We start from the raw sequence: 57671 nt of genomic DNA, 5'->3' as shown, positions 1-57671 counted from the left end.
CTACCCAGACAATATTCCTGAAGCATTGTATGACAGAATGGAAATCATTGAATTATCAAGTTATACAGAAATTGAGAAATTAAAAATTGCTCAAGAATATCTTGTACCAAAAGTTCTAAAAGAACATGAAGTGGATGCTAAAAACTTAGTCTTTACAAGTCAAGGGTTAGAAGAAATTATTAAATTCTATACTCGTGAAGCCGGAGTCCGTCAACTTGAACGTTGAATTGCTTCAATCACAAGAAAATTCATTGTTAAATTATTAAACAAAGAAATTGAAAAACTTGAAGTTACACCAAAAGTAGTTAATGAATTGTTGAAAAAACGTATTTTTGAACATACTGAAAAAGAAAAAGAAGAACTACAAGTTGGAGTTGTCACTGGTTTAGCCTACACTCAATTTGGTGGTGATATTTTACCAATTGAGGTAACTCATTTCCCAGGTAAAGGTGGTTTAATCCTAACTGGAAAACTTGGTGATGTTATGAAAGAATCTGCAACAATTGCTTATGACTTTGTAAAATCAAACTACAAAGGTTTTGGAATTCCAAAAGAAGTGTTTACAGAAAATGACATCCATATCCATGTGCCAGAAGGAGCTGTACCAAAAGATGGCCCAAGTGCTGGAATTACAATTGCCACTGCAATTGTGTCAGCTCTAACCAATAAACCAGTACCAAAAGACATTGGAATGACTGGAGAGATTACTTTAAGAGGACTTGTCTTCCCAATTGGTGGATTAAGAGAAAAATCAATTTCTGCTCACAGAAGTGGATTGAAAAAAATCTTAATTCCTTGAAAAAACCAAAAAGACATTGATGATATTCCTGAAGAAGTTAGAAATGTTTTAGCAATTGTACCTGTGCAAAAATACTCAGAAGTATTTGAACAAGTCTTTGGTGAAAAACTAAGTGATTTCACAAAGGAGCTACCAATTGCCACAGTTGAAAGTAGTCAAAAAAATAAAAATTTAAACTAAAATAAATGTTAAAATTGGGTGTGAAAGAACCCAATTTTTTATTTACAATTAATTTATAAGAAGGTGAATTGACATGGACTCTTTAAGCTATATACTTAGACCAAAAACCACAACTGACATTATTGGTCAAACCCATTTGTTGAATAAAAATGGGATAATTACTAAAATGATTGCCAAAAAGTTTCCAGTAAACTTGATCTTTTATGGTCCACCTGGAATTGGGAAAACCACCACTGCTATTGCTCTTGCCAATGACTTGCAGTTTGCTTATGCTCAATTTAATGCTGCTAGGGATAAAAAAGAAAAACTTGAAAAAATAGTTGCTCAAAACAAAGAAACAAGAGTTATTTTGATAGTCGATGAAATTCACAGAATGAATCGAAATATTCAAGATTTTTTACTTGAGTTTTTAGAAACCAAGGAGATGATTGTTTTTATTACAACCACTGAAAATCCATATTTTGTCATAAATCCTGCCATTAGATCTCGCTGCACTATTTTACAATTAAAAGAAATCTCAAATGAAGAGATGGCAGCAGGATTAAGTAAAATAATTACTACAGAAAAACTCCCAATTAAAATTGAACCTGATATTTTAGCAAAAATGTGTGCTTTTTCAAGTGGAGATTTAAGGGTTGCTATCAATGCTTTGGAACTTTTAGTTAACTTGTATGCAGACCAAACAATTGATGAGACAATTTTAAAAAATATTTATGATACAGCTTATGCCAAGGGTACTGGAGTTGGTGATGAGCACTATGATTTACTCAGTGCTTTGCAAAAGTCAATTAGAGGAAGTGATGTCAATGCTAGTTTATATTATTGAGCTCGTTTAGTTCAAAATGGAGATTTTGAAACTTTAATGAGAAGAATGACTGTTATAGCTTATGAAGACATAGGTTTGGCAAACCCAGCCATTCCTGTAAGAGTTTTTCAAGCTTGCCAAGCTTTTCGACAAATTGGAATGCCTGAGGGTAGAATAATTTTGGGTTTAGCAATTGTTGAAATGGCACTAAGTGAAAAATCAAATTCAGCTTATCTTGCAACAGATCAAGCTCTGAATGATGTGCAAACTGGTAAGATTTATTCAATTCCAAAACACTTGAAAGACACACATTATCAAAGTGCTGCCAAATTAGGTTCAGGAATTGGTTACTTATACCCTCATGATTTTGAAAATGACTGAGTGGCTCAAACTTACTTACCAAAAGAGTTAAAAAATCAGAACTTTTTTACTTTTAAACCTCATTCAGCCTATGAAAAAAAATTAATGCAATTGTATCTTAAATTCACCGAACAACAAGAAGGGGGAAAATAATGTTAGAAGCAGCAAAAATAAAACAAAATTTAGCTAGCAATGGTTATAATTGGTTACCAAATTATAAGAATATTTTAACTAGTGTTTGAGCCCACATTGAAGTATTTTTTGATGAAGATGAAACAGTTCAATCAGCACTATGAGCTAGTTTTAAAAGAGACACAGAAGATTACATTGGGATTGTGTTTATCACTTCAAAAAGGTGTTTTACTGTTGAATGTGTTGAAAACCAAACTCATGTTAAATATACACCAATTCAAATCTATAACTTAGAAAAAATCCAAGTTCAATTTAGTCAATCAAAGACTGGGTTAAACTATGTATCATTGGTAAGTGACTCATTTGGTAATGGAACAACATTTGCTTGTCCAAGTCAAGAGGTTGTGAACCACTTTATTGATACTCTAAAGGGTAAAACTGGTAGCACAATTGAATTTTTACCTGATTCAGATGACCCACTTTTGGCAGAAAATGAAAAAGAGCAATTGATTGATGAGGATCTTAATAAAGCAACAGTGGTTCCACCTCATAAGTTTCAAAAAAAAGTCGAAGAAATTAAACCAATGAAGGAGTTTGATGGTTGAAGAAAAGAAACACCAGTTGCTAGTGAAAAAGTAGTAGTCATTCAGAAAGTACCAAAAAAAGCAAAGCCCAAAGCAAAAGCAAGGGATGAAGGGTATGGTTCTAAAAGTCATTCACAACTTTGGGTTTTATGACTTTTAATACCAATTATTGCTGTTACAGCAATAATTTGTGTGATTTTTTTATTATAATCAGAAAAATTCATTGACTTTGCATATTTTTTAATATAACCAAGAAATTCCGCTAGTAGTCAGAAGATAAATTATGTTATAATTAATACATATTTTAAGGGAGATGTAACAATGGCTGAAAAAGTATATCAATTAAATTCCGAACAAATTGGTGTAGTTAAATTTGATACACCATGGTTTTTAGTTCATTTTGAAATTGAAGAGGAACCCGAACCATTTCAAATGTTTTTCCCAACAATAGAGTTAGGAATTAAACATTTTGCTCCACATTTTATTGAACGTGTAATTGAACCATGATTAAAACTTGGACCAGAAGGAGAAGCAAAAATTGCTAGGTTACGTGAGTATGTGTTAACAACATGATGAAATCCTGGTGTAGAAACAATGCGTGAAGCAATGTATAAACAATATGGGTTTGCAGAATTTAAAGAAAAATCAGGAAAAGATTTAATCAATGATGGTTATGACTTTTTAGCAGTAACAATAGGACACATTGTTTTACGACATAACAAAATGCACTTCTACTTTGAAGGGTTACATGTTTCTGCTCGAGTGGTTGATAGTTTTTTAGCAGTTAATTTCTGAGATAAAGTTAAAAAAGAGATTTATTCAAGTAGTACTTAATCTGAATCTTTAAAACTAAAGAGTTTTAAAGATTTTTTTAACAAAAAAACTCTTTGAAAAGAGTTTTAATATTTTGCTAATTTTAGTTGGTCATTGATACTGATATTTAAATATTTAATCATATTTTTTGCTAACACAAAGACTTCAACAGCCTTTTCATGAAATTGAGTAAACTTGTTTATTTTAAATTTTGTATAAGTATCAATTACTTGATGATGACGGTTACAAAAAATCAGATCAACCTCTTCTTTTAAACCAAATGAATTAAAACCTTGAGCATTAATGATTCTAAAACCAACATCATAGTTAAATCTATCTTTAAAAACTAAGGTATCAATTTTTTGTTTACTGTTTTTAATTGTATAAATATTGATGTCTTTGATCTGGTTGTTCATTGACAACTGCCTTGGAGCACCATCATCTCTGACTTTGACGTCTTTGTGTTTTGGTTGTGATAACACAAACAGCTCTTTTGTTAATTTAAATAATCCCAAATTTATCACCTAAGTTAATTATAACCGATTTTTTGGTTATAATATATATTGAAAAGAGGTATTTTTATGGCAAAAGTAGCAGTATTTTTAGCAACAGGTTTTGAAGAAACCGAAATGATTAGTGTGGTTGATGTGCTTCGTCGAGCAGAAAAAACCTTTCCTGGGAGTTTTTCAATAGTTGAAATGGTTTCAATTACTGATGTAAAGCAAGTCACAGGTGCACACAATATCACTATTCAAGCTGATAAAACAATGCAAGAAATCAATGTTGCAGATTATGATTGTTTGGTTTTACCTGGAGGTCAACCAGGAGTTGATAACTTAATGAATTGTGAAACATTAATGACAGCACTAACAAATCATGCAAAAGCAGATAAAACCATTGCAGCCATTTGTGCTGCACCCCAAATTTTAGGAAAACTTGGTTTGGTTGATGGAATTGAAGTTACTCATTATCCAGGTTGTGACCAATACTTAGACAAAGCAATTAAAAAACCGCATATGAGTGCAATCAGTGAAGGTAATATTATCACTGGTAGTTCAATCGGAGGAGCGCTATTGTTTGCTCTACAAATTGTAGATCACTTCACTTCAACTGAAGAAATGTTACAACTGCACCAACAATTAGTATTTAACTATTAATTTTTTAGAGGTTCTTAAACATTCAAACTTATTGAATGTTTTTTATTTTCAATATTTTTAAAGTGAATTATTTTATAATTAACTTATAGAATAATTTAATGAGGCTAGCAATGAAAAAAACAATTTATTTTATGAGACATGGTCAAACTGTATTTAATGAGTTAAAACAAATTCAAGGGTGATGTGATTCACCTTTGACAAAATTTGGGATTGCCCAGGCAAAAGTGGCCGGACAGTGATTTAAAGATAACCAACTTGTTTTTCAAAAAGCATATTGCTCAACTGCTGAAAGAACTGCAGATACCATTGAAAATGTTTTTCCAAATTTAGTATATCATCGTTTAAAGGGTTTAAAAGAACAAGGTTATGGTAAATTTGAAGGACAACCAGAATTTTTGAGTCCTTTACCTCCATATAATGATTTTTTTAAATATGCTGGGGGAGAGTCAGAAACTGAAGTTTATGCTAGAATTGCTGAAACAATCAAAAGTATTGCAAAAGCTGATGCAGATTCACAAATTTTAATTGTGGGTCATGGAGCTGCCATTCAATATTTTTTAAGAAAGCATCTTAAAGAAAATCAAACTGCACCAAAGTTTACAAATTGTTCTATTTTAATTTTTGAGTATGAAAATGATGACTTTGAATTCATTAAAGTTATCAACCATGACTATTCCCACTTAAAAGAATAATCAATAGAGTGACTACTCGCTAAAATCATTAAAAAAATAAGATATTATACAAAAACACAACACTTACTTAAAAAATAAGTTATAATCATCTAGATGTCAAAGGCATCTCTTTAGAGCGTGTATAGATTTTTATTACCTTTAAATGATTATGTAGAAAGGTGATGAAAATATGGGATTTGACAATAACCGTGGTTCAGATAGACCAAGAAGATTTTCAAATAATGACGGGAATCGCCGTCCTAACTCAGGCGGAAATTCTGGAAGAATTGAAAACTTTGAAAAACCATTAATTGATTTATTAAAACAAATTAGTGATAAGTTAGATGTATTAATTGAAAAAACAAAATAAAACCTTATCAACCCCTTGCGGGGTTGATTTTATTTTGTTGATTTGCTTCTAGCAATTGTCTTTTTTTAGGTATAATTAGTTTATGGAAAAGAAAAAAGCACTAATTGTTGTCGATTATCAATATGACTTTGCCAATCCACAAGGAAGTTTATATTGACCAGAAGGGGAAACTCTACAAGAGGGTATTTTAGCAAAAATTAAGGAGTACAAAGCTAATCAAGATTTAGTAGTTATGACAATGGATTGACATCCAGAGAACCATTGTTCATTTACTGAATGACCACCACACTGCATTCAAAACACACCAGGAGCACAACTATTAATTGATGAAAACTTAGCAGACTTAGTAGTTAAAAAAGCTGTTTATCAAGATTGAGATAGTTATTCAGGATTCAATGAACAAATAAAAGGTGTTCCACCACTAGAAGTTTGATTGCAAGCACAAAAAGTTGAGGAAGTTGAAATTTGTGGCTTAGTTAAACAGTATTGTGTTGAAGCCACCCACCAGGATGCTTTAAAACACGGCTTTAAATCAACTGTTCTTGAGGAACTTGTAAAGTAAAAGACAAAAAATCCAAAAAAACTGATTAGTTTTATTTACAAAAAGTTTTTTTAGGGTATAATTAAAAAGTCAAGTTTCATAAATCAGGAAGAAGGCGGAAGTCTTCTTTTCAATTTATGTAGCAACAAAATAGATCTTGACAGTAATTATTAGGAGGACATTAGGCCATGATTGATGGTGCAAAGTTATTAGAAGCAATTTATGATATCACTGAAGAGAAAAAAATTGATAAGAAAATTGTCATAGAAGGTATTAAGGAAGGTTTTCAAAAAGCCTATGAAAAGTATTTTGATCCAGAAGCAATTGTTAAAGTTGAAATTGATGGAAATACTGGTCAAATCAAGGTTTTTAAAGAACTAACAGTAGTACAAAAAATTGAAGATGAGTGATTAGACATTACCTTAAGTGATGCTCAAGCAAAATATGGAGCAGATGTAACAATCGGTGATTATGTTTATGAACCAGTTGAATTTGGATCTGAATTTTCAAAATTAGCAGTTTTACAAGTTGGACAAATTATCAAACAAAAAATTCGTGAAGGTGAAAAAATAAAAATCTATGAAGAATTTTTAGAAAAAAACCATGAAATTATTGCTGGAATTATCAAAGATGTAACTTTAACAAGTTACTTAGTTGAAGTAAATGGTTCAATAATTTCAATTTGAAATAAAAAAATGATTCCTGGTGAAGAATTTGAAGATGGTGACAGAATTTGTTTTTATGTAGAAGATGTTGTTCGTGACAGCAAGCATTCGCAAGTCCAAGCTTCTAGAATCCACCCTGATTTTTTAGCAAAACTAATGGAATTACATGTTCCAGAAATTGCAGAAGGGATTGTAGAAGTTAAATCAGTTTCTCGAGACCCAGGAAACAGATCGAAAATTGCAGTGTTTTCTCATGATGAAAATATTGACCCAATTGGGGCTTGTATTGGAACTGCAGGAGCAAGAATCAAAGAGGTCAGCAAAGAATTACATGGTGAAAGAATTGACATCATTCTTTGAAATGAGGACAAAAAGACATTCATTATGAATGCCTTGGCACCAGTAAAAGTCATTAGTATTGACTTGGACGAAACAGAAAATGAATGTTTTGTTATTGTGCCAAATGAACAATTATCATTAGCAATTGGAAAAAAAGGTATGGCTGCACGTTTGGTTGCTAACCTAGTTAATGTTAAAATAAATATAGTTTCGATTAGCGAATCAGGTTCAAGAAACATTGAGAACTTGTGAAATGGAAACATAACCAAAGAACAATTGGAAAGTTCTGAATTTATCAACAACACAAACTCGCGTAAACAAAAGAGTAAATTTAACAACTTTGAGAATAAAAGTAAACCAGCTCAACCAGTTGTAGAAGAAGTTCATGATGAAATTGATGAAAAATTATATGTTGAAGAGGCTTCGGTTGATGAAATTCAATCGTATGCAGATGCCTTTGAAGACTTAGCAAATGATGAACCTGAAGATTTAACAGTCGAAATCAATGATGATTATGATTCATACTATGAAGATTAGTGAGGTGATTTGATGGTAAACAAGCAAATTATCCTGAGAAAAGATGTTGCATCAAACAAGATGTATCCTAAACAAGAAATGATTCGAATTGTAAAAAACAATGAAGGACAAATTTTTATTGATTTATCAAAAAAAGCCAATGGGAGAGGTGCTTATTTAAAGCCAGATCCCCAAGCAGTTGAAAAAATTAAAAAAACTAGAGCATTGGAAAGATGCTTAAAAGTAAAGATTACACCCGAAATTTATGATTTGATTTTAAAAGAGATTAATGACAATTGGGATTAAAAATTTATTAGGTTCATTGGGTCTAGCTATGAGTGCAGGAAAACTTGTTGCTGGGGCCACATTATTTGATAAAATTAAAAAGAACAAAGTTCTTTTGGTATTAACTGTTAACGATATGGGACCTAGTCAGTTAAAAAAAATCAATGATAAATGTAATTTTTACAAAATCCCAATTTACCAAGGTTTGGTTTCAACTGATGAATTGAACCAAGCAATTGGTAAAACTAATACTAAAGCAGTGGGTGTAATTGACCCTAACTTTAAAAAATTAATAGAAAAAAATATAGCAAAGGAGATGTAATATATGGCGGATAACAAAAAAAGCAAAAAACAAATTGATGCAAGACAGCAAGCCAAAAACAAATCCAAAGCTCATACCGCTAATTTAAAAAGCAAATTGAAAGAAACCAAACAAACTGGATTAATTGATGGGGTGTTTGTCTACACCGAACCACTTTCAATTGCAAATTTTGCAGAGAAAATTAACAAAAAATCAGCTGAAATTGTTAAATGATTTTTCACTAATGGTTCAATGGTGACTCAAAATCAACTTCTAACTGAAGAACAGATGGGGGAATTGTGTTTAGAATTTGGTTATGATTTCAAAAAAGAAACTGCTGTAACCAAAGAAAATATCTTTGAAACATTTGATGAAACAGATAACCCAGCAGATTTAAAAAATAAACCACCAGTTGTCACAATTATGGGGCATGTCGATCATGGAAAAACAACTTTATTAGACTCAATTAGAAATGCAAATGTCACTGAAGGTGAGTTTGGGGGAATTACCCAACATATTGGAGCCTACCAAGTTAACTTGAATGGTAACAAAATTACTTTCATTGATACACCAGGACATGAAGCCTTTACAGAAATGCGTGCTCGTGGAAGTGAAGTCACTGACATTGTTATTTTAGTAGTTGCAGCAGATGATGGGGTTATGCCTCAAACTGAAGAAGCCCTTGACCATGCCAAGGCTGCTAATGTACCAATTGTAGTTTTTGTTAATAAAATTGACAAGCCAGATGCAGATTCAAATAAGGTTAAAATGGAATTAATGAACTATGGAATTGTGGCAGAAGAATTTGGGGGAGACATTCCTTTTATTGAAGGTAGTGCTAAAACCAAAGTTGGATTAGAAACACTGTTAGAAACACTGCTATTGATTGCAGAAATGAAAGATCTGAAAGCCAACCCTAATAAGTTTGCTCGTGGAACGGTCATTGAGGCCCACTTAGATAAAGCTCGTGGAGCAGTAGCAACCATCCTTGTCCAACAGGGTTCACTAAATTTAAGAGACATTTTAGTAGCTGGAGGAACTTTTGGTGCCATTAAAGACATTGAAAATGAATACAAGTCAAAAATTAAAAAAGTTATTCCAGGTCAACCAGCTGTAATTGTTGGTTTAAATGAAGTGCCAAGAGCTGGAGATAAGTTTATGGCAGTTGCTGAAGAAAAAATAGCTCGTGAAATTGCCAAAGCTCAAGCAGAAAAACAAGCAAATGAAGCTAGACAAAAAAATCAGACCTTTACTTTGGATTCAATTAAAGATCAAATTGATGCAGGTGAACTTAAATCAATTAACATCATTTTAAAAGCAGACACTCAAGGTTCAGTTGAGGCAGTGCGTAACTCAATGTTAAAAATTAACATTGAAGGAGTAAAAATTAATGTAATTCGTGCTACAGTTGGAGCCATTTCAGTAAGTGACGTAACTTTGGCTTTGGCAAGTAATGCCCTAATTTATGGATTTAATGTGCGTCCTAATGCTCAGGTTAGACAAAAAGCAGAAGAAGACCATATTGAAATTCGTTTACACAATATTATTTACAAACTTATTGAAGAGATTGCTGAAGCAGCCACTGGTATGTTAGATCCTGTTTTTGAAGAAACTACAAGTGGTGAAGCAGAAGTTAGAGCCCTATTTAAACACTCACAAGTTGGAACCATTGCTGGTTGTCGAGTAGTTTCAGGGACTATACCTAGAAATTCAAGAGTCCATATTTTAAGAAATGGAATTGTTATTTACACTGGTGAAATTTCTTCACTAAAAAATGTTAAAGATGACATTAAAGAGGCTCGTGAAGGTTCTGAATGTGGAATCACTATTAAAAACTTTAATGATTTAAAAGAAGGAGATATTATTGAAGCATTTAAAATGGAAGAAATCAAAGCATAATTTTGGTCAAAAAAAACATCGACACACCAACCCTTAAGTTATTAAGTTTAGGTTTATTAGATGTTTTTATTTTTTTGACTTTTCTCAGCAACAAGATTAAAAATTATTGTTACCAAATGCATGTGTTAAATTTGTTAATTTTTGGTAGTTTTTTAAACACTCACCTAAAAAATGGTATAATAGACACATATATAGAAGAGGTGACAGTTATGCCAAATGAAATTAAAATAGAAAGAGCACAGTCAACAATATTAAGAGAATTAAACTTAATATTACAAAGAGAATTTCCTGACAGTGAATATTTAAATGGCTTAACAATAAGAGAAGTAAGATTAACAAATGACATGAGTCAAGCAAAAGTATTTTACTCACTATTATATACAGATGCAGATTTAAAAGACGTTGAAGCAGAAGTTAAAGAATATTTAAAAGAAATTAGAATGCTATTAGCAAGTAAAATTGAAATGAAAAGTGTTCCTGAATTGATTTTTGAATATGATAAATCATTAGATAATGCAAATAAAATTGAGCAAATCTTAAAAGAAATTAAAGAGTAACATTAAAGCAAAAGTAATAATCTAACAATGTCTAAGACTAGTAAGAGGTTTTAGTCACTAAGTTAGATTTTATTTTTGACTTTTATAGCAAAAAAAGGTGTTTTCTCACCTTTTTTAGTGTCATATTTTGGATATGATTAATTGAATTCTGCAAGTGGTAGTTGCAAATAATATTACAGCGAACAAGTCAAAAATCATAAGACTAATTCAGGCAGATACAAAAGAAACAAAGCCATAAGATTGACTCCCAGTTTCAATCCACACCCTAAACAAGGTCAGAACTGAACTTGCAAAAGGTTGGATGGTTAAAATAATCATTGAACCTAGGACTAAGCCTAGATTTCTCCGAAACTTATTGTTTGTTGTGTAAGTGCTAAATATTTTTTCATTTAATAATCAGAATAGAAAAACCCATAAGGCTAATCCTATTGCTGATGTCAATCTGAACAAGGGACTCATCCCTCAAATAATAAATTGTAAAAATCCATCTAACAAACCAATTATCATACCCCAGTATACACCGACTACTTGAAAGCTTATAGCAATAACATAATATTTTAGGGCAAACCCTAGATTAATGTTGGTAATTCCTAGTGGAATTATCACAGTTATTAAACTAACAGCTGTAGACATACTTAGTAACAAACTGACGGTGGTAAGTTTAAGTGTTTCGCTCTTAAAATTAATGTGTCTGTTTGTTTTAGATAGTTTGCTGATTTCTTTTTCTAGATCTACTTCATCAAGTGAAGTGATGGGTTGAACTGGTGGTTCAACTGTGTCAACAACTTGAGTAGTTTTAGAAAGTTCATCAGTTATCTTCAATTTTTTATTCTCCAATCTTTTTTAGTTAAAAAACAGCTTGGAATTCAATTAATCACAATTGACTTTATCATTATATAATATTTTTTATAAATATTTTGAGATTTTCCAAGTAAAATTGATTAAAATAAGTCAAATCTTTACTTTTTTTGGTTTAAGATAAGCAGAATTTTCATTAAATTAGCTGAGAAGTCCATGTAAAAGGCCCTATCTGAACACATTTTAAGTTATAATAGTTAAGGAAAGTTGCACTGTGAGGTAGTCTATGCATAGTTTTTTTGTTGATAAAAAAAATCAAAATACTTTTATAATTGAAGGACCGGACTTACATCATTTAAAAAATGTTGTGAAATTAAAAGTTGGCGAAACTATTTTGTGTATTTTTCAAGCAGAAAAATACTTGGGAGAAATTAAAGAACTTGCTGAAGATTTTTGTCTAGTGGAGCTTGTTTCAAAACTTGCAACACAAACTCAAAGCATCAAAATCAATCTAATTGCTAGGATTATTCGTGAACAAAAGTGAGATTTTGTTTTACAAAAAGCAACTGAACTTGGAGTTAGTAAAATTATCCCAGTAGAATTTAGTAGAAATGTAGTAACAATTGATCCTAAAAAAGCCACTAATAAAATTGCGCGATGACAAGCAATTTGTGTAGAGGCTGCAAAACAGTCAAAAAGAATAACCATTCCTGAAATTACTCCAATTGTGCGCAATTTACATGAATTAGAACTTTATCAAAGTGATCTAAAATTAGTGGCTTGAGAAGGTGAACAATCTGTAAATGTAAAAAAACACTTACAAACAAACTTTAAAACCATTAACATTATTGTTGGTCCAGAAGGTGGTCTCACCCTAACAGAAGTTGAATTACTTAACCAATTGGGCTATGTAAATGTTGGTTTAGGAGAAAATATCTTAAGAGCAGAAACTGCAAGTCTTTTTTTAATAAGTATTATCAATTATGAAAAAAACTAGGTTTTTTTAAAAATGATATAATAAGTATATTAAGTAATGAGGTGACATTATGCAAAAAAAATTAGATTCAAAGCTTGTTACTGGTGAAGTGCAACAAATCAAGCAACAACTAGAGTTAGTGCAGTTGAATCCTCAGTTAAAAAAAGTAATTGATAAAAATGTTTTTTTAATTCAAAGTGAACTTAAAGATGTTGTAACAATTAAAAAGACAGGAAGTTATGCCACCAACTGCATTTACAATTTTGATGAAAAAATTGAAGTTGATTTGTTAGCTTTAAAATATGTTAATCGGCAAATGTATGCAATTTACAATGAAGAAATTCAAAATAAAGATCATTTTAGTGATTGTTGAGTTTGCGAAATAAACGAGCTCATTTACCAAAGACTTGTTCACAAAACTAGAAATAATCCAAATGTTAATGTAGAGTGAAACACTACAAAAATAAAAATTAGCAAAGATGGATTTTTAGAATTTAGTGATGCAGTTAAAGTAAATTTTTATAAACAAGAACAAGTTGTTTTCACAATGATTATTCGTACAGGATTAATTCATGCAAAATACATGCCAGTAATTTGTGATAAAAAAAGATACTTGCGCAGTTCTGCACTTGAGTTTGTTGAAAATTATAAATTAGTTAATAAACTTTTAGTAAAAAAGTTAGATATTTTATTTTTGCATATCAAAAAACAATTTCACCAAACAAGTACTCGTAAAGAAAAACTAATGATGAAAGTTTTTGTCATTAGTGATGTTCAAGAGCAATTAACTCGGAACCGCTTTTTAAAAGAATGAATTACTCGAGTTTATTATTATGTTTTTCCAAATCAAAAGTTAGTTGATAATCTATTTGATTCCAAACACATTTACTATAAAAAACAAAAACCACTTGAAGAGATTTACCGATCTGTAAAATTAAAAAATCTAAATTGAGTTTTTAATCGAACATTTCCTAGTGTAAGAATTTTTTTAGAGAGTTATTTAGATAAGGTAAAAAATTGGGTTAAAGAAAAAAAATATACTCAAGGTTTTGTTCCTGTCTGATATGACTCAATAACATATTTACAAAATAAAATTGGTAGTTCTAGTTTTACAAAAAAAAGAGAACAAAAGAAATTTGAAAATTTAAATGTTGGTTTTATTACCAAAAATATTTATCCAAGTGATAAGAACATTGGTGTCTTTTTAATTTTATTAACCTATTATCATTTTCCAATAAATTATTTTAGAAGGGGGAAGTAAAGATGAGCAAAATTCATGTAACAAATCAATTTAACCAGGCAGTTAATGGTGTTATTAAAATTGATAAAGAATTACAAAATGTTATTAATGAAACATTTCTAATGTTAAAAAAACTTTTTTTAGAATTGAATTTAAGTGTTGTCAAGTTAGCTGATTTTAAATATAAAAGTTATTACTCAAAAACAAAAAACATAGATTTAGATTTGGGGTTTGTTAAATATTTTCCTAGTGATAAAGGTTTAACTTTTACAAGTTTAAACAAACAAATCTTAGGAGTACTCGAGAAATTACCAATCAAGTTTGAAGTTAAAAAAAATCAAAACTATTTTATAATTGCTCAAACATTTAAAACCTATACAATTAAATTTAGAGCAGTAACTTTTGTTAGAAGAGATCTCAATGAAGTTGCTAGACTTGAAAAATTTGAACAAAAGAAAATGAAGTTAAAAGCTGAACATAATCAATTAACAAATCAATTAAAAAAAATTAAAGCAGTTGATGCAATTGATAGAGCAAAAATCATTAAACAACTAATGTTGATTGAAGCAGAGCAGTTAAAAATCAACAATTATGACAAACAGTACCAAGTTATTAATGATACAATCAATCGCAATGGTATTGTCCAACCAGATTTAGCTTTACAAGTTAGCGAAGCTTTTGTTAGAGCTGATAAAATTGCTAATGGGACTTTAATTGCTATTAAAAAAATTCTAAATTATATTTTTAAAAATCAGTTTAAATATACTTACAATATTGATATGCTATTGCTAACTTGATTTTATGAGTACTTTACAAAAAGTATTAATGGTTTTTTAGATAAAAAATTTAATAAGAGTGCTAAAGAGTTGGACATTAACAATTTTATGAAAGAAAAAAATTTAAGCAAATGATTTCGAGATAACATTAATATTTATGATTTATATTATTTTATTTTTACAAAAATTGGTCAAGTGAATACTTTCTTTTTTGCAGAGGTTGGTTTTGATGAATTTGAGTTATTCCGAGATATTTCTCGCTATTCACTAAACACTAACTCGACCTTTAACTTACCAAGCAGCACCTTTTTAGATTTTCAAATTTTTGACTTAAAAAATTATGACCATCTTTCAATTGTTCAAGAAAAAATGGGCAATGAGTATGGTTATTCAAAATTTATTTATGACCAAACTCGAAATGCTGAGTATCGTTACTTTGCTAGTCCCTTTATTGCGACAGGGATTAGTAACTATCCAATGTTTAGCAAATGGTTAGAACAAATTGGGAGCAATTTAAAAATGACTTTATCAGCGGGTGTAAAAGAACAATTAGAATCATTTCGCACCCGAGAAGCTATGACTGAAATTAATGCTATTGGTCATAATTGGTTGGCAAGTTACTGAACAAAATTAAAATACTTAGCACCATATTTTGATCGCAAATATCCATTGGCAACCCAATTTGATTTCAAAACAATGTTGCTAATGATGACAACTATGGTTGATAAAACTAATGAAAAAAATTGAATGCTAAAAAATGATAATTAAAAACCCTGGGGAATAAACCCAGGGTTTTGTGGACAAAACTTTTTACCATTCATCATCACTAGTATTGTTTTTTAAAATTTCAGTTCTTTTTTTCACATAATCTTTTTCAACTTTACCAATATGGTGATATAAGTCACGACTTGCTTTGACACGCAGTTTTTTCAACTCTTCATCACAATACACTCAAGTCAACCACACAATGTGAAAATGTCTTAAATATTTAATTTCTTTTTCATCATACATTTCATAACTTAAATTAGCAGCTTGTTTTTGAGCATAGTCAACTCATTTTTGGGGGTCAACATTCTGGTTGTAAGTCTCTTTTGCTAATTTTTGGTAATTGATAGCTTTTTTAACAATAATATCTTCAAGTGATTGTAGGGTGTTGGCAATTTCAGTAACAATTGCTTGATCAAATTCATCATATGAATTAAATTGGTGTTTTGAAATGTAAAACATTTTAGTAGCTAAATTACTTGCTGGATTACCCCCAGTTCCTAAATGCTCTCTTTCTGTAATAATTTTAAACTCTTGTTCAATTTCTTTATAAAAATCAGACTTAATACGCATAAGATTCGCCCCCAATCTTTTACCTTGTTGTCCAAGTCATTTGGACTATCATATATATTATAGCACAAAATTATTAAATTTTTCCTCTCAGTTAAAGGGCAATGTGTGATAATATAAGTATCTACAAAAGCAAAAAAGGAGGCCTGTATATGACAGAATCTGGGATTTTTTTAATCAATAAACCAGTTGGAATCACTTCTCATGATGTGGTTTATAAGATTAAAAAGAAGTTTAATGTCAAAAAAATTGGTCATGCAGGTACCTTAGATCCTTTGGCAACTGGGGTAATGGTGGTTCTGGTTAACCAAGCCACTAAAATTTCAAACTTTTTGTTATCTAGTGACAAAACCTATGTTGTAGAAATGCAATTATTTACAGAAACAGATAGTGGTGATAAAACTGGAATTGTTGTTAAAAGTGAACCATTTGTTAAGTTAAAAAAACAACTAGTTAAGAGTGTTGTGGCGAAATATAATGGTTATATCTATGAGCAATATCCCCCAATTTATTCTGCAGTCAAAGTTGAAGGTAAAAAACTTTATGAATATGCTCGCAGTGGTCAAGATGTAGAAATTAAACCCCGAACAGTGACAATTAATCAATGTAATTTATTAAAATTTAATGCTAAAACAGGAATAGTAAAATTGAAGATAGCATGTAGTAAAGGCACTTACATTAGGAGTTTAGTAAAAGATATTGCAACAGACTTAGAAACAATTGCCACGGTTATTAGTTTAGAACGAACTGCAAGTGGGAGTTTTGATTTAAAAGAAACTAAATCAATTGAAAAAATTCAAACCTCAGATTTAATTTCTATGTATGATGGGTTACTTAAAAATGGTCAAACCCTAATTGAATATCACAAAACTATTGATATTATTCAAGGTAAAGCGATTACTTTGCCAAAACAAAATGTTCCCTATGTTTTTGTCATTGATTCTCACAAAGCTGTTTTGGCAATTTACAAATGAGTTGCTCATAACTTATACAATTGTCAACGGGGTTTATGAGATCCAGAAATCTTAGAAAAGTTATCTGAAGCAGAAAGGGATTTTTAAATGCAAATTGAAAAAATACAGTTAGAAAGAGCAGACCCAGTTAAATTAAAAAAATCGAATGTTGTCACAATTGGCTTTTTTGATGGTTTGCACAAAATGCACAAAAAAATCTTATTTAAAACTAAAAAACTAGCAAAGAAAAATAATTGTTTATTTTCAGTAGTTACATTTTCTCAAAAAATTCGCAATTTTTTAAATAAGACTGAAGAACACATTTTGACTCGTTTAGAAAACTACCAGTTAATCACTCAAACCTTTGAACCTGATTATATTTTTGAAATTCAAACCAATATGAAAACCATCACAAAATCAAAGCTTTACTTTATGAAGTATTTAAGAGAAAAGTTAATGGTTGAAAAAATTGTTGTTGGAAGTGACTTTAGATTTGGAGATCGAGCTTCGGGAACAATTTTAGATTTAATTGATTTCTTTGGTAAAAAAAATGTCATAATATTTAAAAGAAACCATAAATATGCCTCGTCAAAATTATTAGGGGCCTTGAAGTAAAACCCTTTAAACAAAGGAATATTTAGCGCAACTTATGCTTTGTGGAAAAGTTTAAAGTTCTTGTTTGCCCCTTTGTTAAAAGCATTCTAGGAGTGGAGTTTTCCACAATTTCTTTGATTTTTGTCCAGTTTCTTGTTATTATGGGAATACGTTAGACAACCATTGATATCAAGTTGTCCAACTAAAAAAATAAATTAAAAGGAAGGAGTATACAGATGAATGATATAGAATCAATCATAAAAGAAATGCAGTCAATTGTTTCCATAGAAAACAATGACATTAAGAATGAAAATGCAAATATGAGTGGAGAAACACCATCAGGTAAAATGATGAAATTTGCCTCAATTAGTGCTAAAGAATATGCTTTGAGTCGTTTAGTTGACAAAAAACATGCAGATATGCACCGAAAAGCTCAAATCCATATTCATGACTTAGACTACTACCCAACTAAATCTGCAACTTGTGTGCAGTACAATATCCAAGAAATATTTGAGGGTGGTTTTACAACTAAAAACGGTCACATTCGTGAACCTCAATCAATTGGAGTATATGCTGAATTAGCAGCCATTATCTTCCAAACAGCACAAAATGAAATGCATGGAGGTCAAGCAATACCGGCATTTGACTTCTTTATGGCAAATGGAGTTAAAAAATCATTCAAAAAGCAATTACAAACTGCAATTAGCACCTATTTAGATGTTGATGGCATTGACTATAATATCCAGGATATCAAAAATATTTTAGCATCAGATAAAGTTAACTTTTTAGATACTGATGTTAGTTGAATGGTACAACAACTTGAAAAATATGGGTTTAGTGCTGCTAAAATTGAAAAATTAGTTAGCAGTTCAAACCAAAAAACCATTAGAGAAGCAGATCAAGCAATGGAAGGATTTATTTACAATCTAAATACACAACACTCTCGTGGAGGGAACCAAGTTGTGTTCTCATCAATTAACTTGGGAACTGATACTTCAAATGAAGGTCGTCAAGTAATGAAATCATTGCTAAAAGCACTTAGAGCTGGTTTGGGGAATGGTGAAACTTCAATCTTCCCAATTGTTATTTTTAAAGTTAAAGAGGGTATTAACTTTAGTGATGCTGATGTTACAAGAGTAATGCAAACTCCCCAAACTGAGTGAAATCAAATTACAGATTGAACTACACCAAACTTTGACCTATTATTAGATTCAATCGCAACAACAAGTTTAAGATTATTCCCAAACTTTATGTTCTTAGATCAAAGCTATAACCAACACAAAAAATGAGATATTAATGATCCAAACCGTTGAATGTATGAACCTGCAACAATGGGGTGTCGTACAAGAGTTTTTGAAAACATTAATGGTGAAAAAACTAGTGTTGGAAGAGGAAACCTTTCATTTACATCAATTAACTTACCTTATTTAGCATTAGAATTGCTAGAAAATAAAGGAATGTTAACTGATGGGGGCATTGATTATAGTGCAATTGACAAAGTAGCAATCAAAAGAGAATTTATCAAAGTAATTAACAATGTTTCAGAAGACATTGCCAAACAACTTTATGATCGTTATAAATTTCAAACATCTGCAATCGCCAGAGAATTTCCATTTATAATGAAAAATAACATTTTAGCGGGCGGAGAAACTTTAAAACCAAATGAACATGTTGAAGATGTTTTCAAACAAGGAACCCTAACTATTGGTTTTGTGGGACTTGCTGAAGCATTAAAAGCATTAATTGCTGAACATCATGGAGAAAGTGATGAAGCACAACAATTTGGTTTAGAAATTATTAGAGAAATCAACAATGTGGTTATTAAATGAAAAGAAACCACTCACTTAAATTATGGAGTAATTGCTACCCCAGCAGAATCAGTTGCTGGAAGAATGGCTCGTGTTACTCAAAATCGTTTTGGAAATATTGTTGGAGTTACTGAACGTGAATACTTTACAAACTCAAACCATGTGCCAGTTTATCACAATATTTCTGCAATTGAAAAAATTGAAAAAGAAGCTGCTTACCACCACTTAACACTTGGAGGAAGCATCAGTTATATTGAACTTGATGGTGAAGCTAAAAAGAACCTGCATGCAGTTCTGTCTGTGGTGGTTGCCATGAAAAATGCAGGAACCAACTATGGTAGTTTAAATCACCCAGTTGATAGATGTAAAAAATGTCATTATACATCTTTAATTCCATTGAATTGTCCAAAATGTGGGTTTGGAGATATCTCAAGAACCCGAAGAATTACAGGATATTTAGTTGGTGATTTAGATGGGTGAAACTCTGGAAAACAAGCTGAAGAAGCTGAAAGAGTAAAACATTTATCTAAAAATGAAAATACTTAAAATCTATAAAGAAACAATCAGTGATGGACCTGGATGAAGATATTCAATTTATGTTGCTGGTTGCTTACATGCTTGTCGGGGATGTCACAACATCCGCAGTTGAAGCTTTAATTATGGTCGTGAATTTGATGAGGCTTATGAAGCTGAAATTCTTAATGATCTAAAAAACAATCGTATTTTAACTGGTGTTACCTTTTCAGGTGGTGATCCTATGTTCAGTGCTGAAGAAGTATTAGCTTTGATTTTTAAAATCAAAGCAGAAACCGGTTTAAACATTTGAGTTTATACAGGTTTTACTATTGATGAACTAATTGACCAACGCAATGATGGCGAGCAAGAAGCTGCCCGATTTGAAATGCTAAAACACATTGATATCTTAGTGGATGGTCGTTGAGTTCGTGAACTTTATGATCCATCTTTACAATATCGAGGAAGTAGTAATCAGAGGTTAATTGACACCAAAAAATGATTACAAAAGTTAAATTTATTGTAAATTTATTTTGTAAAATCTTAAAAAGAAGTTGATGCTTTCAACCAAAATCCCAATTCTTATTGGGATTTTTTTTAGGTTCTTAACTAGTTACTGACATTAATTAAAATAGTTAAAAATCATTGGTGGTTGTTCTAACCTTTACTTGAAAAAAAGTTTATTTTTTTTGGCAAAAATTGTTTTTACCAACCGATAAATAAGTAGGAGAACATTTTGATTCTTAACATCTATAAATGTTTAAAAGGAAAACTTTTAACAGCAGAGGTAATTCAAACAATTATCATTTAAAAATTGTTTACCTTTGAAAATTTATAAATGGCAAAAAAAGGAGATTAAGTAGTGAAAAAAACTATTATAGCAATGATCAATTACATTGATATTGAACCTGAAGAAAAAATTACTTTTAGAACTGAGGTTGTAAATTCAAGATTCGATGATACACTAAGATTAGATTATGATTGATTTGAAAAAAATTTAGGTAGTAAGGAGATGAAAGAAGTGAGTAATGCAGTTGATTTTGGACGAAGTTCTATGAATCAGTACAAGTTTAGATCTAAAAGTTGTAAACAAAGAATTCTTGAAGCACTAGAAGAAGAAAGAGCTAAACATCGTATTGAAATAGAATATTATAAAGAAAAAATTTTAAACTTAGAAGAAACAGTTAAAGCACAAGCTATTTTAATAGAACAACTACAAGAACAAGTTCGAGAATTAAAACTTATTGTTGAAGAACAACAGAAAATAATTGAAGAACAGAGAATCATAATACATGAACAACGTTTGACAATACAAAGTTTGCAACAACAGTTAGCTGCTGTTAAAAGTTAAAGCAACTTTTAAAAATTAAAAATCTTATCATTAAAAGGATAGTTTAAACTATCCTTTTTTATGTTTCATCTTGTGTATTAATTAGGCACGGATTAAAATTGAACTTTCAAGGACTATCTTAAGTTAAGGTAATAAAAAGTGTTATAATTATCAAAATGATAATTTGTTAATAAAAAGGAGCAAACATGATAAGAGTTACAAACATTACTAAAAAATATGGGAAAAAAGTAGTTTTAGATAATATAAATCTCACAATCCAAGAAAATGAAAGAATTGCTATTATGGGTCTAAATGGAAGTGGTAAAACAACTTTGTCTGAAATTATTTTAAAAATCTTTAAACCAACTTCAGGTACAATTGAATACCAAAAACAAGATTTAGTTAGAAATGCCACTTTTCAAGATGGTTCTTTTGATAATGAATTAAATTTAACTCAACTCATTGATTTTTATGCTGCAGCCTTTCAGGTTAAAGTGAACAAAGTTGAACTTTTAACACAGTATGAGTTACTAGAATTTGCAAAACAAAAGTATTCTAAGTTATCAGGGGGTCAAAGACAAAAATTTAGATTTTTAATAACTTTGATGAATCAACCCAATTTACTATTATTAGATGAATTAACAACATCACTAGATTACATTTGAAGAGAAAAAATTGTTAAACTAGTCAAGAATTTTTTAGACACAAATCCATGTACTTTATTAATAGTTTCACATAATAAAGACGAGATAGCTGGTTTATGTAATAGAGCAATAGTTTTAAGTGAGGGTAAAATTATTAAAGATTTTAGTTTACCTGAAGATAAAACCAAAGCATTAGCAGTAATTGATAAGGAGATATTTAATTATGATGGCAATATTTAAAGTTGAGTTAATTAAGTTTTTTAAAAATCCTTGATCTGTTTTCTTTGGGGTTTTTTTTCCAATTATGTGAGTAGTAATTGATGGGGTAGTTTGAGGTGAATATACAGTTGACCTTGGTAACACCAAAGTTAGTACAATGAACTTTGTTTTTCCTGGTTTATTAATGCTAGTGATTGCTACTTTAACTCTAACAACTGTTTCAATAACTATTTGTTCAGATCGCTTAGAAAAGCGTTTAAAACAGTTAGCTTTATCAAAAATTACAATCTTTAAGTATCTTTTAGGTCTATTTTTGTTTAACTATTTAATTTATTTTGCAGATTTTTTAATTATGTTTATTATTGCTCTTGCAGCTTTTGATTTACAAATATCAGTTGCCACAACTTTTGTGGTGTTACTTGTCCCAATAATTTTATTTTTAATTCATTTTGCTATGGCAATTATAATTGCTAGTAATTCAAAAACTATTAAATCAAACTTACTAGTGACATTAATAATTTTTTATATCTTGATCTTTCTTTCAGGAGCAACTCTACCAACTTACTTGTTTCCTGAATGGTGAAAATGGATCCAAATCTTCTTACCAAGTGGAAGTGGGGTTTTATTACTGACTAGGTTGTTTAATGGGATTGGTACAGCTGAAATCTGGTACACTTACTTAATTTTAGGTTTATACACTGCATTATTTTCATTTTTAGCTTTTAAAACTTTTAAATGATGTTAAAAGTACCACATTTTTCTAGTAAACAATAGTAAAAAAACAAGAACTTAATTAGTAAGTTCTTGTTTTAGTTTGTGCTGTAAATTGACAATTGTTTAGTTTTTATCAAGGGTTTTTAGGTCTTGCTTCAATATATGTTTGGTATAAGCACTTTTATTGTATTTTTTTATCATATTTATGCTTAATTTGGTTAATTATAAATATGAAAGAAAAAAAATTTGAAACAACGGAAATTTAGTACATAATAAAAAGGTGTTATAAAAATAGTAAGGAGAAAAATATGAAAAAATTATTAGGAATTTTAGGTTCAACAGGGCTATTGGCAGTTTCAAGTGCAACAGTTGTAGCTTGTGGACCAAAAAACAATACAGTAGCAGCAGATGATGTTGATATGGGAACCATCACAGCAAAGCTGCATGAAGCAATTAATGATATTGTTTTAAACCAAATTTCAAAAACTAGTACAAGTTTTAGTGGAGATGGTAGCACTGGTGCTAAAGGCGATAACTTTTTTAACATTGATCATTTAGAAGACATTATTAGAACAGAAACTTTAGACACATCACTTAGAACCACAATGTTAGATTCATTTAAAAATCTTTTAGGTTTTGGTACTATTGTTCAAACTGCAGAAGAACAAATCAGAAATAGTTCTGACTTTACTTTGGTTACATCAAGTTTACAAGGAAATATAATAACTGGTGCTTCAATAATTGCTGACCAAGTAAAAACAGATGAGGATATTGCAATTGATGAAAACTCACCATACTTAATAGCCAGAAGTAATCATAAACTTGAGGGGTCTCAAATTTATAGAGGTAATTTTAAGTTTAATGTAAAAATTGATTACAATTACTATAATCCAAATACCACCCATGCAGAAAGCGCCTCACAAAATTATCAATTTGTTTATACAATTATTAATGATGAACAATTTTTAGCAGGGGTTCAAGCAGCCTTGACTAATTTTCAACATGACTCAATTATGGACAAAGATTTTGCAAGTAAAATACTAAATGTAACTGCAGATCAGATTGCAGAAAGACCAACTGCATTTAAAGAGCTGGTTAATGCAGATTATGTTGGTAATGTAAGTTTTGAATTTTTAAGAAACTGATTTAGACATGCAAACTATGCAGGTGCACCAGCAACCATTACAAATTTTTGAAGAGATAAGTATGGGTTAAACTTAGCAGAACAAGATGTGGAAGTAGACACTGCTGAAATTAGTTTAAAACATAGTTGAAGAGTATTTATGAGAGATGAAGAAAATATTGCAATTTCTGATCCTAATGATTTAAGCAACACAAATACTGAAGCAGGATTAGCAGCTAATGCTGTTTGAGGAACTGATCATTCTGACCCAACTACTTCATACACAAGTTTAAGAGATTATGTTGATGAGATTTGAGATAAAAATGTCACATTATACCAAAATAGTCTTAGAACTTTTGTTAACAAAGAAGGAATTGCTGATGGATTTTTAGATGACCAAAATTCAATCTTAGCAGGATTAGCATCTATTAATAATCTTAAACTAAGAGATATTGAAGAAGAAGAAGGTAAAAAAGGATTTGCCAGTGACTTACCTACAATTACATTGTACTTAAGTTATAAACCAACCCTAAAAGATATGAGTAACCCAACTTTAAAAGGTGATTCTTATAAAGAAGCCTTTATGAAAAATATGGCATGAAGCTTAAAAGGATTCCAAGATTTATACAAAATTGATCCAAGTAAAAGAAGTTCTGCACTACTTGGTGGGTTTAATGACAATGCTTTATTAAATAGTCTACCTGAATCAGTGACAAATGCTGACCAATTGCATACTTTAATGAACACATTCAACATGCAAGCAAACCAAGAGCAAGTTGCTGCAGTGTCAACATTTGGTAGAGATTATGTATTAAAATATTTCTATGGATTACCAACAAATTTAGTTCAACATTACTTTGGATTTGATGGTACAACTGAAATCACTTTTGCAAAAGATGATCAAGGATTAAGATTTGCAGGATCAGGTGCTGTAGAGAACAACAACTTCACTTATAGATTAAATATTGGATATTTTGCATTTAGAATAACTGGAAAACTAGATCCAGCTAAAGTTTCAACATCATCATATATATTAAGTGTTTAAAACAATAAAATGTTTTGGCATTTTTTCAATGCATAGATTCAAAACATATTCTGGTTTAAAAAGGATATGTTTTTTGAGTAAAGTTTAAAATTATGAATGGAGTAAAAGCATGGAAAAAGTAGCAAATCAGCATTTTCAACAAAAAGAGCAAAATGTGTCAAAAGTTAGAAAAGTAAAGGATGTCTCATTTTTCATTCTATTTAAATACCAATTTAAATCAGTTTTAAGACATAAGTCCTTCTTTATTGTGGCAATTTTGTCAATGTTTTAAACCTTGTTTTAACCTTGGTTTTAGGTTTTACCACTGCAAATGCTTTATTTATTCAGATTTACAATTATTTTATTCTAATAAATACTTTTGTAATTTTAATTATTGCAATTTTATTAGAATGTGGATTTTACTTTCAAATGAAAAAAGATGACAAAACAATAAATATTTTAGTAATCCAAAGAGTTAAGCGAACAAAATTGTTCACAGCAACTTTTATAACAATTTTTATTGAAAATATCCTTTTGTTTACCATTAACTATCTTATTATTAACATAGTAATCTTGGCAATTAAGCTAAATTTTGATCAAGTAATTTTTAGAGTTACTACCACATATTTTGTTTACCAAATTTTATCTGCCATATTTTTACAGTCTTTTGTAATCTTTATGATTATTCTAACTGGGTTTAATGTGACAATTGTTTTTGTAACTTTATTGTCTTCATTTGGATTTATTGCAAGTTTACCTTATCAATTTTTAAAAATTAAAGAAGAAGCAAAAGTTTTACAATTTGAAGGTAGTGAGGGGGCCATGCTATTGACAGATGTTTACACGGCCTTTGATTTACAAGAACTAATTGGTTCTAAAAAAATTAAGTACCCCAATATAACAAAATTTGTAAGCGACTTTTTTGTCACCAATGAATTTAAAACCGATACTTTTCCTTATCAAGTTGACAAAAGAAGAGACATGTGAGTTGAAACTGGGATTTTAAAAAATACCCCAGTTACTTTAAACTTTGATACAACAGTGGCTTCAATTACCCAACCCCAATCATATGGTGATTGAAAAATTGGGGATAACATTGCAGTTAATATTAAATTCAATTCAGCCTTTATAACCATGGCTGAATTAAAAGCAAGAAAAGATGAAAACCCTTTAATCCAAGAATTTTATCAATATTCAACAGACTTGTTAACTGCTTGAGGTTATTCAATTGATAGTGATTCAAATGATTACTTTGAGTTATTTAAAAATAAAATGCCAGGATTTTACAATCAACTCTTATTTATAGATCGGACTGAATCAAATTTTAGTAATTTAGACTTGTTGTATCCAGAAGAAGGAATTAAGCCTATTGATGATAATTTCTTTAACACTTGAGTTGCTTCAAGATTTAACCCAGCACTGTCCTCTCCAGGAATTACTTTTACTGGTGTTGAACCACTCTTAGAAAAAGAAATTGCTGATGGAGGTTTTGTGAGTCTAGTGGCATTGTTTGCTCGAATGTTTGAATCATTTTTATACAGACATACTTCAAACTACATTAGTGCAACAAATAACCCGATAATAACTTCAGGAGCTACTTGAGAAAGTTATATTTCTGGGGAAACTTGTTTGCCACAAGTTTTCATTTCAACTTACTAGCAAACTTCTTATTAAATTACACTTACTATTCAGGGTTTAGTTATGATGACATTTGGTTTAACTTGCGTTCAACTGATGCAATTAATTTAACTGAACAAACTAATTTATTTTTACCTTATAAAACCTACACATTAAAATTAAACACTACTGCTGCTGGACAGCAATTTATTGATAAACAAACCTATAATAATTATTTCAATCCCTTATGATATGTGGGACTGCAAGCAATTATTCTTTGTTTTACCTTTGGAGTGTCAATTTATAAATTTAACAAAGCAGACTTTAACTAAGCACTAAATTTTTTTAAAAAACAATTTACAAGAAAGAGGGGAGAATCCTGATGAACAAAAATGTTGATTTACCAAAAAAGGTAAGAAATCTTAAAAGAAACTATACTATTATGGATGCCCCTAGTAAAATAATTGTTTTTGATAAATTCATCAAAAAATTTAGAAGTAATGCCATTGGTCCTTTGTCATTTTCAATTAAAAAGGGACAAGTAACTGCAATATTAGGTTCAAGTGGAAGTGGAAAAACAGTTATCTTAAATTCCCTAATGGGAATTGTGCGAACTTTTAAAGGTCATATTTACATTAATGGAGTTGATCGTAGTTCTCGAAATTATTACATTCCTAATAGTGATTTTGGTTATTATACTCAAATTGATTTTAACTTATACAATATTTCTGCTTATAATTTTTTATATGATATTTGTTTAACTATGGGTATTGCTAAAGAAAATATTAAAGAAAAAGTAGATTACTGATTAAAGTTTTTTGATCTTTATGAAAATAAAGATAAACTTTTAAAAAATTATTCTTGAGGAATGAAAAACCGAATTAACTTTATAATTTGTTTCATTAATGATCCAAAAATTATTGTTTTAGATGAACCTGGAGCTAACTTAGACTCAATATGAAGAGAAAAAGTAAAAAACTTATTAGTTAAATGTAAAAATCAAGGTAAAACAATAATTTTAACAGTGCATAACATTGATGAAGTAAATGACATTATTGACAGTTACATTATTGTTGAAAGCGGTTTATTATTGTTTTCTGGTACACAAGAAGAACTTGATTTATATGATAAATACAAGATTTTTTTACATGAAGACTTTGACTTTGAAAAATTCAAAACTTATGCTAAAGAAAAAAACATTAAAATCTTTAAGTATAATCCAGTTGCAAAAAATATTGTTTTAGCAATTCCTAATTTATTAGCAATAAATTGAGTTTTCTTATTTTTCATTAGAGAAGGAGTGCCAATTAAAAACATTGTTAAACAAACAATTAATATGGAATCAATTCACAAAGCCTTGAACCATAGAGTTGTTCAAGTTCTTGATGAAAATGATCAACCAATTCCAGCAACAATTTTAGAGGGTAAACTAATTCTTGCAAATGGCACAGAATATACCCCAAAAAGACCTAAATTACATAAGTTAAAAAAACTAAAAAATGAAGAACCACCAAAAAAACCAAAAAATCCAACTAACTTGGATAAAAAATAGGCATGCCTATTTTTTTATTACTATTTTGTTTGCAAATTTACTACCTAGTTTATCTTAGTGATAATCTATTTTTTTTAAAAATATTCAATTTTTTCTAGAAGTAGTAGTAAAATAATAAAATCTACAAAAACCAACGTAGATTTTATGTATAATATAAGCAGTTAATCAAAAATATTGTTTTATTGCTATTAAAAGTAAAGGGGATGTCTAAAATGAAAAAATTATTAGCTTTTTTTGGTGCCACAAGTCTTATTGCTAATTTATCAGCAAACATTTTAGCATGTGCACCAAAAAATGAAGTGAATGATGTAAACACTTCAATTTTAAGTCAATTAATTGCAGAATTTATTGCAGAAATTAGTAAAATTATTTCAGACCATTTTTCAAAGCGAGCAAGTGATTTTAGTTTTCAAACAGAGGAGGTAGGTTTTTTTTCAGTTGAGTCTCTTGAAAGTCATAAAAATGTCGATAACAATGAAAAACCAATTGAACCTCTTGAAACATTAACTCAAGATGACATTGATAAAATTGTTGCTAAAATTGCAGGTCCATTACAAAAAAATGATTTAAAAGATGCAATTGATCAATTGATAATTGGTTCAAATAAATATAGTATTTTGACAAATAATGGAACCATTGATTCCAATGTTGATTTTGATAGAGACCAAATTGCCATAAATTATACAAAATTGTCCAGAGATACAGATGGGAAAGATTTTTTTATGGCAGATATCAAAACAGTAATTGAGGTGTCATATACATATGTTGGTTTTAAAGGAGAATTGATACCTAAAAAAATTAGATCAAATTTAACTTTAACTTTATTTGAAGATGAAGGCTTAAAACTTGAGTTTGAAAGTTTATACAAACAATTTGAAGAAATACACTTGTTAAAGAATGAATTAAGCTGATGAGATTATGCAACCTTGGATTATGACATGATGGAGCGCTACAAAATGTTTGAAATTTACAATGATTTTATAAGAGAAGGAAAACTTAGAGCATATTATCGAAGTCAAAAATTTCAAAATCTATTAAATGAAAACCTTACTCATGAACAAGAAGGATTAAAAGATGCAAAACTAGTTTTGGATAAGGCAGATATTTTAGATGATACACTCCTTGGTAAAATTACTCCTAATAAAGATACTAGAAATTATGAGAATGCTGCTACTTCAAATGGAGATAAACCAGGTGCTGCTGGATTACACAGTTCTCTTTTTAAAAGAATTCAGAGAAATATCGGAACAACCCATTTCCATAGTAGTCCAGACGACCAAATTTTAATTGATAGGGCTATTTTTGATTTGCTTAATTGAGACTCAGACACAGGTATTAGGAATGGAATTAAAACCTACCAAGAACAATTGCAAGAACATTTTGCTAATGATGATTTAGATGAAATGATTCAAAGAGAAAACTTTGCAAATGGTAAAGTTTCATTACAAGATGTCAGTTTAGAAATTCAAGATGGGTATTCAGTTAATTTAAATACAGTTAATATGGAATGAATCCTTGCAACATCAACAGATAAAGTAGATGTGGATAAAGAAATTAACCAAACATATCTTGGAGAGGCGATTTTTTTCAACACTGATGCAGGAATAAAAGCATTTCAAGATGTTTGAGTAACTAGAGAATATGGTAATACAATACAAAATGCTGAACTTGGTAATCCACGAGTTTTTATGGTTGCATCAGGAGCTGGGAAAACCGGCAAAGACATTTGAAATTATTTAAAATCAGATTGACAACTTAATAATGTTGAACAACACAATAATCTTAATAATATACTTTCTTTACAAATTGATGAATTATCAGATAAGCGTCAGCAGTTATTAACAAGTGGATATCAGGGTGTTTTTAACCTACTTATTTGAGGGGTAGATACAAATAATGTGGTCCAATTTGATAAATCAATTAGTAATTATACAATTTCAGGAGAGAAAAATTTTAACCAACTAGTACATGAATCATCTTCTGGTGAAGTTGGCAAAATTGCTTTTAATTTAAAATTAAATTTTTTAGACATTTCATATATACTTCACTATTCTGATGCTTCACTTGCTTCAGAAATTGCCAATCAGACTCTTATGCAAAAAGGTTAATTTTTTGAGATTGGTCTGACTTGAAGATTAAATATGTTATTCTTGACATTGTGCTAGGACCAGAGTATAATTTTTATTGTATTGATGTTTACTCGTTGCATAGATTCAAACCCTTTAAATTTATGCTTTGAATAGACGCTTTTCAATCAAAAATTAGAAAAAGGGAGCAAACTAAAAATGGTTTCAAAAACACAAAAAGAACAAATTATTAAAGATTTTGGGGCAAATCCTCAAGATACTGGTAATGCTGAGGTTCAAGTAGCCTTACTAACAGCAGATATTGCAAATTTAACTGAGCATTTAAGTGTTCACAAAAAAGATATCACTTCAAGAAGAAGTTTGTTAAAAAAAGTAGCTCAAAGAAGACACTTATTGAACTTTATTTTGAAAAAAGATGTTCAAAGATACAAAACTATTATTGAAAAACTAGGAATTAGAAAATAAGTAATAGTAAGCAAAACAACCCTAAGTTAGGGTTGTTTTTATTTTGTAAAACATTTCAACAATTATTTTTTAAAAATTCAATTATTTTAGACTTTTTACTGTCCAATGGTATGGAAAAAAACTAGTTCTTTTAAAAATATAATCAGGTTGAAAGGAATAAAAAAATATGAGCAAAAAAATTAATGTTTATGCACCATGTGATGGTTATGTTGATAAAATTCAAAATATTGAAGATCAAACATTTGCAGATGGTTTACTGGGTGATGGTTTTTTTATAAAACCTGAGTCTAATAAGTTTTACTCACCAGTTAAGGGTAAATTAACCCAAATATTTAATACAAAACATGCATTTTACATAAGTTCTGAAGGAATAAACATATTAATGCATATTGGTATTGATACAGTTAAACTGGCTGGGAAGCCTTTTCAAGTTGTTGCAACTGAAGGAAGTCATGTTGACCAAAACGGTGTTTTAGTTGAAGTTGATTTAACAAACATTTCAAATCAAAAAATAAAAACTGAAACTCCAGTTGTGTTTCAAAGTCAACCTGGTTTAAAAATAACTTGGATTAAAACTGGAAAAGTTAAACAAGGTGATTTAATCTGTGAAGTGAATTTTGAAGTTGAAGACAAAACTTCTAATAAAACAGTCATGCCAGTAAATTTCACAGGTAAATATGAAACAGTTGCTATGGAAATTAACAATTTTGTTGGTGGAAAAGCAAATTATAAAAAATTTTATAACTGTATGACAAGATTGAGAATAATAATCAAAGATAAAAATGCAGTTGCTATTGATAAAATTAAAAAAATTTCAATTGTCAAAGGGATAAATTGAAATGGTGAGGAACTACAAATCATTATTGGAGGAGAAGTTTACAAAGTTAGAGAAGCACTTGAAAAATACTTAGATGATCTTAACAATCAACAATTAAATATCAGGGTCAATAAAAGTACAACATTTTCAGCTAAAATATTGGCTGCTTTGGGAGGAATAGTTACTCCAATTTTACCAATCTTGATGGGTGCAGGATTACTAAAAGCACTTGTTTCTGTGTTGCAAATATCTGGAGCAATCCAAACCATCCCCTCAGGAACACTAGCAGCAAATCTTGGAGCTTATGATCTCTTTTCTGTCATTATGTATTTAATTTCAGATGTTGGATTACTAATGATTGGGTTCTTTTTTGGCTACTCAACAGTTAGATACTTGGGGGGTAGTACCTATGTTGGTGGGTTAGTTGCTTTAACTTTAGTAGCACCAGCTTTATTTAGTGGTCAATTTGCCTTTATCTACTTTACAGTTTTAAATGTAAAAGTTGGAATTAGAGGTTATACTTCATCAGTGGTGCCTCAAGTTGGTGCAGCTTTTATCTACTTTTACTTTGATAAATGAGTCCAAAAGTGAATGCCTAAAAGTGTTGACATTATCTTTCGTCCAGCACTTTCAGTTCTCTTTACAACTTTAATTGTTTTCATGATTGTGGGACCAATTTTAGGTTTCTTTGAAGCTATGGTTGGAAATGGGGTTAAATACCTAGAAACTGCACCTTTAGGAATTGGCACTGCAGTTTATTCAGGGTTAAGACAAATGTTAGTTTTAACTGGCTTACATACAACAGTCACTTCACTAATAGGAGCTGCTGGTTGATATAGTGGACAAAGTTTTAATTTAATGATGGCTGTATCATTAGCTGTTTTTGGTCAAATTGGATCTGGAGTTGGGGTTGTTGTTAGAACAAAAAACTCAAATATTAGAGCTGCAGCATATGGAGCATTACCAGCAGCTGTCTTTGGAATCACTGAACCAATTATTTATGGGGTTAATCTTCCAAAAGTAAGACCATTTTTCTTTGGATGTCTTGGTGCTGCTTGTGCTGGATTAGTTGCTGGAATTATTGGAGTTAATGCTTATTCAGGAGCAGGTCAAGGGGTTTTATTTTTTACTGGAATGTTTCCAACTGATGACTCAACTTTAACGTCAGCAATGTTAGTAAAAAATGTTTTAGGATATGTTGCTTCAATGTTGGTGGCCATCTTAGTACCATTGGGATTAGTGATTCTTTTTTATAAAGAAAGAGTTGCTGAACTAAAAGGAACAAAAAAACTAAATAACTTAGTTTACAAAGTTTTAGTAAAAAAATTTAATTTTTCAAAAAATCAAGATCTTGAAACTCTAACTTTAGATTTAAATAAATTGACTGACTGCGTTAGTGGTGAAAATAGCAAAAAAATTAAAAAGCTAGACACCTTGTTTAATAAAAAAGTAAAAATTCAGATTTTGATTACAAAAGTTCAAAGCAATGAAGATAAAATCAAAGAGAAGTTTGCAACATTTGCTAATAAAAACTATGTTAAAGGTCGACAAGCAAATGTTGTTAAATATAACAACCTTTATCACCAAGTTGATTTTAAAAAAAAATACTTACAATTGAATGCTGAGTTAAATAACATAAATCAAGAAATGAAAGAATTAGAAAATTGATTTAATGCTTTACAAGCAAATTATTTAAAGGATGTTGAAAGTATTCTTGAAAAACTAAATGATAGAACTAACTCAAAGATTTTCAAACCTTTAGTTAATAATTATTTTAATGTCATAAATTCATTCCCAATTAGTTATCAAATGGTTGAAGCATTACCAATTGAATTTAAATTAAATAAAAAGTAGCAAATAAATATTTAGTGATACAATTTCATTAAATATTTTTTACATTTGAAAGGAGTGTAATAATGTACTTTACAAAAGACATTTCAAGAATTACTAGAACATCGCTTAAACAAATTAAAGTTTATCAAAGTTCAGGATTACTTGGAGATGATATTTATAATGGTGAAGGTAAATTATGTTTGAATGATTTACAGCTTAAAAAACTATTTGAAATAAAAATGTTACAAGAAATTTGTTTTTCAACAAAACAGATTAAAATATTGTATGACAATAACTTAACTGAACAAGCTACAAAAAATATGTTTGAACATTATGTTGAGTCTTGTGAAAAAGGGTTGGTGCTGTTTAAAAATAGTTATGCTCAATCATACCAGGACACAAACTTTGCTGATAGAGATCTTTACTGACTATTTTCACATAATTATCATGTCGATAATGTTTTATATGAAATGTATAGTTGAAGAAAAAAATGGTATACTGATGAGAAAACAAAAAAATATATTAGAGAAATCAGGAGAAAATTATTTTTATGCATGGATGGTTTTAATTATGCTGAAGAAGAATATTATTTTAAACGAGTCTCGGTGTATTTTGAAATACTTTACAACTTCTTTTTAGAATACCACTTAAATAAAAGCTTTTTATACTTAATCGCTTACATTCAATGAATTACAACTTCAGATCGTTATAAAAGACAAATGTTTAAACTAATTGGAGTCTTTCACTGTGTTGAACTGTATGAACTATCACTAAAATGAGTGGCAATCAAAAGTTGAAAGTAAAATTTTACAGACCTAAGGCTATGAATTTTAATTAATAAATCAATTATAAAATAATGTCAAAGGAGAAAATAGAAATGAAAAAATATAAATTTACAAAAGAATTTTTGCTTGGTGGAGCAGTTGCTGCCCACCAATTTGAAGGTGGTTGAGATCAAGATGGAAAAGGTCTCTCAATTGCTGATCTAAGAAGATACAACCCAAATTTAAATCGTAAAGATATAAACACTGAAAGAGCAATGACAAAAGCAAAACTAGCAGAGGCCCTAAATCCACCAAAGGATTTAGTGTTTCCAAAAAGACATGGCATTGATTTTTATAACAATTGAAAACAAGATATTAACATGTTTGGAGAAATGAAAATGAAAATTTTTAGAACATCAATTTCTTGACCAAGAATTTTCCCCAATGGAGATGAAACTAAACCAAATGAAGCTGGATTGGAATTTTATGATAAAGTTTTTAAAGAATGTAAAGAGCAAGGCATTGAACCATTGGTTACCCTTTCACATTATGAAACTCCATATCATTTAGTAGAAAAATATGGGGGCTGAAAAAGTAAAGAGTTAATTAATTTTTTCACAAACTTTGCAGAAGTTGTCTTTAAAAGATACAAAAACTTAGTTAAATACTGAATGCCATTTAATGAAATCAATGCAGCCATCTACTCAGTTTGAGCAGGAGCTGGTCTGAAAGATGATGAAGAAAACATTGAAACAAAATCCTATCAAGCAATGCACAATTTGTTTGTGGCAAATGCACTAGCAAATAAAATTGGTAAATCAATTAATCAGGATTTTAAGATTGGGTGTATGATCGCAGGAATGATGACTTATCCATTTGACTGCAAGCCAGAAAATGTTTTATTAAATTTGCATCAAGAACAGAGAAGAAAGTACTTTTATTTTGATGTGGCAGTTGGTGGCTATTATCCAAATTACATTAAAAAATATTGAGAAAGAAAAAATATTAAGTTAGATATTACAACTGAAGAACTTGAAATTATAAAAAATAATACCTCTGATTTTTCAGGCTTTAGTTATTATATGTCTGGAGTGTACTCAGTTGATGAGCAAGAGTTGGTTGAAGGTAACTTGATCAAATTTGGTAAAAACCCTTATCTAGATTCAAATCAATGAGGCTGACAAATTGACCCAGTTGGTTTGAGAGTAATGATGAACCAAATTTATGATAGATATCAAAAACCAGTCTTTATTGCTGAAAATGGATTAGGCTTTGTTGAAGAAATGAAAAACTCAAGTGAAATAATCCAAGATGATTATCGAATTGAATATTTAAAAAAACACCTTCAACAGCTTCTACTTGCCATAAATGAGGATGGGGTTGAATGTTTGGGGTACACACTTTGGACACCCATTGATGTAATTTCTCATGGTACAAGTGAAATGACAAAAAGATATGGTTTGATTTATGTAGATCAAGATGACTTTGGAAATGGAACAAGAAAAAGATATAAGAAAAAATCATTTGCTTGGTTTAAAAATGTTATTGAGACACTTGGTGAAACTTTGTGAGATGAAGATTAAAGTGTGAGCAAACATTATTGGTTGATGTGCAACATCAATGAGTGCCATTTTCTTAATACCTCAAATTTATTTAACATTTAAAAAGAAAGATGCCCTTAGTTTAAGTCTATTTATGCTTGGTTGCATATTCTTCTCATCAATTCTATGAACTATTTATGGGATCCATTTTAAAAATTTGCCCCTGTCAGTTAATAATATTTCAATATTTATCTTAAATATTTTGCTGATAGGATTAAAAATTTATTATACAATTGCTTACAAAAAATATCTTTTAATTGCAGATAAATACTTGTTTTTAAATGAGTTGAGTGAGAAAGAAATTGCAGCAAGGTAAACTTTAACAAATGATCTGAACTCTAATTGGGATTTTTGCATCGATATTTACATTTGTAAGATATGTTCCACAATTAATTAAAGTTGCTAGAACTCATAATGTGAGGGGTATTTCCATAATTAGTTTATTAATTACTGTTTTGTTTTTCATTTTATGGAGTATTCAAGCAATTATATTAAAAGATTATATGGTGTTAAGTAGTTCTTTACTTTCACTAATTCAAGTTATTGTGATTTTGGTACTAACCTTTATTTGAAAAGACAACAGTAAAATTAATGATAAAAAGTGAATTTATATACTAAAGTATCATAAAAAATCTAAAAAAAATAACACAAATCAATAAGTAGATAAATCTAAATAAATATTCAAAAAACCTCACTAAGTATAGTATCAAAATAAATTTCTTTATTATTAGATGCTAGACAGGTGAGGTTTTTATCTCAGGACAAAAGCTATTTTTTGTTTCATTCATCAATGATGTTGTTGCCTCTTTCAATTAGAGACGAGTTTGAACCATGCAAATTATGATAAACTGCAGTAAAAATTAAATCAGCTAAAACAAGCTGAGAGATTTTTGAACTAATTGCTGTAATTCTTTTCTCTTGTTCAAAAACTGCAAAACTAATAAAGAAATTAATTTTTGTTTTGTAATGGTATTGTTTGTTTGAGGTTAAAACACAAAGTGGTATTTTAAATTCTAAACATTTCTCAACTAAAAAATTAATTTCTTTTGCAGTCATTGTTTTAGAAACTACAATCATTAAATCATCAGTTGTTAATTTGGTTAAATTCAGCAATTGCATATGAAAGTCATGATTTGTCATAACATCAAAGCCAATTTTTTCAAGATTCATCCCTAATTCATTGCAAGCAGTTCAACTTGATCCCAAACCAAACAATTGAATTTTTTTGGTTTGACAAATTTTGTCAACTAACTGAGAAATAACGATTTGTTGCACATCACTCAAAGTTTCATAGATTGAGTAGGTGTGGTAAACTCGAAGATTGTTCATCACTGCACTGATAGATAAATCATTGGTTTGAATCAAACTTGGTTCTAAATTTGTTATTTTTTTTGCAATCATAATTTGAAATGCTTTTAGACTTTTGAAGTCTAATTTTTTATACAACCGAGTTATGGTTGAATTAGAAACATTAGCCTGTTTGGAAATGTCACTAATTTTATTAGTTACAAAAAAATGGGGATTGTTATTGATAAAATCCACCAAGTAACTTTCTGAACTTGTTAATTTGTTAATTCTTTCGACATATTTTACGATATACATTTTCACTATCACCAGTATGATTATACATCTTTGGAAATTGTTTACACAATCAATTTTAAATCTCATAAATAATATTCTTTGCTTATTATATAAAAGAAAGGAGTAATATGATTAACAAACTAAAAAATAAATTAATTGTTTCATGTCAAGCAGTTGATGATGAACCTTTAAATGACAGCTTGGTTATTGCTAAAATGGCTTATGCTTGTCAAGTGGGAGGTGCTCAGGTTTTACGATTAAGTCAAGCAGAGCACATTAAAGAAGTTAAAAAACTAATTAATGTCCCAATAATTGGTTTAATTAAACAACATTATCTTGATTCAGAAGTGTACATTACCCCAACAATAGCAGAAGTGCGCAATCTAGTTGCCTTAAATGTTGACATAATTGCTTTGGATGCCACTTTAAGAATTAGAGCTGGAGGTCAAACTTTAGGTCAATTGTTTGGCAAAATTAAAGCAGAATTTCCCAAACAGTTATTAATGGCAGATTGTAGTACTATTTTAGAAATGCAAAATGCCCAAGAACTAGGTTTTGACTTTGTTAGTACCACTTTAAGAGGTTACACAAATGCCACAATTAATCAAAATAACATTGAAAAAGATTATGAATTTATTAAAGCAGCTCAAAAAGTTATAAAAATTCCTTTAATTGTTGAGGGAGGAATTTGAGATCCTCAAACTGCCAAAGAAATTTTACAACTTGGAGTTCATGCTATTGTTGTTGGGGGTGCAATAACCCGACCTCAACTTATTGTTAAACACTGATTGGAAAAAATCTTTGCAGAGAAAAAGGAAGATGCATAATGAAAAAACACAAAGAAAGTACAAATTTTAAAAGTACAATGATGGAATTTCTACAAAAATTTGGTAGGGGTTTAATGCTACCAATCAGTATTTTACCTTTTGCTGGATTATTATTGGGAATTGGGGGAGCAATTGGCAGCAATGTTCATTCACTTGCTGGAGAAATTAGTGCTGGAGTATTCAATGGAATGAGCAGCATTATTTTTTCAAATTTACCAATTTTATTTTGTGTGGCAGTATTAATTACTTTCACTGGAGAATCAGGAAGTGCAGCACTGATGGGAATAATTGGGTATTTGGTTTTTACCTCTTCACAAACTGTCTTTATTCATTCTGCTCCCAATGGTGGTTTTTTAAACATTCTTTGATTTCATAATCAACCAGGTTTAGCATCACTTGTTGGGCAAAATTTAGGAATAAAATCATTACAAACTTCATTGTTTGGAGGGATCTTAATTGGGTTTTTAGTGGCTTGAATTTATAACAAGTTCAAATATATACAGTTGCCAAATCTAATTAGTTTCTTTTCAGGAATTAGGTTTTTACCATTCTTAATCATTCCCCTAGCATTCGCAACAGCACTTGGGTTTTTAATTTTTTGACCTTGAATTGGGTTAGGAATTTATTGACTAGGAGCAAAAGCAATGTTAGCACCAGTTGGGGTGGATGGTTTCATTTATGGAATCATTACAAGAGCTTTAATGCCCTTTGGACTGCACCAAATTGTAGTTGCAGTGGCTTATCAAACTCCATTTGGAGGAAGTTTAAAATTAGAACAATTGTTAAATCTTAAAAATGTAGCTCCAATGGTACATTTAACTTTACTTGAAGCTTTTTTAAACTTCTCAAAAGGAGCAATTATTATTGAAGGAGATCAAAATCTTTGAAATTTCATCAATTCAATTCCTTTAAATCAAATTAATGGCATCCCAATTTTTGAATGATTTCACCAAAACTTTAATATTTATGCTGGGCGTTTTACACAAGATTACCCAACATATTTAGGATTATGTGTTGGAATTGGAGCTGCTTTAATTTTAGCAGCAGATAAAGATAAGAGAAAAATAACTGCTTCAGTTATTGGTAGTGCAGTTTTTGTAGCATTTTTAACAGGAATTACTGAACCATTAGAGTTTACCTTCTTATTTGTAGCACCAGTACTGTACTATGCAGTTTATGTGCCTTTAAGTGGGGTAAGTTATATGTTAATGCAATTAGTTGGAGCCCATGTTGGAGTTGGCTTTGCTAGAGGGTTTATTGACTTAATGGTATATGGTGCATTACCTGTAATGAAGGGAACCAGATTTTACTGAGCCTTTCTGTTTGCACCACTTGAAGGTGGTTTAATTTTCTTAATATTTTATTCTGTAATTAAGAAGAAAAACCTAGCAACTCCAGGAAGAAATGGCAATGATGTTGTTTTAATGACTAAAAAAACTTATAAACAAACTGTCAACAAAACTGAACCAACAGGCTTAGAACCAAGAACAATTGAGGTTTTAACAGCCTTAGGAGGTTATGAGAACCTTAAATCAGTCACTAGTTGTGCCACTAGACTGCGAGTAGTTTTACTTGATGGAACTTTAGTTGACAAAGAGAAGTTGAAACAACTAGGAGCATCTGGGGTTATTGTGAAGCAAAACAATGTCCAAGTTATTTTTGGTGGCGAAGCTATTGTTTTAGCTGAAAAAATCAACAACAATTGAAATAGCAATTAAGCAGGTAACTGCTTTTTTTATACTTTATACATTAAAAATGTAGTTTATTGTTATGATTTTAAAATTATTTACAGATTTTAATTTTTATATGTATAATAATATTCATACAAAAAGATTCACTTGTCTAAATGATCACTTACATTTTCAAATTAATTTATGTATTTTTTGAGCACTATTAATACTCAAATTTTTTAACATTTCATTATTTAGATGAATTATTTTTTTGTAGACTATAACAATAGGTACAGATAATAGTAAATATATTTGAATTTTAGGGTGTAATTCAAGTATAATTAAGGGGTTATTTCGATTATTTCGGGAGGTTGTCATGAAGAAAAAAATTGTGGAAACATTTGCTGGAATTGGATCTCAGGCAAAGGCATTGGAACGATTAAAAAAAGATTTTCCTAAGTTTGATTATGAAATTACCCATACATGCGAATGGTTTGTTGATGCAATTATTGGTTATGCTGCAATTCATAACAACTTAAAATCACCTGAATACTTAAAATATTATAATGAAGATATTAAAAAAATAACCCTTGAGTTAAAAAGGTTGAATATTTCTCAAAATTCCAAAGAACCATTAAGAGCAATTGGTAGTCTCTCAGAAGAGAGGCAGAGAAGGGTTTATGCCTCAATTAAAGTTAATAAAAATTTAGTAGATATTACCACTGTTTCTGGGACAAGTTTTGCTGATAATAACATTGATTTATTGACTTATTCTTTTCCTTGTCAAGATCTCTCAATTGCTGGTAAAGGAAAGGGAATGGCTGTTGATTCGAATACACGTTCAAGTCTTTTGTGACATATTGAACGGATTTTGTCTGAATTACATGAACAAAAAAATCTTCCCCAATATTTATTGATGGAAAATGTCTCTGCCATTACCCATAAAAAACACAAAGAAAGCTTAGAATTTTTTAAATCTAGTTTGAACAATTTAGGATATACTAATCTTGAATTTATTTTAGATGCTGCAGATTTTGGTATTCCTCAGTCCCGTAAAAGGTACTTTTTAATTTCTAAGTTGAATGATCCAAGTTTTAACCTTAATTTTAATGATCTTAATATTAAATCTGCTCCATTTGCAAAATATATTGATTTAAAAGCAATGACTCCAACAAATCGTCATGAACTTTATGTTGCTGCCATTAAAGCACAAATCGATAGAGAAAAGATTACTGAACCACTTAAAGTAAAATACAAGAATTTAAATGTTTATCCAACGTTTAATCAAGCAAATATTGTCACAGGTTTAGATTGCCACAACATTGCCACAATTACTTTTTCAGGAGAAAATTCCCGACAAAGAATTTTAACCATTAAAAGAGGTAAATTTAGAGTCCTAAATTTAGGAGCAAAAGAAAACCTTCTCTTAATGGGCTTTGATAAACGTGATTATGCTAAAATGCTCAAACAAGAAATCACCACTGAGAAGATCAGAAGCCTGGCTGGCAACTCAATTGTGGTTGATGTTTTGTATAATATTTTTAAAAAGATCTTCACTTAATGCCTTATTCAAGGTCATTTTTAATTTTCTTTTTGTAATTTGTTTTTCGTACAGAAAAAATTTTCTTGTTATAGATTTTCATAAAGACATCGTAGTTTCTCGGGAACAATCCAAAGTAATCTTGCAGTGAAATGAAACTTTCTGCATTTTGGAACAACTTTACAATTTCTTCTTTTTTCAATTTGCTGTTTTTTTCATAGATTGCATTGAAAAAGTTAACAAACCAGTGGTAGTTTAAACCAGTGCTATTTTCTTCATCAAAAATAACAATTGGTGAATTCTCTTGTTTAGAAATTGATCCATTAGGATTACTTCCCTTAACTAAACAGTCTGTTGATAAGACTGTATCAAAGTGACCAACAATGTACTCATTTAATGCTACTACATCTCCTGTAAAATTAACTCTGATAATTTGGTTATCATTTAAATTATCTAAAAATAGTTCACGGCACTTAACTACCTTTTTACTATTTCAATAAGATGTATTTCTCATTAAATTATCTGTCATTCTGTAAGTGAAACCTTCGTTTAATAAAGCAAATTGATGAAATGATTTACCTGTCTCACTATTTATAAAGATGTATGCTTTACCTGAATAGACATCTTTACTAGCTTTGCTTTCTAAATATGCTTTGGATGCATATGGTATTTCAATTATATATGTCATTTTTTCCCCCTCAAACTCTATTTTATATTATTAATTTAGAAAATCACACTCATATATTAATTTATTAAACTTTTTTATACCTACATACATTTATTTTAACACTTTATTATAAATTTTTAGTAAGATATTTTAATTCAATTTAATTTTATGGAGATGCAAATTTTGTTTTTCTGAAGAGAAACTTTTTTAATGTCTAAATAACAGATTTCAGCAGTTAGATAAAAACATTTGCAGATTGCTATGAATTTTAAGCATTTAAGTTAAAATTACCTTGGAGGCAAGTTTATGCAAAATTCTATACTACTTAACAAACTAATAAACTTTGTAAAATCATTATCAAATGAAGATTTTTCAAGTTTAGTAAAAATATACAATACATACAAGCAATCAGATTACTATGAACCAGATTTTTTGCCTGATGATTTTATCAAAAAAATGCAAGTGGCAAATGCTACAAAGAGATATGATGTTGAAACTACAAATAATTTAGCAAATGAAACAATTGAAAAATTTGTTTTGGTAAGCAAATTTTATTCTGATGAAATAAGAAAAATTAATTTAATAATTCAAAATAATGAAATTTTAAAAAAAATTAATGGTGCAAAAATAATTTGTTATGGTGAGACAGGAACTGGTAAAGCAACCTTAATTAATAAAATCATTTCAGACAATCCATCAATTAAATATGCAAAAGAAGTTAATTTGACTGAACTAGTGTCATATAAAATGGGGCAAACTCAACTCAATTTATTAAAACTATCCAGAGAGCTAGCAAAAACTCAAGAAAAGACAATCATTTTTATTGATGAATTAGATTCGATAATAAATAAGCGTCTGAATTCAGATCTAGGTGAACACTCAAGAATTGTAGCAACTTTTTTGAAGTTTATTGATGAACTACCTGAAAATGTGATACTCTTTGCAGCAACTAATCATTTATCACTAATTGATGAGGCTGTTGTGAGAAGGTCTAATATCCAATTGGAAACCCACCCACTTTATATTGATGAATTTTTAGAGCTGTTACCTTTAATTGGTTTCAAATTAGAAAAGGGTAAAAAAGCAACTATGAAAAGTATTTTTAAGAATAGGTCATTTACTTTTGCAGATTTTGTGGCAATTCAAACTGAATTAATTATTATTGATTACATTGAAAAAGAAAGAAAACCAGAATTTTGAATCATCTTTATTAAAAAATTTATTGGTGCAAATATCCTTGAAAATTTAGAACATGTAGAGTGATCGCTAAGGGATAAAATAATGTTAAAAAAACATAAAATTATTGATCTTAATAACTTTTAGGTGGTGTAAAGGCTGCAATTTTTTCTTTTATTAAGAATGTTAGCAAAAACAACTTAAAGTTTACATTTATTGAGAATTGTATTGTTTTTCAGTAAATTAATTCGTATAATTCTCTTGATACATCAGATCAGGGAATAATATATATGAAAAAACTATTAACTATTTTATCAAGTTTAACTATAACTGCCACTAGTTCAGTTGCTGTGGTTGCCTGTAATCAACCAAAAGAAGAAGTTGTTGAATATACTCCAAGTGAGAAAAAATATCCAACAAGTTCAACATATCAATCTTCAAGAACAGAACTTGTTGATGAAGCTACAATAATTGATGGTATTAAAAAGGATGCAGAACATAAAAAAGATTCAGGTAATGTTTCAGTTTACTTTTTGAAAAGAAATGCAGCCTTTGGTGGAGTGCAATCACTGTTAAGTATTGCCAATACCTTACAAGATGGTGGCGAAGTTTACTATTCATTATCACAAAACATTGCTCCAGGTGATGCCAATGGAGAAGATTCAATTGCTTATCATAAACTAACTAGAAAATATGCTTCTAAATTTCATTTTCAAATCACAAACAATAATTCCACTTACATTGTTGATGAAGACTTACAAGGAATTTTTACAGCAGTTGGTGACAAAAAAGTTGATCTTTATCTTGAAGACTTTCAATTATTTGATGCTGCAGATAGAGATGTTTCAATTGTAGAACAATTGTTACCATATATGCCAAAAATAAACACAATTACCATTACAACTGATGGAACTGCACAATTAGATTTTGAAAGACGTAGTCAAGTCTGATTAAGCAGTATTCCAGAAGATTACAAAACATATCTAACTCAAGTATGAAGTGATCTAATTGCTGGTAAAACACCAACAATTGATAGTAAATATTATTTTGATTTAGATAAAATTTTACCAACTCTTACTTTAAAAAATGTCAAGCAAGAAAAATTTGCTAATGCTTGAGCTGCTTCTGCTAGAATTTATGTTGATTCATTAGAACAACCTTACACTTGAAATCAAGTAAGTACAGGTTTAGCAAGTGCATTTTCTCGATTAACTGAAGAGAATCAAAAATTATTTAAAGAAATTTATGGAATAGATAATGTTACTCTTAGTGCTGGGGACTACATTATCCACACAGGAAACTTAATTAAAGACAATCATGTTACACTTCTAAATGTTGAGGCAGAAAATGTTAAAGCAACTCATGAAGCAAACCCTAATAAAAAGATTATTTACAAACCTCACCCACGTGAAGATAGTCAGTATTATGAACAATTGATTACAAAAATTGCAGGATTTGTAGAAGAAGATGTTGAAGAAGTGAAAGAATGATTTAGTATCGCTAGAGCACAAACACCAATTGAAGTTTTTGCCTTAACTGGAGTTTATCGTTCATCAGAGGATAAAAACTTTGAATATAGTGTTACTGCAACCTCAACAACTGTTTTAGGTTTGTATGAAGCTGATGCAAAAGATGACATAGTTAAATACGTTTTTGCAGATGCTGCACAAGAAAATCACTTGAGAGCTATGTATGGAGCAAGTAATGATGGAGTAATTGACTGAAGAAAATCAAATTTAACAGCTAGTGTTTAAAATAATTAAAACCCGTCAGATGGTGGGTTTTTTATTTGCAAAACAAGGCATACAAGTTATTGAAATGGACATTTCCCCTTGTGAACCCATAAATTTGTCAAGAAACATCTTTATTTTATCTTGAATTTATCAGGATTTTTCATGGATGTTTTTTAGAATGACCACCAATACCTAAATTCTTAAAATATTTCTGGGTATTGGTTTTTTAGTGGAATTTTTATGTATAATAATTAAGGATAGGTAAAAATTATTAGTAATTGCTTACTGATTTGCTTAATTTTTAAAAAAACTCAAGATCTCAAAGTAAAACTGAGACAAACTACCTTTATAAATTAATTATACTTAATAACTTGTGAGGTGACTTATGTTATTAGATGCAAAAGACAGAAAACTTTTAAACTACTTATTGCAATCAAAAAACAAGTGGGAGATAAATTATCTTTGTCAAAAGTTAAATTTCAGTCGCTCAAATTTTAATTATCACTTAGAACACATTAACAATCTTTTATGTAAAAATAATTTAAACCCAATTTCTTTAAAACAAAGAGAAAATTTTCAAGTGGATAAAGTAAGAAGTTTTTATGAGAATATTGTTAAAAAAGATAGTGCTATTTTTTTAAACTCAAATGAGCGGAAACTGGTTTTGATTGTTTTATTATTATTTAACAAACAATTAACCTTAAAAAACATCACCAAAATTTTAGAAGTATCAGTTAATTCAATTTTTAATGATATTGAAGCTTTAAAAAAAGATGAATATATCAAGCATTTACAAATTGAGTTTTACATCAACAAACAAGGTTATGCCATTACAGGCAATACTTTTAATTTACACAAACTTTTGATCAATACTATTATTGAAATAACTGAAATAGATCATGACAAAAGTATTTTATATTTTTTAATTAATACTTTAAATTTTGATGATTATAATATTTTGTCAAAAAACAAAATTACTAGTGAAGAGTTTTATCACCAAATTTTAAAATTAGTTTGTGAAATGTATCAAGGAATCAACTTTACAAATTTTGATGAACAAACTTTAAGTTTGATGATTTTAATTTTGTTTACCAGAAAGTTCAATTTTGAACTACCAGAAAGTGATTTTTTATATTATCGATCACAAAAAGACATCTTTAGTAAAACCCAGTGATATGAACTTGCTTCAACTTTGGTTGACAAGGTTAAGTTAAACTATTTGCCAAACACTCATGATATTGGACATTTTGAAAAAATCTACATTGCCCAAATTATTTCTTCAAACATTTCTGCAGAAATTAAAGCTGATGATTTGGCAAGTAAAACTTACACAAATTATTTTCAAAAATTAAGAACTCATTTTGAAAAACTTGGCTATGATGTCAATCATAAATTAAATTTAGTGAACTTTGTAAAAACCTGTTGTTACTTTGAGTTAATCCCATTTAAAAATCTTTTTGATGGCAACTGGCTATATGAAAAAATTAAAAATTTTAAAAATTGTCCTGAGTTAAAAAAATATATTAAAGATTTACAAAGTTACTTTAGTAAAAATGAGGGTTTAGACTTTAAAACCAATTTATATAATTTTTATTTATTAGCTAGTGTTTTTTTAACAGGAATCACCAAGTTTCCAGTTCCAATTATTAAGTTTCAACCAAAAGATGTGGTTTTAATTTCCAATTTAAAAACCATCAATTTAAATTTATGAATCCATAAAGTTTTGAATAAATATAAAAGCATAGAAAGCTATTGTGTAATTTCTCCACAATTTTATCTGCTAAACAAAGCAGATTTTAAACATCTAGACCAAATTGCCAATCAGTATCTTAAAGGAGAACCTCAAATTGTAGTAGTTCTTAACGATTAATCATTTTTTATTAATTTTTTGGTCATAATAATAACCATTCTTTTAAAACTAGACTTTTTTTACAGGTGATAAGATTTTAGTGAAGGAGGATTGATTATGACTAATCAAAAAAAATTTGTAAGAACAATTTTGGGAGATATAGACCCAAAAGACATGGGAGTTGTTGACTGCCATGACCATCTCATTAAAAATGGTGGACCAGAAATGGAAGAACACGTTGACTTTTTGATGATAGATACAGCAGCAGCTCAAAAAGAGTTGCAAAGTTATCTTGATGCTGGAGGAAAAACAATGGTGACAATGGACCCACCCAATGTTGGTAGAGATGTACCTAGGATGTTAGAAATTGCCAAGAATTTTAAAGGCAAAGCACATCTAATTATGTCAACAGGTTTTCATAAAGCTAAGTTTTATGACAAGTACTGTTCATGATTAAAAACTGTTGGTGAAGACAAAATTGTAGCAATGATGGTGGCAGAAATTGAAGAAGGTATGGATATCCATTCATATAATGGACCAGTGGTTGAAAGAGTTGCTGCTAAGGCAGGAATCATTAAAGTTGGAACTGGTTATGCTACTATTGACCCATTAGAACAAAAAAGTTTACGAATTGCTGCAAAAACTAACTTAAAAACAGGAGTACCAATTTTGATTCACACTCAGCTTGGAACAATGGCTTTGGAAGTGTGTCAGGAATTGTTAAGTTTAGGAGTGAAACCAGATAAAATTATTTTATCTCACTTAAATAAAAACCCAGATAAATACTATTATGAAAAAGTTTGTCAACAAGGAGTCTTTATTGCTTTTGATGGACCTGATCGTGCTAAGTACTACCCAGACAGTTTATTAGCAGAAAATATTAAGTATTTAATTGATAAAGGTTATCAAAAACAAATATTATTAGCAATGGATGCTGGAAGGTTTTATTATCAAACTGCTTATTCAGCAACAAAAGGACATATCAGCTATGGAATAGCTTATATGTTAACACATTTTGTACCGTTATTAAAAGAAATTGGAGTAAGTCAAAGTGCTATTGATGATATCTTGGTTAATAACCCACAAGTGGCACTTGCCTTTGATAATTCAAAAAGAAATTAAGGGAGTGTGATTTTTGTGGCAAACACAGAAAAAAAACGCAATGATTTAGATCACCCAGAAGCTGGTGTGAAAAATCGTTTAAAAAAACAAACACCCAAATGAGTTAAAATTACTATTTGAGTAAGTTTGCTAGTAATTTTATTAACTTTCATTATTGTTTGTTTAGCAATCAAACGAGGAGATATTCTAAACACTGTTTTTTATCAAGTTTTAGTAAATAACGTTTTAGCAGTACCTTCAATTTTAATCGGAATCATTGTTTTATTAGGTTACTTATTACAAGGTAAAGCCTGATTTGATGCAGTGGCTGGTATGTTTAAAGGAATTTGTGGTTATTTAATTTTACAAATTGGGAGTTCATTCCTAACTGGTGTCTCTCGTCCATTAATGGTTTTATTTGGAAAATTAATGGGAACTAATGTAGTTTTATTAGACACTTATACAAGTTGAAGTGAAATTAATGAAGCTTTAGGTACTGCAGTTTCAATTATTAGTTATACAGTGTTAATTGGATTAGCCTTTAACATCTTACTGGTTGCTTTGAAAAAAATCACAAACGTGAGAAGCATTAATGTGACAGGTCACATTATGTTTCAACAATCTAGTGTTGTGGTAGCTATTATGTATTTCTTTGTTTTCAAAGATATTGCAAATGAATCAACTAAACAATTATTAATTATTTTAGCAAGTGGAATTTTAATTGGTTTGTATTGAGGGGTTTTTTCAAACCTAGCTTATGCACCAACTCAAAAAGTTTCCAATAATGCTGGTTTTACAATCGGTCATCAACAAATGTTAGGGGTGTGAGCTGCTTATCATGCTGGTAGAATGTTTGCTTTAAAAGGTAAAGAAGTTAAATCAGCTGAAAAACTAAATTTAAAAAAAGGATTTAGAATTTTCCATGATAACATCTTTACATCTGCAATTCTACTACTAGTTTTCTTTGGAGTGTTATTTATCACTGTTAGAATTCAAGGTAGTTGACCAGAATTATTAACCGGAATTGGTGGTTACAATTTATTTGGGGACAAACACTGAATTTTACAATTATTTGGTTTAGTTTTCATAGTTGTAGCAGCCTTGCAAGTCTTGATGTTTGGAGCAAGAATGTTCGTGGCAGAATTGCAAAAATCATTTATTGGAATTAGTGGCAAACTAATTCCTGGAGCAAGTGTCGGGATTGACATTGCTGGATCTTTTTCATATGGAGAAAAAGCAGTAACTTTTGGTTTCTTAGCTGGAGCCATTGGCAATTTCTTGGGAATTGGGTTAGTAGTTTTACTAGGTCAAGTTGCCAATATTAACGTTTTTAGAGTAATTATTATGGTTGGATTTATTCCAATGTTCTTTGATGGAGCTGCCTTAGGGTTATATGCTAATGCTAGTGGGGGTTGAAAAGCTTGTCTAACAATTCCCTTTATAGCAGGATTTATCATTGTTTTTGGAGCAGTCTTAGTAGTTCAAACTGGTGGAAGCACTGGACAAATTTTTCAAATTGGTTATAATGGATTATTTGACTGAACCACAATGTGAGCTATTATCTTAGCAATTCTTTCATCAGTTCCATCAGCTGTGGGAATGGGGTTATTATTTGTAGTAGCACTATTCTTTATCTTGATTGCCCAAATGACAACCACTGAACCTGGTAAGTCTATGCCAATCAAAAGATTATTGTTGAAAAAATGAATTAAAAAAGATGAAGAACTAGCAACAGAACTGGCTGCCGCAAAGCAAGCCAAGGCTGAGGCTAAATTAAATAAACAAAATAAAAGCTAATAGAAAAAAAGGTGAAAAATATGAAAAAAATATTATGTGCTTGCGGTAATGGAATGGGCAGTTCGCTGATGATCAAGATAAAAGTTGAAAAAGTTTTAGAAAAATTAGGCATTGATGGTAAAGTTGATACCTCTTCAATTGGTGAAGCCAAAGGGATTGCAGATAACTATGATGTGGTGTTATGTTCAACTTACTTAGAAGAAGATTTAGATGACTGTTCTGCTTTTGTGGTTGGTTTAGAAAACTTAATGGACGAAGCTCAAATTGAAATTGGATTAAAACAAGCATTTAACATATAATGGCACAATTAGATTTTTTACAATCATTAATTGCAAATGCATCAATTGTGGTGCAACAAACTTGTAAAGATTGAATTGCTGCAGTCCAACTTTGTTTTGAACCATTAATAAAAAACCAAATAGTTAAACCAAGTTATGTTCAAGGGGTCATTGATAACACCAATGCTCATGGTCCTTACTACTTAATTTGTCCAAACCTTGCTATGCCTCATGCTGATTCAAAAGCAGGAGCATTGGGAGATGGATTTAGTTTACTAACCTTAAAAGAACCAGTTTACTTTGACACTCATAAAGTTTCAGTCTTAATTGGGTTTGCAGCTAAAAATAGTGAAGTTCACCTAGAAGTTGCTTTACCCCAAATTGTAGCAATCTTTGAAAATCAAGAAGTTGTTGAAAAATGTGCCCAAGCTCAATCCGTTGATGAAATTATTCAAATTATAAAAGCAATTGATTACTTTAAGTATCTAAAATAAAGGAGGTTAAAACATGAAAAAACCATTATTACAGGTAGCTTTAGATAATTTATCATTACCAGATGCTTTAAAAACTCTAGCTAGTGTTGGAGAAAAGGTTGATATCATTGAGATTGGGACAATCTTACTGCTGGCTGAAGGCAAAATTGCTGTCAAAATTATTAAAGATAAGTATCCAAATAAAATCATTTTAGCAGACGCAAAAATTGCTGATGCTGGACAAATTGTCTCAAAAATGTTCTTTGAAGTGGGTGCTCATCTAACAACTGTGATTTGTTGTGCTGATTTACCAACAGTCACTGGTGCACTGGAAGTTGCAAAAACTTATCAAGGAGATGTACAAATTGAATTAACTGGAACTTGAGATTTTCAACAAGCAGCAGCTTGAAAAGCTGCTGGAATTGAACAAGTGGTTTACCACCGTTCAAGAGATGCTCAAGCAGCTGGAGTCGGGTGAGGAGCAGCAGATATTACCAAAATTACTAAACTTTGTGATATGGGCTTTAAAGTTACTATCACTGGGGGTATCACTGAAGCAGACTTAGATCTGTTTAAACACTTACCAATTTATATTATTATTGCTGGGCGTTCAATTCGAGATGCAGCAGATCCCCAACAAGCAGCTGAAAGTTTTCAAAAACAATTAGCAAGGAAATGAGAAAATGCGTAATTTCCCTCAGAATTTTTTAGGGGTTTATGAAAAAGCTTTGCCTCCAGGTGAGAATTGAGCTGAAAAATTTAAAACTGCAGCTCAACTGGGGTTTGACTTTATTGAAATGTCAATTGATGAAAGTGATACTCGTTTGCAAAGATTAGATTGAAGTGAGGAGCAAATCCAAGAGATTTTAAAACTTTCTCAAAAACATCAAGTCTTTATCCGCTCAATCTGTTTTTCAGGACAACGTCGCTACCCAATGGGTAGTCATGACCTTGCAACTCGTCAAAAATCACTACAACTTTTAGAAAAATGTATTCAATTGGCATTTAAGTTGAATGTGCGAATAATTCAACTAGCAGGTTATGATGTTTATTATGAAGCAAAAGATGCAGAGACCCAAGCTTGATTTTTAGAAAATCTTCAAGCAGGGTTACAAATGGCAAATCGCTATGCTGTAGGTTTATCAATTGAAATTATGGATGATGAATTCATTAATTCTTTAACCAAGTATTTAGCAGTTAAAAAAGCCTGTCCTTCTCCTTGATTGAGCGTTTACCCAGATTTAGGGAATTTAGCAGCATGACATCAACAAACTTATTTAAGTGAGTTATCAAGTGGTTTTCATGACACTGTGGCACTACACATTAAAGATACTTTGCCAGTTACTAATTCTTTTCCAGGTAAATTTAAAAATGTTGAATTTGGGGCAGGATGTGTAGATTTCTTAAAAATCTTTGAGTATTTAAAGAGTGCAGGTTATCAAGGTAGTTTTGTCATTGAAGCTTGGTATGAAGATTTTGACAGACCTGTAGAAAGATTAAAAAAAGCCAAAAACTATGTTTTGAATTTGTTTGAAAAGGCAGGGTGAGAACTGTGTTAGAAAAGTTAAAACAAGAAGTTTATGAAGCAAACATGCTCTTAGAAAAACTAAATTTAGTGACTTTTACTTGAGGTAATGTTTCAGGAATGGATTGAGAATCAGGCTTAATGGTAATAAAACCAAGCGGGGTAAGTTATGAAAAACTGACTCCAGCAGATATGGTTGTGATGGATCTAAACTATCAAGTGGTTGAAGGTAAATTAAAACCTTCAACAGATGCTCCCACTCATATTTACTTGTATAACAAATATCGCTTTTTACAAGGTATTTGTCACACTCATTCAATCTATGCAACTTCTTGGTGTCAGGCTGGGGTTGATTTACCAGCCCAAGGTACTACTCATGCTGATAATTTTTATGGCCCAGTACCTTGTACAAAACACCTTGATATGCAAAAAATTAAAGATAACTATGAATATGAAACAGGAGTTTTGATTGCAGCGACTTTTGCAGAAAGAAATCTTGATCCTCAAGCAATGCCGGCCATTCTAGTTAATAATCATGGACCATTTACTTTTGGAGAATCACCATATAAAGCTGTTGAATATGCCAAAGTGTTAGAAACGGTTGGGCAAATGACTTTTCAATCTTATTTGTTAAATGGTTATAAAAATAATGTCAAACAAGAATTACTTGATAAGCATTATTTTCGCAAGCATGGTAAAGATTCATATTATGGACAATAGTCAAATTAAAAAGACCTACTTAGTAGGTCTTTTTGTTTACAAATTAGACAATTAATAATTTTTAGAAATTGAACCTAACACTACAGCTCCAATTCCACCAGTAGTTTTTTTGATATTAATTTTAATATCATTTATTGATAAATAGCCAAGAATAGCAAAAGCTACACATTCTTTTGATTTTGCATTAAAACCAATTTCTTCAAGAGTTTTTACAATAAACTTGTTATTTAATCTTTCTTCGATTTGTTTGACTAAGAAAGCATTATAAGCACCTCCACCACAAATAATTAATTCGCATTGAAATTTAGTGTTATAAAATTTAAGTGCTTCAGTTGCAATCACGGCTGCCGTGACTTGTGTACAAGTGTTTAAGATATCTACAACTTTTTGAGATTTTAAATCAAAATATTGATTAATAAATTCTAAATTAAATAGTTCTCTCCCTGTAGATTTAGGAGCAGCCTGTTGAAAAAAGTCATGTTCAATAATTTTTTTAAAAACCTTTTCATCAAGAGTTCCTTTTGCTGCATTTTGACCTCCAGGGTCAAATTCTAGTTGAAGATATTGATTTGCAATTAAGTCAATAAGAACATTTCCGGGACCAACATCATAACCAAAGCAATAGCTTAGATTTGGATCAAGGACTGAAAAGTTTGAAATGCCCCCAATATTTACCATAATTCTTAGTTTATTTTTATCTCTAAATAAGAAATGATCAGCAATTGGAACAAGTGGTGCACCTTGACCGCCATTAGCAATATCTGCACTTCGAAAATTATTGACTACTTTAATTTTAGTTTTTGTAGATACCACACAAGGATCTGCAATTTGTAAAGTTGAAGGAGTTTGATTGAATTGATTGTTTGGTGGAATATGGTACATTGTTTGACCATGCATTGCAATATAATCAATTTGTTGAGAACTTAGTTTACTTTTTTGTAAAATAATTGTCACTAGTTCAGTAGCAAGATTTGCAAGTTCAAAGTTCAGTTCACAAATTTCATCAACTCTACTAGTTAAAACATTTATATTTTTTAACAATTTCTCTTTTAATTTTTTAGGATATTCAATATTTACAAAGTCTAATTCTTTAATTTTAAAATTATTGTTTTCAAAAGTAACATCACATAATAAACCATCAATGCCATCAAGTGATGTTCCCGACATTAAACTAATGCATTTCATCAGCCAAAATAAATTTAAACTTTGTGTATGAATTGATGTTTTCAAGAGAAAGTAAGTCATCAACAATTACTTGAGCAACTAAGTTTTTACGAGCATCAGCTTCTGATTTAGCAATTGCTAACTGCAATTCACCTTTGTAAAGTGAGAAATCATCATTTCCAATCAAAACATCTCCAATTTCATAACTTTGTTTTGTCTGGTTGGGTGGAAAGGCTTTGCTTTTATACTTAACTCTGCTTTGGGTTGATCGAATAAAATAGGGGTTAATGTCTGCTCTTCGAAAATGTTCTTCATCAAAAATGATTGTCTTTTCAATGTCGGAAATATTTGTTTGCAGAACAACTTGTAAATTAACATAGTAGGGATTTAATTTTCCTAGTGCTTCTAATTCTTTATTAGAGGCATAAGCATTACAAATGATAACATTATCTGTTAAGTTACTGCTCCATAAGTAATTGACTTGAGAAATTAAATTTAAGCCCCTAAGATCTTCTAAAGTGCAACAAAAATCGTCAACATCTCAGTTGGCAATCCTTTTTGGATTTTTTGTTGAAACAAAAGCACTTGTTTCAATACCGAGATTTTTAAATTTTTTAGAAGTTGTTTGATAAAAGGCCTTACTTATTCCACAATATTTTTGTGGATAAAAGTTATGACTTCCTAAAATGTTATCCTTAATTCCTCCATAATGTAAAGTTTCATCTAACAGATAATCATTGTTATCCATGTTTAACTCAATTTTAATGCCATAATCATTAAAGGTTAAGTTTGCTAATTGTTGTGGACTCATTGGTGAGTCAAATCTGACAACATCAATATTTAATTCAGCAAAAAATTTAAAATCACCATCAAAATTAATAGCATTTAAAATTCTTTGATTGACATCAATGATGTTAATCATATCATTTTCTTTTGAAAACTTTAAGATTTCTTTATATTTTTGAATTGTCCCAGTTTTGCTAGCAAGTTCATGTTCATCTAGCTGTAAAAGTGCTGTTCAAACTATTTTGAAATTGTTGGCTTTTGCTGTTGTTATATATTTTTTCATGTCTTCCAGATCCATTTTTTCTGGATAAACTGCAATTCCTAGTTTTCTGATAATATCAGTCCTTTCTATTGAAAAAATCTTAATATAAAATAAATTGTTAAGGGTTTTTAGTTGAATAGTTGCAAGTAATTTAATAAAATAAAACTAGTTTTGGGATTTAATTTTTCGTAAAGGAGAAAACTTGTGAAAAAAAGTGCATACCAATTTTTATTACAAAAAAAAGCTGAAGAACCATTTATAGATTATATTTTTGATAATTTAAAGAGTAAAAGTTTAGAGATAAATGAAATTGCTGCCAAATGTTTTGTAAGTAAATCAACCATTACTCGCTATTTCAAGCAAAATGGGTGAGAGGGGTTTCGAGAATTTAAGTTCATTTTAATGAATGAACTTAACAATATTGACAACGATGAAAAATTAAGTTCCAATTTAAATAAAAATGTCATTGCTTCTTTAGAAAGCACTGATAATTTAGTGTCTGCAACTGATTATGACCAGGCAACTCAATTAATTAAAAATTCCCAAAAAATTATGATTGTTTCAATTGGAGGAAATGTTCCAGCAGCTCTTGAACTGCGCAATCGACTATTGCGATTTGGTTTTGATGTTTTTTTTGAAACTGATCAACATTATTCATATGTTTATTCAAAAAAATTAAATCAAAATGACTTAATAATTGCAATTTCATATACAGGAAACACCAAAGAGGTATTAAAAATAGTTAAATCTGCTCATAAAAATGAAGTGAAAATCATGGCAATCACTCGAAATTATGATAGCGATTTGTTTGAACTCTCAGATTTGGTGTTAAGAATTGATAGTAAAGAAGGTTTAGCAAGAGTTATTTCCATTGAAGCTCGAATCACAATTTTTTATGTAATTTTAAAATTATCACTGTGTATTTATGAATCAGATCCAGAAAAGTATCAAAAAATAATATTTTCAAATTCCTATTAGTTGAAACTAGTTTCGTTTTTTAAAATTGGTTATAGAATCAATGGTTTTTTACATTGTTGCAAATAAATAAATTATTATAATAGCGAAAGGAGACATAGATATGAAAAAAGCTTTACTTTGTTGTTCAGGTGGATTTTCATCAACTGCAGTAGCCCAGGCCTTAGATAACTTTTCAATTAAAGAAGGGTATAAATGAAGTGCCATGGGAATTGCTGCCGGGGGATTTAATCCAGATGAATTTGACAGTTATGCTGTCATCTTAGTTTCACCTCAAATTAGATTTCGCTATCCTGAAATCAAAAAAATTTGTGATGAAAAACAAATTGTTAGTTTACAAATTCCACCAAATTTATATTACCCAAATAAAGCTAAGGAATTATGAGACGAGGTTATTAAAGTTTTAAACCAGTAATAGTTTCATAAGCTAATTTTTTACAGCAAAATGGCTATGTAGATTATTAAACAATTATAAATTATTAAAATTTTACATATAAAAAAGGAGAAAAATGAAATCAGATTTAAATAATTCTCAAAAAGATCAACTTCAAGTTGAGATTTCAAAAAACAAACAAAGAGTAATGAATGGTTACATTAACAACAGTGTGGTTCCTAAAATGAATCGCTTTGCCAATCAAAGACACTTGGTGGCTATTAGAAATGCTGTTGTTGCTAACATTCCACTAATTATTATTGGTGCCTTATTCTTAATTTTATTAAATTTCCCAATAGGTCTTAAAGATGGAGACACTTTGGGAAGTATTATGCCAGCAAAATTAAATACAGCTTTTTTACAAGTTTACAGAATGACTATGGGGCTACTTGCAGTTGTTACTTCATTTTGTATTGGATCAGAATTAGCAAAATCATATAAAATGGATCCAACCACTTCAGGAGTTCTATCATTAATTGGATTTATGATGTGAGTTGGAGTTGATGTGGCCACAAACACAATCAAAATTGGAGCCTTAGGTTCAAATGGATTGTTTGTAGCAATTATTTCAGGAATATTAATTTTTGAATTTTACAGATTATGTAAAAAATACAATATTACTTTAAGAATGCCAAGACAAGTGCCAGCAGCTGTTGCTAATTCATTTATTATTTTAATCCCACTAGCAATTTATGCACTAATTGTTATGACATTAAGATTTATTGTTGGATTTGACTTTATCAATGATATGGGAAAAATCCTTTCACCATTACAATCTGTGTTAAATGACACCCTTGGAGGAACAATGGTGATTGCCTTGCTAATTACTTTCTTTTGGATTTTTGGACTAAGTGGAGCTAGTTTAGTGGGTTCAATTATGAGACCATTTTGAACTCAAGCTATTGAAGCAAATGCTGACGCTTTCTTAAATGGATCTGAAATTCCTTACAGATATCCAGAACAATTTATGCAATGAGGGGTTTGAGTTGGAGGTAGTGGTGCTACATTAGGATTAATTATTGCAGCCTTACTTTTAGCAAAATCAAAACAAGTAAAATCAATTGCCAAAACAAGTGCAATTCCAGGTATTTTCAACATTAATGAACCAGTAATTTTTGGAATGCCAATTATGTTGAACTTATACTTAATCTTACCATTTATTTTTGTACCCCAAATTGCAATTTTAGTTAATGCTTTATGAGTTAAAATCTTTGCAATTCAATGAGTTGCTTTAGCTCCATGAACTTTACCTGGACCAATTGGGGCTGTGTTATCAAGTGGGGTAAATCCATTTGGATGGGTACCTGCAGTTTCCACAATTATTGTTTCCACAGTGGTTTATGCACCATTCTTAATT

58 protein-coding genes (2 of these 58 only partly in view) are annotated in these 57671 nt (G+C 29.9%); 51 read left to right on the top strand and 7 right to left on the bottom strand.

All coding sequences use genetic code 4. The features are described from left to right. The 4 genes from lon to SCLAR_RS04935 all read left to right on the top strand — a co-directional run. Positions 1–979, top strand: the 3' end of a protein-coding gene (gene lon, locus SCLAR_RS04950) for an endopeptidase La (protein WP_100254826.1). The gene continues 1409 nt to the left of window position 1, outside the view; only the last 979 of its 2388 coding nucleotides appear in the window; its start codon lies off the left edge, out of view; it ends in the stop codon at positions 977–979. Between the two features lie 73 nt (positions 980–1052). Next, positions 1053–2297 carry a replication-associated recombination protein A gene (locus SCLAR_RS04945; RefSeq protein WP_100254825.1) on the top strand — a complete coding sequence of 415 codons (1245 nt, stop codon included), beginning with the start codon at positions 1053–1055 and terminating at the stop codon, positions 2295–2297. Beyond that, on the top strand, positions 2297–3070 hold the full coding sequence (locus tag SCLAR_RS04940; RefSeq protein ID WP_100254824.1) for a hypothetical protein: 774 nt from the start codon (positions 2297–2299) through the stop codon (positions 3068–3070). Before SCLAR_RS04945 ends, SCLAR_RS04940 begins: the two co-directional genes overlap by 1 nt. 111 nt (positions 3071–3181) lie before the next feature. Then, positions 3182–3694 carry a hypothetical protein gene (locus tag SCLAR_RS04935; RefSeq protein ID WP_100254823.1) on the top strand — a complete coding sequence of 171 codons (513 nt, stop codon included), beginning with the start codon at positions 3182–3184 and terminating at the stop codon, positions 3692–3694. Between the two features lie 65 nt (positions 3695–3759). On the opposite strand, the gene SCLAR_RS04930 is transcribed toward SCLAR_RS04935, so the two are convergent. Further along, complete coding sequence (locus SCLAR_RS04930) at positions 3760–4188, bottom strand: hypothetical protein (RefSeq protein ID WP_100254822.1); 429 nt, start codon at positions 4186–4188, stop codon at positions 3760–3762. 66 nt (positions 4189–4254) lie between these two features. Here SCLAR_RS04930 and SCLAR_RS04925 point away from each other — a divergent pair, with 66 nt between their 5' ends. The 9 genes from SCLAR_RS04925 (at position 4255) to rbfA (ending at position 10974) form a co-directional block, all read left to right on the top strand. After that, positions 4255–4830 carry a DJ-1 family glyoxalase III gene (locus SCLAR_RS04925; protein ID WP_100254821.1) on the top strand — a complete coding sequence of 192 codons (576 nt, stop codon included), beginning with the start codon at positions 4255–4257 and terminating at the stop codon, positions 4828–4830. A 110-nt stretch (positions 4831–4940) separates the two neighbouring features. After that, complete coding sequence (locus SCLAR_RS04920) at positions 4941–5522, top strand: histidine phosphatase family protein (protein WP_186788111.1); 582 nt, start codon at positions 4941–4943, stop codon at positions 5520–5522. A gap of 169 nt (positions 5523–5691) precedes the next feature. Continuing rightward, the gene (locus tag SCLAR_RS04915; protein WP_100254820.1) at positions 5692–5871 is read left to right on the top strand and encodes a hypothetical protein; all 180 of its coding nucleotides are present in this window, start codon (positions 5692–5694) and stop codon (positions 5869–5871) included. Positions 5872–5953: 82 nt separating this feature from the next. After that, complete coding sequence (locus SCLAR_RS04910; protein ID WP_100254819.1) at positions 5954–6433, top strand: isochorismatase family protein; 480 nt, start codon at positions 5954–5956, stop codon at positions 6431–6433. Positions 6434–6600: 167 nt separating this feature from the next. After that, complete coding sequence (gene nusA, locus SCLAR_RS04905) at positions 6601–7953, top strand: transcription termination factor NusA (protein WP_100254818.1); 1353 nt, start codon at positions 6601–6603, stop codon at positions 7951–7953. 12 nt (positions 7954–7965) lie between these two features. Beyond that, the gene (gene rnpM, locus SCLAR_RS04900) at positions 7966–8238 is read left to right on the top strand and encodes an RNase P modulator RnpM (RefSeq protein ID WP_100254817.1); all 273 of its coding nucleotides are present in this window, start codon (positions 7966–7968) and stop codon (positions 8236–8238) included. Further along, complete coding sequence (locus tag SCLAR_RS04895; protein WP_100254816.1) at positions 8222–8539, top strand: L7Ae/L30e/S12e/Gadd45 family ribosomal protein; 318 nt, start codon at positions 8222–8224, stop codon at positions 8537–8539. Before rnpM ends, SCLAR_RS04895 begins: the two co-directional genes overlap by 17 nt. A gap of 3 nt (positions 8540–8542) precedes the next feature. Continuing rightward, entirely contained in the window at positions 8543–10417 is a 1875-nt protein-coding gene (gene infB / locus SCLAR_RS04890; RefSeq protein WP_100254815.1) for a translation initiation factor IF-2, read from the top strand. Positions 10418–10626: 209 nt separating this feature from the next. Beyond that, complete coding sequence (gene rbfA / locus SCLAR_RS04885) at positions 10627–10974, top strand: 30S ribosome-binding factor RbfA (RefSeq protein WP_100255224.1); 348 nt, start codon at positions 10627–10629, stop codon at positions 10972–10974. 114 nt (positions 10975–11088) lie between these two features. Here the strand turns inward: rbfA and SCLAR_RS04880 are convergent, their stop codons facing one another. Further along, positions 11089–11796 carry a hypothetical protein gene (locus SCLAR_RS04880; RefSeq protein WP_100254814.1) on the bottom strand — a complete coding sequence of 236 codons (708 nt, stop codon included), beginning with the start codon at positions 11794–11796 and terminating at the stop codon, positions 11089–11091. Between the two features lie 262 nt (positions 11797–12058). On the opposite strand from SCLAR_RS04880, the gene SCLAR_RS04875 reads away from it, so the two are divergent. Genes SCLAR_RS04875 through SCLAR_RS04865 form a run of 3 tightly spaced genes read left to right on the top strand, consistent with a single transcriptional unit; the run spans position 12059 to position 15532 of the window. After that, positions 12059–12769: an RsmE family RNA methyltransferase gene (locus SCLAR_RS04875; RefSeq protein WP_100254813.1), complete on the top strand. Its 711-nt coding sequence runs from the start codon at positions 12059–12061 to the stop codon at positions 12767–12769. 49 nt (positions 12770–12818) lie between these two features. Further along, on the top strand, positions 12819–14009 hold the full coding sequence (locus tag SCLAR_RS04870; RefSeq protein WP_100254812.1) for a hypothetical protein: 1191 nt from the start codon (positions 12819–12821) through the stop codon (positions 14007–14009). A gap of 2 nt (positions 14010–14011) precedes the next feature. After that, positions 14012–15532 carry a hypothetical protein gene (locus tag SCLAR_RS04865; protein WP_100254811.1) on the top strand — a complete coding sequence of 507 codons (1521 nt, stop codon included), beginning with the start codon at positions 14012–14014 and terminating at the stop codon, positions 15530–15532. Positions 15533–15574: 42 nt separating this feature from the next. Here SCLAR_RS04865 and SCLAR_RS04860 read toward each other — a convergent pair whose 3' ends face one another. Then, positions 15575–16102, bottom strand: coding sequence for a hypothetical protein (locus SCLAR_RS04860; RefSeq protein ID WP_100254810.1), 528 nt, complete (start codon positions 16100–16102; stop codon positions 15575–15577). Between the two features lie 149 nt (positions 16103–16251). Here SCLAR_RS04860 and truB point away from each other — a divergent pair, with 149 nt between their 5' ends. The 19 genes from truB to SCLAR_RS07360 all read left to right on the top strand — a co-directional run bounded on the left by truB (position 16252) and on the right by SCLAR_RS07360 (position 36416). After that, positions 16252–17160, top strand: a complete 909-nt coding sequence (truB, locus tag SCLAR_RS04855) for a tRNA pseudouridine(55) synthase TruB (RefSeq protein ID WP_100254809.1) — start codon at positions 16252–16254, stop codon at positions 17158–17160. Next, positions 17161–17667, top strand: a complete 507-nt coding sequence (locus SCLAR_RS04850) for a nucleotidyl transferase family protein (protein WP_100254808.1) — start codon at positions 17161–17163, stop codon at positions 17665–17667. A 215-nt stretch (positions 17668–17882) separates the two neighbouring features. Continuing rightward, entirely contained in the window at positions 17883–20000 is a 2118-nt protein-coding gene (locus SCLAR_RS04845) for an anaerobic ribonucleoside triphosphate reductase (RefSeq protein WP_100254807.1), read from the top strand. Then, positions 19987–20493, top strand: coding sequence for an anaerobic ribonucleoside-triphosphate reductase activating protein (gene nrdG, locus SCLAR_RS04840; RefSeq protein WP_100254806.1), 507 nt, complete (start codon positions 19987–19989; stop codon positions 20491–20493). The genes SCLAR_RS04845 and nrdG overlap by 14 nt, the downstream gene beginning before the upstream one ends. A 336-nt stretch (positions 20494–20829) precedes the next feature. Next, positions 20830–21318: a hypothetical protein gene (locus tag SCLAR_RS04835; RefSeq protein ID WP_100254805.1), complete on the top strand. Its 489-nt coding sequence runs from the start codon at positions 20830–20832 to the stop codon at positions 21316–21318. Positions 21319–21503: 185 nt separating this feature from the next. Beyond that, a complete protein-coding gene (locus SCLAR_RS04830) occupies positions 21504–22181 on the top strand; it encodes an ATP-binding cassette domain-containing protein (protein ID WP_100254804.1) in 678 nt (225 codons plus the stop codon). Further along, the gene (locus SCLAR_RS04825) at positions 22165–22905 is read left to right on the top strand and encodes an ABC transporter permease (RefSeq protein ID WP_100254803.1); all 741 of its coding nucleotides are present in this window, start codon (positions 22165–22167) and stop codon (positions 22903–22905) included. Before SCLAR_RS04830 ends, SCLAR_RS04825 begins: the two co-directional genes overlap by 17 nt. Positions 22906–23182: 277 nt before the next feature. Next, entirely contained in the window at positions 23183–25042 is a 1860-nt protein-coding gene (locus tag SCLAR_RS04820) for a lipoprotein (RefSeq protein ID WP_100254802.1), read from the top strand. 109 nt (positions 25043–25151) lie between these two features. Continuing rightward, on the top strand, positions 25152–25313 hold the full coding sequence (locus SCLAR_RS07085; protein ID WP_157795159.1) for a hypothetical protein: 162 nt from the start codon (positions 25152–25154) through the stop codon (positions 25311–25313). A gap of 137 nt (positions 25314–25450) precedes the next feature. Further along, a complete protein-coding gene (locus SCLAR_RS04815) occupies positions 25451–26680 on the top strand; it encodes a hypothetical protein (protein WP_157795158.1) in 1230 nt (409 codons plus the stop codon). Then, positions 26620–26970 carry a hypothetical protein gene (locus SCLAR_RS04810; protein ID WP_146638041.1) on the top strand — a complete coding sequence of 117 codons (351 nt, stop codon included), beginning with the start codon at positions 26620–26622 and terminating at the stop codon, positions 26968–26970. The genes SCLAR_RS04815 and SCLAR_RS04810 overlap by 61 nt, the downstream gene beginning before the upstream one ends. A 50-nt stretch (positions 26971–27020) precedes the next feature. Then, positions 27021–28190, top strand: coding sequence for an ATP-binding cassette domain-containing protein (locus tag SCLAR_RS04805; protein ID WP_100254799.1), 1170 nt, complete (start codon positions 27021–27023; stop codon positions 28188–28190). 212 nt (positions 28191–28402) lie between these two features. Further along, on the top strand, positions 28403–30298 hold the full coding sequence (locus tag SCLAR_RS04800; RefSeq protein WP_100254798.1) for a hypothetical protein: 1896 nt from the start codon (positions 28403–28405) through the stop codon (positions 30296–30298). Between the two features lie 177 nt (positions 30299–30475). Beyond that, positions 30476–30742 (top strand): 30S ribosomal protein S15, encoded by a 267-nt coding sequence (gene rpsO / locus SCLAR_RS04795; protein WP_100254797.1) that lies wholly within the window; start codon positions 30476–30478, stop codon positions 30740–30742. Positions 30743–30908: 166 nt separating this feature from the next. Then, positions 30909–33413: a PTS sugar transporter subunit IIABC gene (locus SCLAR_RS04790; RefSeq protein ID WP_100254796.1), complete on the top strand. Its 2505-nt coding sequence runs from the start codon at positions 30909–30911 to the stop codon at positions 33411–33413. A 62-nt stretch (positions 33414–33475) separates the two neighbouring features. Then, positions 33476–34195: a hypothetical protein gene (locus SCLAR_RS04785; protein WP_100254795.1), complete on the top strand. Its 720-nt coding sequence runs from the start codon at positions 33476–33478 to the stop codon at positions 34193–34195. 74 nt (positions 34196–34269) lie between these two features. Then, the gene (locus SCLAR_RS04780) at positions 34270–35739 is read left to right on the top strand and encodes a glycoside hydrolase family 1 protein (protein WP_100254794.1); all 1470 of its coding nucleotides are present in this window, start codon (positions 34270–34272) and stop codon (positions 35737–35739) included. Next, positions 35729–36073, top strand: coding sequence for a SemiSWEET family sugar transporter (locus SCLAR_RS04775; RefSeq protein WP_157795157.1), 345 nt, complete (start codon positions 35729–35731; stop codon positions 36071–36073). The genes SCLAR_RS04780 and SCLAR_RS04775 overlap by 11 nt, the downstream gene beginning before the upstream one ends. 10 nt (positions 36074–36083) lie before the next feature. Then, positions 36084–36416 (top strand): PQ-loop domain-containing transporter, encoded by a 333-nt coding sequence (locus SCLAR_RS07360; protein WP_100254792.1) that lies wholly within the window; start codon positions 36084–36086, stop codon positions 36414–36416. Positions 36417–36525: 109 nt separating this feature from the next. Here the strand turns inward: SCLAR_RS07360 and SCLAR_RS04765 are convergent, their stop codons facing one another. Beyond that, complete coding sequence (locus SCLAR_RS04765) at positions 36526–37359, bottom strand: MurR/RpiR family transcriptional regulator (RefSeq protein ID WP_157795156.1); 834 nt, start codon at positions 37357–37359, stop codon at positions 36526–36528. 107 nt (positions 37360–37466) lie between these two features. Between SCLAR_RS04765 and SCLAR_RS04760 the strand changes: the two genes are divergently transcribed. The 3 genes from SCLAR_RS04760 to dcm all read left to right on the top strand — a co-directional run bounded on the left by SCLAR_RS04760 (position 37467) and on the right by dcm (position 41396). Further along, positions 37467–38165: an N-acetylmannosamine-6-phosphate 2-epimerase gene (locus SCLAR_RS04760; protein WP_100254790.1), complete on the top strand. Its 699-nt coding sequence runs from the start codon at positions 37467–37469 to the stop codon at positions 38163–38165. Further along, on the top strand, positions 38165–39883 hold the full coding sequence (locus tag SCLAR_RS04755) for a PTS transporter subunit EIIC (RefSeq protein ID WP_100254789.1): 1719 nt from the start codon (positions 38165–38167) through the stop codon (positions 39881–39883). The genes SCLAR_RS04760 and SCLAR_RS04755 overlap by 1 nt, the downstream gene beginning before the upstream one ends. Positions 39884–40211: 328 nt before the next feature. Next, positions 40212–41396 (top strand): DNA (cytosine-5-)-methyltransferase, encoded by a 1185-nt coding sequence (gene dcm / locus SCLAR_RS04750; protein ID WP_100254788.1) that lies wholly within the window; start codon positions 40212–40214, stop codon positions 41394–41396. A 4-nt stretch (positions 41397–41400) separates the two neighbouring features. On the opposite strand, the gene SCLAR_RS04745 is transcribed toward dcm, so the two are convergent. Further along, entirely contained in the window at positions 41401–42063 is a 663-nt protein-coding gene (locus SCLAR_RS04745) for an MAG4270 family putative restriction endonuclease (RefSeq protein WP_100254787.1), read from the bottom strand. 285 nt (positions 42064–42348) lie between these two features. On the opposite strand from SCLAR_RS04745, the gene SCLAR_RS04740 reads away from it, so the two are divergent. From SCLAR_RS04740 to araD, 10 genes are all read left to right on the top strand, one after another. Then, positions 42349–43365, top strand: a complete 1017-nt coding sequence (locus tag SCLAR_RS04740; RefSeq protein WP_100254786.1) for an AAA family ATPase — start codon at positions 42349–42351, stop codon at positions 43363–43365. A 143-nt stretch (positions 43366–43508) separates the two neighbouring features. After that, positions 43509–44972 (top strand): lipoprotein, encoded by a 1464-nt coding sequence (locus SCLAR_RS04735; protein ID WP_100254785.1) that lies wholly within the window; start codon positions 43509–43511, stop codon positions 44970–44972. 364 nt (positions 44973–45336) lie between these two features. Next, positions 45337–46821, top strand: coding sequence for a BglG family transcription antiterminator (locus SCLAR_RS04730; protein WP_100254784.1), 1485 nt, complete (start codon positions 45337–45339; stop codon positions 46819–46821). Positions 46822–46917: 96 nt separating this feature from the next. Continuing rightward, positions 46918–47922, top strand: coding sequence for a phospho-furanose lactonase (locus SCLAR_RS04725; RefSeq protein ID WP_100254783.1), 1005 nt, complete (start codon positions 46918–46920; stop codon positions 47920–47922). 15 nt (positions 47923–47937) lie between these two features. Beyond that, entirely contained in the window at positions 47938–49698 is a 1761-nt protein-coding gene (locus SCLAR_RS04720) for a PTS ascorbate transporter subunit IIC (protein ID WP_100254782.1), read from the top strand. Between the two features lie 20 nt (positions 49699–49718). After that, on the top strand, positions 49719–49997 hold the full coding sequence (locus SCLAR_RS04715; RefSeq protein ID WP_100254781.1) for a PTS sugar transporter subunit IIB: 279 nt from the start codon (positions 49719–49721) through the stop codon (positions 49995–49997). Next, the gene (locus SCLAR_RS04710) at positions 49997–50470 is read left to right on the top strand and encodes a PTS sugar transporter subunit IIA (RefSeq protein ID WP_100254780.1); all 474 of its coding nucleotides are present in this window, start codon (positions 49997–49999) and stop codon (positions 50468–50470) included. The genes SCLAR_RS04715 and SCLAR_RS04710 overlap by 1 nt, the downstream gene beginning before the upstream one ends. Before the next feature lie 13 nt (positions 50471–50483). Next, positions 50484–51140, top strand: coding sequence for a 3-keto-L-gulonate-6-phosphate decarboxylase UlaD (locus SCLAR_RS04705; RefSeq protein ID WP_100254779.1), 657 nt, complete (start codon positions 50484–50486; stop codon positions 51138–51140). Then, on the top strand, positions 51133–52008 hold the full coding sequence (locus tag SCLAR_RS04700) for an L-ribulose-5-phosphate 3-epimerase (protein ID WP_100254778.1): 876 nt from the start codon (positions 51133–51135) through the stop codon (positions 52006–52008). Before SCLAR_RS04705 ends, SCLAR_RS04700 begins: the two co-directional genes overlap by 8 nt. After that, positions 52002–52694: an L-ribulose-5-phosphate 4-epimerase AraD gene (gene araD, locus SCLAR_RS04695; RefSeq protein WP_100254777.1), complete on the top strand. Its 693-nt coding sequence runs from the start codon at positions 52002–52004 to the stop codon at positions 52692–52694. Before SCLAR_RS04700 ends, araD begins: the two co-directional genes overlap by 7 nt. Before the next feature lie 51 nt (positions 52695–52745). Here araD and SCLAR_RS04690 read toward each other — a convergent pair whose 3' ends face one another. Continuing rightward, positions 52746–53879 carry an anhydro-N-acetylmuramic acid kinase gene (locus SCLAR_RS04690; protein WP_169921855.1) on the bottom strand — a complete coding sequence of 378 codons (1134 nt, stop codon included), beginning with the start codon at positions 53877–53879 and terminating at the stop codon, positions 52746–52748. After that, positions 53866–54963 (bottom strand): MupG family TIM beta-alpha barrel fold protein, encoded by a 1098-nt coding sequence (locus tag SCLAR_RS04685; RefSeq protein ID WP_257789203.1) that lies wholly within the window; start codon positions 54961–54963, stop codon positions 53866–53868. The genes SCLAR_RS04690 and SCLAR_RS04685 overlap by 14 nt, the downstream gene beginning before the upstream one ends. A gap of 147 nt (positions 54964–55110) precedes the next feature. On the opposite strand from SCLAR_RS04685, the gene SCLAR_RS04680 reads away from it, so the two are divergent. The 3 genes from SCLAR_RS04680 to SCLAR_RS04670 all read left to right on the top strand — a co-directional run. After that, positions 55111–55884: a MurR/RpiR family transcriptional regulator gene (locus SCLAR_RS04680; RefSeq protein WP_100254774.1), complete on the top strand. Its 774-nt coding sequence runs from the start codon at positions 55111–55113 to the stop codon at positions 55882–55884. Between the two features lie 100 nt (positions 55885–55984). Further along, a complete protein-coding gene (locus SCLAR_RS04675) occupies positions 55985–56296 on the top strand; it encodes a PTS sugar transporter subunit IIB (protein ID WP_100254773.1) in 312 nt (103 codons plus the stop codon). 94 nt (positions 56297–56390) lie between these two features. After that, positions 56391–57671 carry the 5' portion of a PTS sugar transporter subunit IIC gene (locus tag SCLAR_RS04670; RefSeq protein ID WP_100254772.1) on the top strand. Its footprint extends 483 nt past the window's final position, so 1281 of the gene's 1764 nt are visible here — the first part of the coding sequence; its start codon is at positions 56391–56393; the stop codon falls past the right edge of the window.

This window comes from Spiroplasma clarkii (assembly GCF_002795265.1).
GTDB lineage: Bacteria > Bacillota_I > Bacilli_A > Mycoplasmatales > Mycoplasmataceae > Spiroplasma_A > Spiroplasma_A clarkii.
This window is presented reverse-complemented; position numbering and strand designations above follow the sequence as displayed.